Here is a 57,671-nt window from a genome sequence, read left to right on the forward strand (position 1 = left end):
TCATCAAAAGGCTTTTCATAATATCCTCTTGTATCCTTGAATGACTCAGTGTAAGCGTCAAAAAGTCCATGTGCATCTCGTTCCATGTCGCATGGTAATAGAGTAACTTCGTTTGAAGTAGGAATGATTTCAGGTACACTATTCACTTCAATCACCATGCGGCTATAGGTTCGGACATATGAATATCCTTTACTCTCAAATAAAGCAATTGCCTTTTCATTTCTTGCAGGAATAACATGATTTAATTCGTATTTTATTCCATGATTTTCGTAATCTTCAATATAGGTTGCAGCACATTGTTCCATCTGTTCAAGAAGTAACGTTCTAGCTCCTTTTCCATACCAGTCTGGATGAACAAAGCCATAACAGTCGAGTCGTCCTTTGCTCATTTCTTCTACATATCCATATGCTACAAATGCATCTTCACTTTGGATAATCCAAGTGTTGGATTCAATCGGAACCTCTTCCCAAATTCCGATCACATCCTCAATCATGCAATCAGGGACACCATATTCGGCAATGTCTGACGCAATGATTAAGTCTGTAACTTTTTGTGCATCCTCTATTCTAGCGGGTCTAATGGTAAATAAAGATTGTTGTTCAATCATATTTGATTCCTCCTGGATTAGTATATATTGATCATAAATGGTGCTGGCTTCGATTTGACCAACCATTATTAAAAAGATAGACCATCCATTTATAGAGAATCTGGGTTATAATAGATTTTTCGACAAAATGTGGGAAGTGACTGTCACCATGATAGTGGAGAGGGGGAGTTGGGATGATGGAGTTGTTACCTAAGCCAACGTCTTATTTATACACATATGCAAGTCGGGAGGAGGAAGCTTCTCTTTGCCAGTTAGAATTGAGGTCTCTATTCAATCAGAGTCCTGGCAGAAGCTACTTTATTAGTGATCTAAAAATGGCTCCTAGTCGCAGTCCGTTCATTCGAGAACGAATTGATATTCTGTTTGAGGGGACTACCCTTGAAGATATTATTGGTCAAATCAATGGTTTACCTAAAATAGAGTCTAGCTACAGAGTGGTGTATGTGAAAAATGATGAGCTTAGTGATCCACCTGGACTTCAAGCAAGACGGGCAATTGAACGAGAAGTTGGAGTTCAAATCAAAGGAGAGCCTGACTTACATAATCCAAAGTTACTATTTGGTATTATGAATATCCATAATGGATTCGTATTTGGATTTTATGTGAAAAGTGAAGCCGTGTGGCTACAGCATCAACAAAAACCTTATATGTATTCAACTGCCCTGAGTACTAGGGTAGCAAGGGCAGTCGCTAATATTGCCGTTCCGATCCCAGAGGGAACAAAGGCCATTGATCCCTGTTGTGGGATTGGAACGGTCTTAATAGAGGCTCTTTCTATGGGGATTGATATTATCGGTGGAGATAAAAATCCATTGGTTACTTCAAAGGCAAGAGTAAACATCGCGCATTTTGGACTAGAGGGAAAAGTCCTCCTGCAAGATATTCGTAATGTTATGGGTCATTATGATGTGGCTATCATTGACTTACCTTATAATCTTTGTTCGGTTATTACGCCAAAAGAGCAACTCGAAATGTTTCAAAGTGCACGTAAGTTTGCTCAAAAACTTGTCGTTGTCACCATTGAACCAGTAGATTCAATTATTCTAGAGGCTGGTTTTACCATTACTGATCGATGCGAGGTAAGTAAAGGTAGTTTTAAGCGTGAGGTTATTGTATGTAAGTAAAGGTTTCCTCATTATGCTTGTGCAGGATTCATTGGTTAAATTTCAACTGCTGGTAGTATTCCTTTTTTCATAGTCTGCATTTTTATGGAAATCTATCTACTCCTAGACTATGATTAGAGTAATATAATCAGTTCAAATAGGTGGGGGTTATTTGATTCTTGTAGATTATCTGTTGAATCTATCAATATTTTCATTAATGGTAAGTACTCCATTGGTGATTCAATCGTTTTTTTACCGATGGCCATTAAAGTTTTATCGACTATGGGTTAGTCTATATGCGGGGATTGTCTCCGTTATTCTAATTACGTTTACGATCCAGCATGATGGCTACTCTTATGATATACGGTTTGCGCCTGTTATTTTAGTATTTTCCTATCTTGGACCCATTCCAGGACTCATTACGGGTGGATTTGCCATTATAGCAAGACTGTTCTCAAGCGGGAATTGGATGCCTGCCATTGTTGGTTGGGTAACACTTATGATTTCCTTCTCACTGATGAGTCACTACTTAAAGAGATATACTCCTCTAAAGAAGAGTATTATTCTATTAGTTTCGTATATCTTCATCTACGTTATTACAGTACCGATGATCTTTAATATATTGAGAGATAATTTCATGTTCCACTTCCAATATTTACTCTTCCTGTCACTTGGGGTAATGGTCGGCGGATTATTGATAGAGTCTTATCTGAAATTATATAGAATTATTAAAAAGAATAAGCTGATGGAACAGGCGATAGCCTCCAGTGAATCAAAGTATCAGCTGATTGCTGAGAATACGTCAGATCTTATTGTTGTCATGGACCCATCCCACTCCATTAGTTATTACTCTCCATCACATGAGCAAGTATTAGGGTATGATGATTCTGAATTAGAAAAGATCAAGCTCTGTTCAATGATTCATAAGGATGATCTTGAGCTATTTAAAGGAAGTATAGAAAGAATGTTTGTTAATAAAGAATTAGGCTCTATGGAGTATCGCCTTAAGCATAAAGAAGGCCATTATTTAGAAGTCGAATCTAGATGTATGCCTGTAAGAGGAAAAGAACAGGAAATAGAGCATATCGTAATCATCAGTCGTGATATTTCAGAACGGAAAAGGGCAGATGAAATTCTCTTGCAATCTGAAAAACTTTCAATAGTTGGAGAATTAGCAGCAGGAGTGGCACATGAAATTAGGAATCCGCTGACAACCATTAAGGGATTTATCCAGCTTTATAAGTTGGAGAATAGTTCGATTCCATACAATGATTTATTATTAAGTGAGCTTGATCGGATTGAATCTATAACAAGTGAGCTGTTATCACTAGGAAAACCGCAAGCGATGCAGCTTAACGAGGTAAACCTGGTGCATTTAATAGAAAATACGCTTGAGCTATTATCACCTCAAGCACACTTAAACAACATTCAATTCGATTTCCAATATCCCTCTAAAGTTTATTGTATGACCGGAGAAAAAAACCAACTAAAACAGGTATTCCTTAATATTCTTAAAAATGCGATTGAGGCAATGCCTACTGGTGGCAGGATTCAAATCCTTTTACGTAAAGATGGTAAAAACCAAGGAATCATATCCTTTCAAGACGAAGGAACAGGTATTCCAGAAGAGATTCTCCCAAAGTTAGGGGAACCTTTTTATAGTTTGAAAGAAAAGGGAACGGGGCTTGGTCTCATGATTTGCCACAAGCTTATAAAGCAGCATGGTGGTCACATCATCTTTTACAGCAAATTAGGAAAAGGGACAAAAGTGGAAATTACCGTTCCATTGACCTCATAAACAAGATACAAAAAGGATACCGAGCCTATATCGGTATCCATTTTTAATGAATAAGTTTTTGATTGTATCTTATTACGATGTGCTTAGTAATCCGGCTCCAGCGCCAAGGTAAGATGAAATGGCGACGATTTTTGCCATTTCATCCTAGTCGAGGTCAGATATGTTATTTAATCATTCAGTAGCTTACGCTTTTTCTTCAAATGATTTGATAATCTCAATCATAACGTTTGTTGCTTTTTCCATGTTATCTACTGAAATGTATTCGAATTTCCCGTGATAATTTTCACCACCAGTAAAGATATTCGGTGTTGGCAATCCCATGAAGGAAAGCTGTGACCCATCCGTTCCGCCGCGAATCGGTTTAACGATGGGTTCAATGTTTAATTTCTTCATGGCATCATAGGCAATATCAACAATTTCCTTTACAGGTTCAATTTTCTCCCTCATGTTGAAATATTGGTCCTTTATCTCAAGAAGAATATTCTCTTGACCGTACTTTTCTCTTAGTTCTATTACAATGTTTTCAAGTAACGTCTTTCTGGCTATGAATTTATCACGATCGTGGTCTCTAATAATATAGCTAAGTTTAGTTTCTTCTACAGTACCGGTAAGGGTAGTTAAGTGGAAGAACCCCTCATAGCCTTCTGTATATTCAGGTGCCTCACTAGCGGGTAGCTTATTATGTAATTCCATGGCTATTTTGGTAGAGTGAATCATTTTCCCTTTTGCTGTTCCTGGATGGACATTGTTCCCCTTAATGGTAATTTTGGCAGCAGCAGCATTAAAGCTTTCATACTCTAGCTCGCCTAGAGGACCACCATCCATTGTGTATGCATATTTTGCATTAAATGCTGTGACATCAAATTTGTGAGGACCTCTACCAATCTCTTCATCTGGGGTAAAAGCAACTCGAACCTTTCCATGCTTTATTTCAGGATGATTGATAAGATAGTTCATAGCTGTCATGATTTCAGCAATTCCCGCCTTGTTATCAGCGCCTAATAATGTCGTTCCATCGGTCGTAATAAGGGTATGACCTTTATAACTTGGCAGCTCTGGAAATTCTCTTCCAGAAAGGACAACATGTAAATCTTTATTTAATATGATATCTTGTCCGTCATAGTTTTTAACAATTTGCGGATTAACATTTTCACCCGTAAAATCAGTTGCAGTATCTACATGGGCTAAAAAACCAATTGTAGGAACGCTCTTCTTTGTATTTGATGGTAGAGTAGCCATCACATATCCATTTGCATCAATCGTGACTTCTTGCATACCAATTTCTTTGAGCTCTTCGACTAACATGTTCGCTAGTGTAAGTTGGCCAGGAGTTGAAGGACATGTTTCACTATTGTCATCTGACTGTGTGTTAACTTTTACATAGGTAATTAAACGTTTTATTAATTCTTCCTGCATATGTACAGCCCCTTTTTATAAATTTTCTGTCTTTATTTTACATGAATATCCATTAAATATATAGATGATTTACTTATGACGGAGATCACAGTAGAAAGTTTTAATAAAAGGATTGTTTTAGACTGAGAAAAAATGTAAAGTGAGTGAAGGAAAACTCAAAAATGTAGTGTGTTAATTTTTACTGAAAAACCAAAGGAGACGTTATATGATTAAGCGCTTTTTTTCATATTACATGCCACATAAAAAGCTATTTATCTTAGATTTTAGTAGTGCAGTTATTGTTGCTGTGTTAGAGTTAGCCTTTCCACTAGCCGTACAGTGGTTTATAGATTCCTTACTACCTACAAATGACTGGCCGACCATCGTTTGGGTCAGCATTGGGCTTTTATCCATTTACATCTTGAGTACATTCCTTCAGTTTATTGTAAACTACTGGGGGCATATGCTCGGCATTAACATTGAAACAGACATGAGACAACAGCTGTTTCAGCATGTTCAGAAGCAATCGTTTCGCTTTTTTGATAATACAAAAACCGGTCATATTATGAGCCGGATTACAAACGACTTATTTGATCTTGGGGAACTGGCCCATCATGGACCAGAGGATGTGTTTATTGCCGTCATGACCTTTCTTGGTGCATTTTGGATTATGCTCACGATTAATGTAAAACTTGCATTAGTATCCATAATAGTTGTACCGTTATTAATTTTATTAATTGTTTATTGTAATCTCAAAATGAATAAAGCTTGGAGACAAATGTATAGTGAAATAGCGGATGTGAATGCTAGGGTTGAGGATAGTGTATCAGGGGTGCGCGTTGTCCAATCGTTTACAAATGAAGACCATGAAATTGCTAGATTTACTACAAATAATCGAAAATTCCGTCTTGCAAAGTTAGGTGCTTATAAAATCATGTCCTATAGCTCCTCAGGTATTTATATGATGACACGAATGATAATTCTAGTTGTGTTAGTATACGGTGCATGGTTGAGCTTTACAGGTCAAATGTCCTACGGTGAGCTCGTTGGGTTTATCTTATATGTGAATGTTCTCTTTAAACCGATTGATAAAATTAGTGCCATTATGGAGCTGTATCCAAAAGGAATGGCTGGATTTAGGCGTTTTATCGAATTAATTGATACAGAACCTGAGGTAGAAGACCGACAAGATGCAATAGAAGTGAGGGCATTAAAAGGGGATATTACGTTTGATGATGTCAGTTTTAGCTATGATGAACATAAACAAGTGCTAGAGGAGATTCAGCTTCAAATAAGAGCAGGGGAAACAGTGGCATTCGTTGGACCGTCAGGGGCTGGAAAAACGACAATCTGTTCATTGATTCCTCGCTTTTATGATGTAAATAGTGGATCCATTAAAATAGATGGCATGGATATTCGTGACATAACGATGAAATCCCTTAGATCTCAAATCGGTATTGTACAGCAAGATGTGTTTTTATTTACTGGAACAATCCGTGAAAATATAGCGTACGGGATGCTTGGAGCAACAGATGAGCAGATTGCTGACGCCGCAAAAAAAGCCCATTTAGTAGACTTTATTGAGTCTCTCCCATTTGGCTATGAAACACAGATTGGTGAACGTGGATTAAAACTGTCTGGAGGTCAAAAGCAACGATTAGCCATTGCTCGTATGTTCCTAAAAAATCCGCCAATTCTCATACTAGATGAAGCGACCTCTGCATTAGACACAGAAACGGAATTAATCATTCAAACGGCTTTAAATGAATTGGCAAAAAACCGAACAACTCTCATTATTGCACATCGGTTAGCAACGATTCGTAATGCTGATCGAATTGTAGTGGTGACAGAAGAAGGGATTGCTGAACAAGGAAGTCACGATGAACTAATTGAACAAGGTGGGGTATTTGCGAATCTTCATCGGGTCCAATATCAAAGCTAATAAGAAAATCCAAGTCTTGAAAGACTTGGTCAGGCTGTCGAGAAAGTCTCGACAGCCATTTTTACTTTCTGAAAGATTATACAGTGGTTGTATAGTGATGATAAATGATACATCATATATTCTAGAAAATAGGGGGAACATCCGACATCATTTCCGTGAGCAGGTTGATAATGGCATTTTGATGCAGTTTGACGTTTGAAATGTTAAAAGTGGGTTTCTATTGGGTATTTTTATGAGGGTTGTACGAACATATGGGTGTTTCTTGATTCATTCAAGATAGTAGACTACATCCGTTAATGTAGTAAATAGAACATCAAGCAGAGTGATGACACAACACGACAAGTTGAATACTATTTCGATTATAAAAGAAAGTGGTGTTAAAAAATGAAACTACATTCGGCCATACCTTACATAAAAAAGTTACCAGATAAGGAGAGGTTTGAAAAATCAGACTTATTAATTCCCCCCTTTTTACTTGATAAGCACGGACCAATCGAGGTGTATTATGCAGCACATAATGAATATATCAATCAAAAAGCAATCGTCCTCATCGTAGGAATAACTCCAGGCTGGGTTCAAATGGAAAAATCCATATGGCTAGCTAAAAGATATTTATATGAAAATCGTAGTTACGAGGAAATCATAAAGCTGGTTAAGAGCGAGTGTAGATTTGCAGGAAGTATGAGGAAGAATCTGATTACAATGCTAGACGACTTAGAGCTTCAAAAAGCACTCTCGGTTGATTCTTGCAACGATTTGTTTCATATAAACGAAGGTTTACTTCATAGCGTTTCTTTAATTAAATTCCCAGTTTTTATCGAAGGAGAGAATTATAATGGACATACTCCACCAATAGCAGGAAGTGATTTCTTACGCCGGTTTTTGGAAGATACAATTAAGACGGATCTACTCTCATTAGAGAATACTCCGTTCGTCATTCCTTTAGGAAAAGCAGTTGAGACAATCTTACACCAGCTTATTGATAAAGGAATACTCAACCCATCACAGTGTCTATTTGGGTTTCCACATCCCTCAGGAGCAAACGGACATCGCCATAAACAATTTCGTCAACAAAGAGAGGTGCTAGCCAAAAAAATTAAAAAGTTCTTTTAAAACGATTTTTCGTTTAAATCTACTAAACATATATGTTTTAATGAAAATAGTGACTTAAAAAGGGGGGAGAATGTTGGAACAACAAGATGATCAATTATACAAAGTGATTGAAGTATGTTTATTAGCTGGAAAATTGATGCTTCAAAATGGGGGTGAAACGTATCGTGTAGAAGATACAATGACTCGAATTGCAGCATCTAACGGTATAAAAGATTCTCATAGCTTTGTAACCCCAACGGGAATTATATTTTCAATGGATGGGCGAGATCCGACAAAATTTATTCGGATAGTAGATCGATCAACAGATTTACAAAAAATTGCCATTGTAAACAATATTTCTAGGAAAATAAGTGATGGCAAGATTTCAATTGATGAAGCGTACGAAGAGCTTAAGGAAGTTGAACATGCAAATTTAATGTACCCAGCATGGGTGCAAATTCTGTCGGCAGCTTTTGTTAGTGGTTGCTTTCTCATAATGTTTCAAGGGAAGTGGTTTGACTTCTTTGCTGCATTTTTTGCAGGTGCTGGTGGTTATGCAGGATTACTATATTTTAATAAGGTCGTTCAGATAAAATTTTTCTCAGAGTTTACAGCTTCATTAATTATAGGTTTTTTATCATTATTTTTTATTACAATTGGCTTTGGTCATGATTTAGATAAGATTATTATTGGGTCTGTCATGCCATTAGTTCCCGGCGTGCTTATTACAAATGCTGTTAGAGATTTAATGGCAGGACACCTTGTTTCGGGTCTATCTAAAGGTGCAGAAGCGTTTTTAACAGCCTTTGCAATCGGTGCAGGGGTAGCAGTCGTGATTTCTTTATTATAGAGAGGGGGATTAAAGTGTTAGAACAGTTCATAACTAGTTTTATTGCATCTGCTGGATTTGCCATTTTATTTAATGCCCCAAGGAAAGCTCTAGTTAGATGTGGAATGGTAGGGATGTTAGGTTGGATCCTTTACTTTCTATTAGTCGAACTGGAATTCGACGCGGTCCTTGCTACTCTTTCTGGTGCCTTTGTAGTAGCCATAGTTAGCCAGTTTTTTGCGAGGTATTATAAGACACCTATCATTGTGTTTAGCGTAGCAGGCATTATCCCACTAGTACCAGGCGGCTTAGCTTATGATGCAATGAAAAATATTGTGATAAATGATTACAACACAGCCATTCAATTGGCGGCAAAAGCATTTATGATATCTGGTGCAATTGCAATGGGACTTGTATTTTCGGAAGTTATTAATCAAATTATTAGAAGGCGTACAAAATTATAGAGTTGGAGCATTCCTATGAAAAAACATACATTAACTTTGAATAATAAGCATTTACATGCCTCTTTTAGTAAGGAGTACCTCCCCATATTAAAAGTAGACTCAGGTGACAGTGTGGAAGTACTAACCCCCGATATAGGATGGGGATACATAGCTAAAAAAGGTCAAGATCGTGTAACGTTTCAGTCCAGAGAATTAGAGCAATCTTGGGGACATCCAATGATAGGACCTATATACTTGAACGGTGCTAAGCCAGGAATGACAATAGAAATTAGAATGAATGAGATTAAGCCGGGATGGTATGGATGGAATTGTGCGGGAGGAAAAAAGAATTGGCAAAATGATAAGGTAGGGATAGCGGAGGCTCCGGAAACAACTCTGCAATGGGAGCTCAATGACGAGATAATGATAGGAAAATGCCAACTTAAAGATCGCGTTTTTTCTGTCCCTCTACAGCCATTTATGGGTATACTTGGACTTGCACCAAGTGAACCAGGTATTCATTCAACTATTCCACCTAGAAGAGTGGGAGGAAATATTGATTGTAAAGAGTTAGTAAAAGGAAGTAGCCTTTTTTTACCTGTTGAGGTAGAGGGTGGACTTTTCTCTATAGGAGATGGCCATGCTGCACAGGGTGATGGAGAGGTTTCAGGTCAAGCCATTGAATGCCCGATGGAAGTAGCTGACTTTACCATGATTTTGAGAGAAAATATGGAGATTGCATTACCAAGAGCAAAGACACCTTCAGCATGGATAACCTTTGGCTTTCATGAGGATTTAAATGAAGCTACCGCATTGGCACTCTATGAAATGGTCCTGTTAATACAGTCAATTTATAAAGTGAGTAAGACAGAGGCGACCGCTCTGGCAAGTGTAGCTGTTGATTTGAGAATTACACAGGTGGTAAATGGAGTGAAGGGAGTCCATGCCGTTCTTCCTCATGGTACGATCCGATAGAGCAGTAGTATACTTTCGTATAACTACTGTTTTTTTAGTACTTATGAACCAATTTCCAGATAATGGATTAGGTTTGCTTGGGATGAGGGATAATAGAACCAAAAAGGGGTTCGGTTACATGCTTATTATCTTTTTTTCAATAGTATGGATCATTGTCGCTTACAGATTTGGTGATCGAAATTGGCGAAAATATTATCCAACTATGCTTTTTGCAGCCCTCGGAAATGCATTATATGAAGTAATATGCTATAATTATTCACTTTGGCAATTGGAGCCGAACGGACTTCCAGGTGCAATGATACCGAATCTGTTACTTATTTTAATATGGATGCCCTTATCGACATGGGTATTTCTTTCACATTTTCCAACTAAACAAAGCCTTTTTAAGAAGGGACTATACATACTATTATTTTCTGCAATATTTATGATCTTGGAGTTCACCTTATTACAAGGTGGGGCAATTACATATCATCATGGTTGGAGCTTTATATGGTCTTTATTATTTGTTATTCTAATGTTTATTGTCTTACATATTCATTTCAAAAACCCTATAATTGCCTTGATTTTATCGGTATTAATTGCATTTTCACTTTGCCAAATTTTTAACGTTTCTCTAAATAAAATGAAATAGGCTTAAGTGAGAATGAAGAATAAGGAATTTTTCCCTTGTAAAAACTAATAATGTTAGTTATATTAAAACTAACATTATTAGTTTTAAGGAGTGGGATAGTTGAAATTGATAAAAGAATTGAGCATTTATCAGTTAGCTTTTATGCCAAGCTTATTTCCAGTTAATTGTTATCTTGTAGAGGAAGATGAAGGATTAACCCTAGTTGATGCAGGTCTTCCATTTTGTTTCAAGGCCATTTTACAAACAGCTATACAAATTGGAAGACCAATTACAAGAATTGTCCTAACACATGCTCATGAGGACCATGTTGGAGCTGTGGATAAATTAAAAGAGCTAATGCCAGATGTGCCAGTTTATTTATCCAAAAGAGATGCTCGTTTATTAGAAGGAGATTTATCATTAGACCCTAGTGAACCTCAAACAAAGATTAAAGGGGGCATAGCTTCCAAACTGAAAACCCGACCAGATTTTTTGATACAAGAGGGAGACGAGATTGGGAGTTTAATTGCTGTTTCAACACCAGGTCATACACCAGGTTCGATGTCATTTTTTGATAAACGTAATCATGTATTCCTTGTGGGAGATGCGTTCCAAACAAAAGGGGGACTCGCAGTAGCGGGTAAGATGCAGCCATTTTTCCCCTTTCCAGCATGGGCAACGTGGAATAAAGAGGAGGCACTTAGAAGTGCTATAAAGATACAAAGTTATAAACCCTCCTTACTTGCTGTGGGTCATGGAAGCATGATCCTAAACCCTGAGCAAGCAATTAATGTAGCGATACTCCAAGCTAAAATAAACATTCAAGAAGCAATTTAATAAAACATTTATGAAAAAGGAGATTTTCAAATGTCACCGAGAATTGGACTTGATCAAACTACTATATTACAGACAGCGGCAGAAATTGCCAATACGGAAGGCTTGGCAGCAGTTACCTTAGCATCATTGGCAAAAAAACTAAATATACGACCACCATCACTATATAATCATGTTGATGGATTAGAAGGTCTAAGGAAAAAGCTAGCAATATATGCCTTAGAGAAGCTATACAACAGCTTAACACCAGTGGTTATTGGTAGGTCAGGTGATGAGGCAGTTTTCCATTTGGCACAAGCTTATGTAAGGTTTGCTCGAGATTCCCCAGGGCTTTATGAAGCGACGTTACAAGCTCCAAATACTCATGATACAGAGGTTCAATTAATAGGGAAAAGAATCGTTGAGTTAACCATTCATGTATTACGCGCATATGAATTAGAGGATGAGGCGGCTATTCATGCGGTTCGGGGTCTGCGAAGCATATTACACGGTTTTGCATCCCTCGAACAAAAAGGTGGATTTGGATTACCATTGGATTTAGATAAGAGTTTTACATTACTGATTAAGGCTTATTTATCCGGAATTCATGAAATGAAGAATTAAAGAAATTTGGTGAAATACAAAGGAGATTTTGAAAGTGGCTAACCTAGGCCTAAGGTTTGTATTGGAAATTTGTTCGTTAATTTTTGATGGATGCTGGGTTTTTTATACAACTTTGGAATTAATGATAAAATCTATCTTGAGTTAGGATAGATTTTTTCTTTTTTCCAAGTAAAAATACTTGAGTTTCTGAATAAAAAGCTTGATAATCATTGGTATTCCAGAGTGAAAAGGGGTAGATAAATGAAAATTCGAGTTTCTGCTGTACAGTACCACTTGCATACAATTCAATCCTTTGAAGAATTCGCTTCACAATGCGAACATTATATAAAAACGGCTGAGGAATATGGAGCGGAATTTGTATTATTTCCAGAATTCTTTACTACTCAACTATTATCTATCGGAAGTAACCAAGGTACTAGTTTGACAATTAATGAACTACCTGGTTTTACTGAACAATATTTAACTTTATTTAAACGTTTAGCTATCCTCCACAAGATGCACATTATTGGTGGGACGCATGTCATTAAAAGAGATGAGAACCTTTATAATGTAGCACATCTTTTTTATCCAGATGGAAGAGTGGAGGAGCAATCCAAGCTTCATATCACACCAACAGAAGTTACTGGATGGAATATGGCAGCTGGGAATGACTTTAACGTTTTTGATACAGAAAAAGGACGTATTGCGATTTTGACTTGCTATGATATTGAGTTCCCAGAAATTGTTCGCATTGCAAAAGCGAAAGGCGCAGACATTATATTCTGTCCATCTTGTACAGATGATCGTCACGGCTTCCATCGTGTTCGCTATACAAGTCATGCTCGTGCAATCGAAAACCAGGTGTATGTTGTATTAACTGGAACAGTCGGTTCCTTACCTACTGTTGATTTTATGAGAGCTAACTTTGGGCAGGCAGCGGTTATTACGCCAAACGATATTCCATTCCCTCCAAAGGGACTTCTAGTGGAAGGGGAGTTAAATAACGACATGATTGTAACAGCTGACATAGATCTAAGCCTTTTATACGATGTAAGGGAAAAAGGATCTGTTACGACGTGGCGTGACCGCCGTACAGACTTATATACTGATTGGGACGATATTAAACTAAAGGGGTAACGCGTAATGGAATATATTCGTGTACAAAGTATAGAGGATCCATTATTTAAGCAGCTTCATGATCTAATGAAAGAAGTGTTCCCACCAGAAGAGGTACTTGAGTTTTCTTTATGGAAGGAACCTTTAGAAGACCCAGGTATTTATGTTTATGTTGCCGTGCATGAAGAAAAGGTGGTAGGTATAACAGAGTATCGGTATTATTATCAGTGGAACATTGCCATGACAGACTTCACCATCGTTAGCAGACCGGGCCTAGGATTAGGTAGATTCTTAGCTTCAAATCGTTTAAAACATTTAAACGAACTAGCAAAGGCGAATGGAAAAGAGCTTTTTGGAATGTTTGCTGAAATTTATGATCCATACCAAAAGGAGAACTTTGACTTTGGTGGCGTTGTGACGATGAATCCGTTTGTTCGTCGTGAAGTTCTATCACATATGGGGTATAAACGACTTAATTTCCCTTATGTCCACCCTTCATGGGAAAATGATGGGGCTTGTGTTTCTGGCTTAGATTTATGCTTTTTGCCAGTAGAAGAAAGCCTTAATGAGATAGATGCACAGCTCGTCGTAGACTTCTTAACAACCTACTATTCAGCACTGTCAAATAAGCCGGTAGAATGGGTGGAAATGGTTAACAGCTTAAAAGAAAAAAAGACTATTCCATTACTAGAATTATAATACTTAAGCGATTCACCTTGGTGGATCGCTTTTTATGTTCGTTCAAGTAAATAAAAGGATACAATGTTCACCATTGTATCCTGGAGTTTAAAATTAAAGGATGTTTTGTAGTTTCGTGTTGGTATCTGAGACGATACGACCAACTCGTTGATTATCTGTTGTTAATGAATCAATCGTTGCACTCACTTCTTCAAGGCTTGCGCTAGCTTCTTCGATAATCGCTGCTAATTCATTCGTTGAAAATTCCACTGTTTCAGACTTTTGTTTCACTTCATTAGAAACATTTAAGACCATAGAGACACTTTGTTGTAATCGGTTTGTGAGAGCTGCAAACTGGTTAAAGGATTCTGTAAGTGTTCCTGTTGACTCTAAGTTCTTTGATACTTGTTCATTGGTTTCCTTAATTTTTGTTAAAGAGTCCTTATTGCTGCTGTTTAATTCTAGCAAGGAAGATGAAATTTTGTCGCTTGATACCTTTGTCAGCTCAGCGAGCTTACGAATTTCTTCTGCGACAACCGAGAATCCCTTTCCTGCTTCACCTGCTCTTGCCGCCTCAATCGAAGCATTTAAAGCAAGTAAATTTGTTTGGTCAGATACATCGTTAATCGTAGATGTCAGAGTAACCATTTCATTAATTTTACTTGTTAGTATTTTAAATTGATCATTAAATTGTTTAAGGATTGATGATAACAACTCCATACCATCTTTTAAGGATACCATTTCACCTGTTCCTGTTTTTACGATGGCTGAAGCTTGTTCAGTGTCTTTTGATAAGTTTTCTGCTAATGAGAATAGATTCATCATTTGCTCTTTAGTATCAAAAGCATTTAATGAAATGGAACTGATTTGTTCAGACTGTGTTTGACTTCCTGAGGCCATTTCCGTGATAGCAAATCGGATCTGTTCTTGGGATTCCAGATTCACTTGAATTTGTTGATTTACACCTTCGAAAGCTTCTGCAATATCCTTCACCTTCAACTCTATTTGCTGTCTTAGCTCAGCTTGTTCTTGAGCTTGAATTTCTGCTTGAGACATAATCTGCTGTAATTGAATAAACTGTTTCTCATTTAATCGAATTAATATGAAGATAACCATTCCAATTAAGAAATAAACTAGAAACACAACTGAAATCAAATTTTGATAGACTTCATCATTACCAGATGGACGAATGGTATAAATAAGTAAATCAATAATGCCCAATGTGAACCCCGTTAAGAAAATGCCGTTCTTAAGGTGAACAGAAGAAATAATTAATAAAAAGAAAATAATAAAAATCATACTAAGATTATTTGTGGAAAAGAGTAAATCATATGTAGCAAAACCAAACATATATAGCACAGTTAAGTAGGCTAACCATTTTGGTTTTTTAATAACTCTACTAAAAATAAAAAATATTAAGATAAATACTAATAATTCAAACCCATAAAACATGGACTTTTCTGTTGCCCCTGTTAGTAATGTCTGTAAAAAAGCAGCAATAAGGGAGATTGAATATGCAACTAGCATTACTCTATTTTTGCGTTGGAAATCTATTCTTTCATGTTCTGTCATTAGAGGTCCTCCTAACTATTATATCCATAATATCGACATGGGTGACTGAGAATTCAATATGTTTTTAACTAGGTTGGAAAATTTTAATCATATAGTGAACAACTGTTGCAAATAATAGACAAAAAGACCAAATCATCTTCTTGATATGGTCTTTCTATTTATTTACAAGATATCGGTATTTTAAGAGATTTACTCAACCGTAACAGAAAGCTCTTGTACTAATAACGAAGGTGACCCTACAAATCCGTTCGTTGCCCATGGAGTAAAATCTAAATCACTGCCTATTTCTGTTATGGAGTTCAATAGTTCATAGAAATTCCCTGCAATCGTCATTTGATTAACAGCTGTTACTATCTTTCCTCCCTTAACATAATACCCATTTGCTGCTAGTGAAAAGTCACCAGAGATTTGATTTGCACCAGAATGAAGCCCTGATAGGTCAGTAATGATGATTCCTTCATCGATAGTGGTAACTAGTTCATTATATGATTTTGAAGTTGGTTCAATATACAAATTGGAAGGTGATACGGTTATTGAGCTTTTATAAGAGCTTTTATGGGCATGGCCTGTTGACTCTACTCCGTCTTTAGCTGCTGTTTTTCGATTGTGAAGAAAAGTCGTTAAGACACCATTTGACACTAATTGAAGTGTTTTTGTCGCTACCCCTTCACCGTCAAAATTCCTACTTAATAATCCGTTAGGTAGGAATGGGTCATCCACAATGTTTAAAGAGGAAACTCCAATGGTTTCTCCAACCTTCCCCTTTAATCTTGATTGTCCTTTTTGTGTGTTTTCAGCTGAGAAGACGGGAATAAATGTCTGGATTAGACTCGCTGCTGCATCATGGCGAAGAAGAACGGGATACTTTTTACTCGCTATTGATTGAGCATTTAGCTGAGACAATGCTTCCTCAACCGCCTGCTTTGCCACTTGTTTTGGATCAATCGAAGAAAAATCCTTTGTCACTTTCACATAACTACCTGTTTTGATCTCTTCTCCTTGTTTCACAACAACTGATACATAAAACCCTAAGGAATTTGTCTTATCCTGTAAGAATAAACCTTTGTTATTACTAATAGCTTTTTCTGCTTCTGAGCTACTCAATATAAAATAATCAGTTGCTTTCACACGCTCATCATATGCATAAATTTCTTTTTCAATTTCAAGCATTACGTTAATTTTATCTTCTGGTGTTACTCTGCTTAGATTATCAGAATAGAAATTCTCCTCCCGATATTCCTTACTACCTGCAAAGATCTCCTCTTTGTCTTCATCCTCAATGATAAGCGAATTCTCTTTTGCATGTTCTAGTAAATAATGAACGGACTCATCATCAAGTTTTTCGGTAAAGGCATATCCCATCTTTCCGTTATAAATTCCTCGGAACGATATTCCTGCTATTTCAGAGGACTCATATTTATCAATCTCTCCTTTGAATACACCGCAACTGAACTTTTCTTCTCGTTCATAATATAATTCCATATCAGTAAAGCCAAGGTCATGTCCTTTTGTAAACAGTCTTTCCTGAAATTGTTGTACGTTCATATTATTCATCCTCCTTGCTTCCACCAACGGTCATTTCACTCACACGTAGAATTGGTTGACCAACATTAACAGGAATACTACCACTTACAGAACCACACATTCCTGCACCATGTGCTAAATTATTCCCAACCATATCAACGAGCTGAAGAGTTTTTGGACCGTTTCCAATTAATGTGGCACCTTTTAGAGGTTTACCTAGCTTACCATTTTTCACTTCGTACGCTTCCATAACAGCAAAGTTATAGTCACCAGTAGTAGGATTTACTTGTCCCCCACCCATATAACGCGTATATATTCCACTTTCAGTATTGCTAATGATTTCTTCTTTCGTTGACGATCCTGATGCAATATATGTATTTGTCATTCGAGAAGTTGGAGCAAATCGGTAGGATTGTCTTCTTCCAGATCCAGTCGATTCTGTACCCATTCGTCTTCCGTTCAATTTATCAATTAAATAACCTGTCAAAATTCCATTTTCAATGAGTACATTTTTTCTCACCTTTTCACCTTCATCATCAATATTGACAGAGCCCCATTCATTTGGAATGGTTCCATCATCAATATAAGTGACAAGATCGGAGGCAACTTTCTCTCCAATTCGATTTGCAAACACAGAATTATCTTTTGCAACAGCAGTTGCTTCTAATCCGTGTCCACAAGCTTCATGGAAGATAACCCCACCGAACTCATTGTCAATAATAACTGGGAACTTTCCGCTTGGTGCAGGAGCGGCGTCAAGCATTGTAACTGCAATACGAGCAGCTTCTCCAGCATAGTGCTCCAGCTCCAAATTCTCTAAAAACTCGAAGCCTTTATGGGCACCAGGTCCATAGAAACCGTTCTGCATGTCATTGCCTCTACCCGCAATAGCTTGAATAGCTAGTCTGCTTCGAACACGTTGATCTTCAATAAATTTCCCCTCTGAATTTGCAATTAGGACATTTTGTTCTTCATCAAAGTATCGAACCATGACTTGTTGAATGGAAGCATGATAGTCTTTAGCTATTTCAGCAGCTTTTTTCATAAACTCAACTTTACGTCGTTTATCTACTTCTCGTGGATTAATCGGAATTTGATGTATATTCTGAAAGGATTCCTTAACTAAAGGCTGAGGAGTAATATAGGTTTCCCCTTTGACAGCTTGTGCAATGTTTCTAGCAGCCTTTAGTAGGCCCTCCTTTGAACCATCAGTTGTGTACGCATATACACTGTTAAACCCCTTAAAAACTCGAATTCCTATACCAAAATCACGACCAGACAGGCTCGAATCTACTTTCCCAGCCTGTAAAAGAATATTATTTGTAAAACGGTCTTCTACAAACACTTCTGAGAAATCTCCCCCAGTAGACAATGCTACGGCTAAGACCTCCTCAATAACAGCTTTTGAAAGCATAGTATTTCCCCCTATAGGATGCATATTATTCAGAATATTCTAATGATAACATAGAATACTAGATTATATGTTAAATTGTGAGAATTTACTACAAATTATAGGGAAAATATATCCATCTTTAACGGATGTGGGTTAAACTATAGATAGTTACTAGTATTTTACTGTGAGGAAACTAAAATGAAATATAGATATTTAGGGGATTCTGGTTTAATGGTTAGTGAATTAAGCCTTGGAAGTTACTTAACCTTTGGTGATCGGTTAAATGAACGGGAGTCCACGAATCTAGTTCATACAGCATTTGATCATGGGATAAATTTTTTTGATACAGCAAACGTCTACCAAGATGGTATAGCAGAAATATTCCTAGGAAAAGCTTGTAAGAATCTAGATCGAACAGAACTGGTTATCGGAACCCATTAAGCAGAGCTAAAAATAAGAATACAAATAAATTCTTCCATAAACTTTATACAGAGGCTAATATAAAGATCGTGAAGGAATATGAGAAAATAGCAAACAAATGGGGGTTTTCTTTACCTGAGTTAGCGTTAGCATGGGTATTAGAGAAACCTGGTATTTCAAGTGTCCTAGTTGGGGCTACTTCTATAGAACAACTATTACAAAACATAGCTGCCACAGAAAAAAACTTACTACTAGAAATGAAAGAAGAAATGGAGCAGATTTTAGGCAATAGATTTTGTGAACAAGATTAGTAAGATTCTACAAGGAGGTACGATGAAATGTCATCAAAGGAAAAGGATTATGGGTTACATTCAAATTTTGAAAAAGATATGAGCTATGGGGATTACTTGCAGCTTGATAAAATACTTTCAAGTCAGTCCAGGCTATCTAATCATCATGATGAAATGATGTTTATTATCATTCATCAAGCAAGTGAACTTTGGATGAAGCTTATTCTTCATGAAATGACTGCAGCAAAGGAATACATTGAAAATAACGACTTGGAACCCGCGTTCAAAATGTTATCTAGGGTTTCAAAAATACAGCAGCAGCTCATTCAATCATGGGATATCCTGTCAACACTGACACCTGCCGAATATATGGAGTTTAGAGATCAGCTTGGAAAATCATCAGGATTTCAATCTTACCAAAACAGGCTAATTGAATTCCTATTAGGTCATAAAAGAAAAGAAGCATTAAAAGTTTACGAACATAATAAGGAATTACATGAAATTCTCATAAACGCCTTACATAATAAAAGTATTTATGATGCAGCAATTGGAGCATTGTCGATGAGAGGGTTACCGATAGATAAGGAGTGTCTAGATCGAGATTGGTCTCTTGAATACGTTCCTAACCAAAGTGTAGAGGAGGCTTGGTTAGAAGTATACCGAGATGTTACAAAATATTGGGATTTATATGAACTAGCGGAAAAGCTAGTAGATATAGAGACTAGGCAGCAACAATGGCGATATAATCATATGATGACCGTCGAAAGAATCATAGGGCATAAGCCCGGAACGGGTGGATCTCAAGGTGTGGAATATTTAAAAAGAGTTATTAACCATCGGTTCTTCCCAGAATTATGGAGCATTCGGACAAAATTATAATCATAAGGCACCTTCCATAGCTGGAAGGTGCCTTATTGGTTATATAAGTTCTTCTTTATCAGCCTTCAGCGCAGCTTGAAGGCGATCCTTAACATCTAATTTATGATAAATACTAGAGATATAATTTTTAACAGTTCCCTCTGATAAGAAAAGTCGTTCAGCAATGAGTTTATTGCTAAGACCATGTGATATACATTCTAGGATTTGAACTTCCCTTTCTGTAAGTCCGTATTTTGTTGCAGGATCTATTGGAATTTGAGTTGATTCAATAGGTTGGTTTATTTGCTTCATGAGTAGCTTCGCAAGATCATTAGGTAGAAGTGTTCCCCCGCGGAATACGAGTTTAATTCCTGCGATAAGGTCCTTAGGATGTATTGCCTTTAATAAGTATCCCTCTGCCCCAATTGAAAGGGCGTCCACTACATGATTTACTTCTTGAAATGTTGTTAAAATTAAAATCTTAATTTCAGGAAACTTTCTTTTAATTTGCTTTGTTGCATCAATTCCATTCATAACAGGCATATTTATGTCCATAAGTATGATGTCGGGGCGATTAGTTTCACAAAATGAAATAGCTTCAACCCCGTTTTGTGAAAGGCCAACGATATTGATCTCGGGGTCCATTCCTAATACAATGGCTAGGCTTTCCCGAATAAGCTCTTGGTCATCTACTAGTAACAGATTGATAGTCAAGCATATTCTCCTTTCCGATAACCGGTATTGAGCAAGTCAGGGTAACCCCTTGCTCAGCATGGTTAATTATGGCCAAATTCCCTTGTAGTTCTTCAAGTCGGTCCCTCATGGACTTTAAACCGAAGCCCATCGAAACATGTTCAATTTTTTCCCCATTGTTTGAAATATTCATGATAAGCTGATCTTCTGTAAAGGTAACAGTAATTTCAAACAAAGTCGCATTACCATGCCGTTTGCCGTTTGTTAAAGACTCCTGCAGACATCGTAACATGGTGATCTTTATGTTAGGAGGTAAGTCAATTTCAACCCCTTTGATATGAAAGTTAACAGTCGTTCCGGTGTAAGTTTCAAAGCTAGTAGCAATTTGTTTTAATTGCTCAGTCAAAGATTTTGGATTTTCTGGCGGTGCTATCTGATGGATGCTTTTTCTAATCTCATCTAATCCATTTCTGGAAACAGTTGCAAGCAGTTCAACTTTTTTCTTAGCCAATTCTGGATTGGTATCAATTAACATCAAGGCAGCATCAAGCCCTACCGTAACAGAGGTAAAATGATGACCAATCGTATCGTGTAGATCACGTGCTAAGCGGTTTCTTTCTTCATACAATGTGAGCTTTTCAATTTGACTACTATATTGCTCTAAAACTTCATTTTGCTTCTGGATCATTTCAAATTGTTTTACATTCTTTTCTAGTAGCTGCTTGGATCTCAGCTGTGATTGAAGGATAACATTTAGACTCACACCAAAACCAAAAAACATAAAGATATCAATATAGGATAAAAGGAAAAGAACGGGATCATTTAAAGCCGAATAACGTAAGGTAGGCAACAGAACTAAAAAAACTGGAAACGTCCAAATGGCTGTTTTCTTAGTAGATAAGTAAGCTATCATTAGCGCTGGTAGCAAAAGTAAGTTACTTCCAAGATCCACCCCCTTCATAATATAAAGGTAATAACTGATAGAACCTGTAACGATGCATTCAACAATTGGGTAGAGAGTCGGATTGTAATAACCAGGGTTCCACATTAATTGTGGTAGAAAGTATGCCAATGAAAGAAGAATAAGGAAATGTCCGTAGGTGAAGCCAGATAAATTATCAGGGTATACGTAAAAATAAAGAAGCCCGGTTGCAAACCAACAAAATCGAATGAAAAAAATAAACCAATCTGTCCAAACCCATTCTCGGCTTTGTTTCATACCTCACTCTCCTTCTCCAAGTGAAATTAACTATATCAATATTACTAAAAAACAAGCAGAAAGGTGTAAAAAAAATAATATTTAGGAAAAAATATCTAAAGTCATTTACAGTATAACAATGTTATGTTACATTATAAAAACAATGTAACAATGTTTTGTTTTGAACTGGAGGTGTGTAAATGGATGATCATTTAATTTCTAAAAAAGAATTACTAGAACAAACAGGGATTTCTTATGGGCAATTATATAGATGGAAAAGGATGGAGATTATTCCCGAAAGCTGGTTTATAAAAAAATCAAGCTTTACAGGGCAAGAGACATTTTTCCCTAGAGAAAAAATAGTAGAGAGAGTTAGTAAAATTCTTCAATTAAAGGATGACTATTCACTGGAGGATTTAGCAAAGTTCTTTTCTCCAAATCCATCAGAAGTAGAGTTAACTATTGATGAAATGCTCGATTATAAAATTGTTGATGAGAGAACCGTAGATTATTTCAAATCAATGGGGATAGAACATAGAAAAATCCCATTTAAACAAATGTTATATATGAGCATATGTGAACTTTCAACAAAGAAGTCACTACTTCCCCTTGAAGAAGTAGTAGAGAAGCTCGAGTTTGTAAGAGATTATTATGATAGTACAGGGAATTTGGCATCTGAATTAATCGGTATCACTATTAATGGTGAAATTGTATGGATGCTATTACCTCTTCAGACACCTGTTGTTGTTGAAACAAATGCCAACGTGACGGTTCATTTGAATTTACTGGATCACATAAATAATTTGAAGATATTGCTTTCTAATATACATTAAATGGGAGATGATGATATGAAACATGAGACAGTAGCTAACCAGAACCTGAAAATTAATGGCTCGGGAAGTGCAGGCGGCGGTAAATATGAGGATGTCAAAATAAATGGGAATGGAAAGGTATTTGGTGATATTGAATGTAAATTACTTAAAATTGACGGCTCCGGAAAAATAGAAGGCAGTGTAAATTCGGAAGTAATCAAAATTAATGGCTCTTGCAGTATAGATGGAAATACTATTGCGAGAGAAATGAAAGTCAATGGAAGCTCAACATTAGATGGTAAGGCGATTGTGGATGATTTGACCGTAAATGGTTCTGCAAAATTTTTGAAGGATGTCCAGATAGAAGAATTCTATGTGAATGGAACAAGTAAAGTTCATGGAAAAGTAACAGGTGGAAATGTACGAGTAAATGGAAGATTAAAGGTATCAGAAAGCTGTGAGGTTGAGAAATTCCGCTCAGATGGCTCGATTGAAATCAATGGATTATTGAGCGGTGATCATATTGAGCTAAATGTTGGTTTTCACTCGTCTGCACGTGAAATTGGCGGGGAAGTTATTACTGTCAAACAACAGCATACAAATGGATTAATTAAGCAAATCATTAATTTCTTTATGCAAAAAAGTGATCTTTTAGAAGCCGATGTAATCGAGGGGGATGAAGTTCGCCTAGAAGTGACGAAGGCAAAGCTCGTTCGAGGAAAGCACATTGTGATCGGAGATAAATGTGAGATAGATAGAGTAGAATATACAGAAAGTCTTGAAGTTTCTAAGGGAGCAAAGGTGAAGGAAGAAGTGAAGATTTAGAAGGAAAATTGCGTCACATTAAGCCTTGCAAAGCAATGTATCTGAAAGGGTATACGGTGTTTTTTCTGTTAAGTCGAGTTAGCATGAAAATGGTTGAATTTCTGGCCCTTATCTTGGCTGGCTGGACGCAGATAACCAATAATAATTAATAATCGTCTAAATTATAGTAATTGAATCGACAAGTGTAGACACTTGTCGATTTAATTTTGATCCTCTAGTTCCATTTGTATATACTTTCTCGTGTTTGGTCCATAAACTCCATCTGTTTTTAAGGCAGAATACATAGATTGGAAGCGTCTAACAGCATCTTCTGTTCGTGGACCATATATGCCATCAATTGTACCAGGATTAAAATTGATTTGTTGTAAGGCACGTTGAAGTTGTCTCACCTCTGTACCCTCGTCCCCGCGAGAAAGAACTCCACTAGGTAAAGGAAAAAGATTCTTAGACGGAATATTACGCATCACTTCATTTAATTTACGTAATGTGTTTTGCCCTACAAGGCCATCCACTTGAAGGCCGTATCTTCTTTGAAATCTCATTACCGCCATCTCTGTCTCTTCACCAAATACACCATCTGCTCCATATTGAGGAAGCGGGAAGCCTGCTTGTATTAACTCTTCTTGTATTTCTCTTACAAATTCACCTTCGTCTCCATTACGTAACGGGAGATCAACAGATACCCCTTTAACTTCGGGTGGTGTAGATTCTTCATCACCTCTTCCGTCTCCATTTGAGACAAAGTGTTCGTTATACGTTTCTTTTACGTCTTGAATAAATTGGCTCCATGATATTCCATGTGGTTGCAGGGCGTTTTGAGGATCACGTCTTCTTGTTGGATCTAATGTACTATGTGCAACAATATCTTCTTCAGCATTTAAGTTAAATCTATCTAGCAAATAGGCATGATACCAAACGTAACGCTTATAGGCTTCATTAAAGTTAATCGTACCCCCGTGGCATAATTCAACGCCAATGGCGGCATCATTTGCATCTACCCCATATAATCGATCATCGGCTGTAACATTATTCCGAACATGGTAGGCCTTCTCATCAAGAGGGATAATTTCTAATATATATTTATCATCTATAAAAGTGTGTGCAGAAGCAGAAGGCTGTACACGATCAAAATAATTGCGATTTGCGTAAGCACTTGAACCAGGATTTCCTGTATCATGACTAACAATAAATTGGACATCTTCCAATCGGGTTCCAGGACGTGAGTTTCCAACATCAATATAATCTCTAGTAATGTTGTATTTCATATAATCCTCCTTACTATTTAGTCATGGTCATTATATGTTTCCTTTTCCAAAAGGTTTTTGTCTAGAGGATAAATAGACTTTAGCTATACTAAAATGAGAAAAATGGCATATTAGAACAAAAGGATCAGGGCACACCGGGTAGCCTCAGGCAGAGAAAATGTGCCTAACAAGAGAAAAAGGACAATCTTTCCCTTTTACTCATTTAGGGTTATCCCACTCCGACTGGCGGTAAAAAACAAAACCGCCAATTGGAGTCCGATTGGTTCAACTAACCATCAAAAAAACCACTGATGGAAGTTCCACTGTATCTGACCTCGAGTAGGATGAAATGGCAAAGAACGTCGCCATTTCATATTGGCTGGGTGCTGAAGCCGGATTACTAATAATAAGATACAATCAAAGCTATTATATACTTTATTACGTAAAAAGGACTGGAGGGAGGTCTCCAGTCCTTTTAGGATCTATTCAAATTGAACAGGTGTGAGAGGTTTTTTCGCAGGTCCTTCGAGTACCTTACCTTCGTAAGAGAAGCGGGAGCCATGACAAGGGCAATCCCATGACCTCTCGGCGTCATTCCATTCTACCTCGCACCCCATGTGCGTACAGGTCGTATCAACGAGATGTACCATACCATTTGCATCCTTGTAACACCCAGTCCTTTTACCATTTACTTTAACCACAGCACCTTCTTCATTCTGAAGGTCCTCTATGCTCTTCTCAGCCAACCCTACCTTCCCTGCAATGTAATGGCCAGCTACATCTATATTTTGCTTCACAAAGTTTTTAACAGAAGGGTCTGCATAAAATCTTGTTGGGGAAAAGAGTTCTTTATATGGACTGTCCTGCTTAACAATCAAATCCTTAAGCAGTAAACCAGCAGCTGTTCCATTCGTCATTCCCCACTTTCGATAACCGGTTGCTACTAAAATGTTAGGTGTGTTTTCAGTAATAGCACCGACATACGGTAGCTTATCTAATGTAGTTAAATCCTGAGCAGACCAGCGGTTTACAACTTTTTCTATACCGAATAATTGGTTCCCAAAGGAAGCTAAGTGTTCATAATGCTTCATAATGTTGGTTCCATGCCCCGTTTTATGTTTCTCTCCAGCAACAATAACAAGCTTCTCTCCATTTAGAGTTGTATAGCGAAGCGAGCGTTTAGGTGTTTCAGCACTTAGATACATTCCTCCTGGATAAGTATTTTTCGTTTTTATCGCTAATAAATAGGAGCGTTCAGCATACATCCTTGTAAAATAAAACCCCTTTCCATCATAAAAAGGAAAGTGCGAACAAATAACTACATTTTGGCAGGATACATGATGCCCACCTCTTGTTATAATGACAGGGTTTGTTCCTTGCTCAATATCAACTGCCGTCGTATTTTCAAAAATAAGCCCACCTGAATCGGTAATCGATTGCACTAGCGTTTGTAAAAACTTGAGCGGATGATATTGCCCTTGGCTCTTCATGACAATCGCTTTTTTCATTTCAATGTCTAAAGGCATAGAAGATACAAGACCACCAGGAATGCCAAGTTTATCATAGGCTCTGGCTTCTTTTTCAATCGCGTTTATTTTCTCATCTGAATTCGTATAGACATATGCATCATCTTCTATAAAATCACAATCAATCTTCAGTTCATTAGAAGTTTTCTTAATAAATTGAAGTGCGTCGTTGTTCGCCTCATAGTAGAGCTTCGCCTTTTCTTCACCAAAGTGATGGATAAACTCGTCATAAATTAAGTCATGTTGAGCTGTAATTTTAGCGGTTGTATGACCAGTTGTACCATTCAGAAGATTTCCTGCTTCAATAATGGCAACCTTTAGTCCCTCTTTTGATAGTAAATAGGCTGTTGTAATACCGGAGATTCCCCCGCCAACAATCGCAACATCGACGATTATATCCTCTCGTAACTTTGGAAAGATTGGCAGTCTTGTCGTGTCTCGCCAAAAGGGTTCTGGAAATTGAGGTAATTCATTATGATAGTTCAAGTAACTTTCCTCCTAAAAATTAATTTAATGTAGTTAATTTTTCCATTGAGGCTTTTATTATTCTTTTGATAAAGACAAAGAAAAAGAGAACTAACAAAAATTAGTTCTCTTAAACGGGTTGTTATATACTTTTGGCTGTGCTTTGATCTTCTTTTGAACCAATCGTTAAAAACTCATAAACAATAATCCCTGATTCTGTTATTTTCCTACTGGCAACCCCTCTTTTGGCAAAATCCTCAAGTGCTTTTTCTGCATTTGATAAGGTAAGTGTAGATGATGCTGCTAATTTGGCAACAGTAATAACACCATTTTCTTTTAAGACTATTGTTAATAGTTCATTTTCTAGCTGTTCTTTTGAATTTATTTTTAAGCGTTTATAGTGGTAGTAGATGTTTAGTACCCCGCTCACAATCAATGGCAATATGATAAAAAGCCAGATTGGAGAATCTTCTTTCAAGGTGCTTTCCCCATCTATAATACTAAGTAACATACCACTTGTTAGAAATAAACCAATTCCAATAAATATATAGCCGATTATTAATTTCATGTTTCCCCACCTTCTCTCCATTACATCATAATAGATAGGTTGCTGTTATAGAAATAAAAAAAGTCTGCTTTACTAAAAAAGCAGACTTCCATAATAGTTTATGATGATTGCACACTCACATTTGCCCATTCTTCAACATTCCATACTTTTGTAATCCAGTCTTCATAAAAATCCGGTTCATGACAAACGAGAACAATGGTGCCTTTATATGCTTTAAGCGCACGCTTTAATTCTTCCTTCGCTACCACATCTAAGTGGTTAGTTGGCTCGTCAAATAGTAGCCAATTGCTTTCTTCCATTAGAAGCTTACATAGGCGTACCTTAGCCTGTTCTCCCCCGCTTAACTGACTTAATGGACGTGATATATGTTCGTTTTTTAATCCACAGCGAGCAAGGGCAGCTCTTACCTGATGTTGATCCATACTTGGATATGAATTCCATACATCTTCGATTGGCGTGATGTTTCCGGCTTTTACTTCCTGTTCGAAATAGCAAGGATATAAGAAGTCGCCTTGAATTGCACTACCACCTAAAGGCTTAATTTTGCCTAGGATTGTTTTTAGCAAGGTCGATTTTCCAACCCCGTTACAACCGACAATGGCAATTTTCTCCCCGCGTTCAATGGTCATGGATAGCTTAGGTAAGAGAGGGGCTGTATAACCTATTTCTAGATCTTTTCCTTCGAATACATATCTACTACTTCCCCGTGACTCTTTAAATTCAAAGGTTGGTTTGAGTGCTGTTTCAGGTCGATCAATTCTTTCCATACGATCTAATTGCTTTTGGCGACTCTTAGCTCGTCCAGTAGTAGAGTATCTAGCTTTGTTTTTAGCGATAAATTCCTCTTGTTTTTTGATAAATTCTTTCTGCTTTTCATAGGCATTGATGTGCTGATTTTTATTAATTTCCGCTAGTTCCAAAAACTTTTCATACGTAGCTGTATAACGAGTTAGCTTAGAGAATTCCAAGTGGAATATAACCCCTGATACTTGATTCATAAATTCTGTATCATGGGAGATTAATAAAAATGCGTTAGGGTATTCCTTCAAATACCCTACTAGCCATCGAATATGCTCTACGTCTAAATAGTTAGTAGGCTCATCTAGTAGGAGAACTTCTGGCTGCTCTAATAAGAGTTTGGCTAAAAGGACTTTCGTACGCTGTCCCCCACTTAATGCTGAAACATCACGATCTAACCCAATCGCATCTAAACCTAATCCCCTAGCTGTTTCTTCGATTTTAATATCAAGCATATAGAAGCCGCCTGCTTCTAATCGATCTTGAATTTCAGCCATTTGTTCTAGTAGTTCTTCCAGCTCTTCTGGAGTAGCGGTTCCCATTTTTTCCGTAACGTCATTTAATTCCTTTTCTTTTTCATAAAGAGGTAAAAACGCATCGCTTAGAATATCTCGGATGGTTTTACCGGGTGTTAATACGGTATGCTGATCGAGATAGCCGTAATGCACGGAGGGTGTCCACTCTACCCTTCCTGTATCATAAATCAACTGACCCGTAATTATATTCATTAATGTAGATTTTCCAACCCCATTAGCACCTACTAATCCAACATGTTCCCCTGCTAATAAACGGAAGGATACATCCTTAAATAATGTGCGATCCCCAAAGCTATGACTTAGTCCATCGACAGTTAATAAGCTCATATTAAATTACAAGCCTCCATTTCCCATGAAAGTATCTATTTAAAAATTTGATTTAATTCTTTAAATATACAAGCAACATCATACTATTTTCTCATAGGAAACGCTATTATTCATCCTGTAAAAAATAGAAAAAATTTTTATAGATTATGAAGGCGTCCTTCGGAGAATCCGTACACCAAGTAGCAAAGCCCATATTTTTTGGTCCTTATAATAAAAAGTTAAAGGCATTTCTTCTTTTTCCGTTACAAGTGTATTTAGTGAGGACAATCTTAATGGAATTGTTTGTTCCCCAGCCTTAAGTAGTAGTTTTTCTTCCAGCACAATTTCTACTTCATTTTCATTACCTTTGTAATGACCAACAAATGCTGATAGCTCCTCTTTTGTAGCATTGTAGATTGGATATTCTATTTTTTTCGTATGAAGCGGAAGCTTTAGAAGTGTATTGATTGCGGCAAGCCAAACTTTATTCACCGGAACACCGGATACATTTATTAGTACAGAAACAACATAACCAAGCTTGGGCACAAATCCAAAAATAGAAGAAACTCCAGGCTGATCTCCTCCATGCTCTACTAATGTATAGCCATGATAAGTAGGGGTAACCTTTAATCCGTATCCATAATACTCATTTTGTCGTATGGTCATGTGTGGTTGATACATGGCTGAAAGCTGATTATCATTGAAAAGAGGCTGTCCGTTACGAATAAAACATTCACCATAGCGAATTAAATCTGCGACACAAGATCGAACCCCTCCTCCCACTTCATAATTTCCTAATGGAGGAAAGTAGGATACTTCATGTGATTTATTAGACCCTTTCACATATGGGGTTGTAACATCCGTGTACTTATCTAGCTCTTCAATGGAATAGGTAGAACGATATAACCCAAGTGGGTTCAAGACCTCCTCTGTCATAAAACGTCTGTATAGCTTTCCGGTGACTCTTTCAATAATTGCCCCAAGCAGTAGGAAGGTGTCATTATTATAGCTAAAATACTCTCCTGGTTTTCCGAAAGGCTCATGTTCGAAAGAATTGAAGTAATCAACATGATCAGAGAACCGGTTTAACTGTTCTTGTCGAAAAAGGGAAGGGAGCCCTGTAGAATGGGTTAATAAATGATGTATTTTCATGTTCTCGACGTTTGGAATAAATAATTCGGGAATATACTTACTGATTGGGTCATGAATGGAAAGCTTCCCTTGTTTTTCAAGAAGCGTTATACCCAAAGAAGTAAAAGACTTTGATATAGAGGCAATGCCAAAAATGGTGTTTGGAGTAACCGGCTCTTGTTTAGATAGATTCTGAAATCCATAGCCCTTCTCCAATAGAAGGTTACCGTTCTTTGAAATGGCAATGGCTAGTCCAGGAACATCGTATTCGGTCATAAACTGAGTGATATAATCATTTAATTGCTCGAAGCTTTCATTCATCTAAAAAGTCCCCTTTCATTTCGATCATCTTACTATTTTTATTCGGTAAAAGAATGCTAAATCCCTACCTATAGGGGGAATTGAAAAGGAGTTATTCGTAAGTAAGACGTAAATCCTTGCTATTAAAAACTGCGATAAAAATCAAAGATAAATACGCCAATAAAGTGAACAAAAGGAAACCACCTCTTTTATAACGAAGTGGTTTCCTTTTATTGAATAAAATGGTAAATCGAGATTATTTTAGTTGAAATCAACATCAAAATGGTTGAAATCGAATTTGTTTTAGTTGAAATCCCTAACAATTTGATCGAAATCATGGGTTGAATCTTAATACAGGTAAGGTCTCACTGAGGTATTACTTCCCTATTGTGATTTATCACTTTCCATGACCAATTCCTCTAATTTTTTGATACGACGTTTTTCTTTTCTTCGTTGCTCACGAACCTCTTGATTCAAGGACTTACTTAAAGCAAACACCATTAAAACCATAATGACAGAGAACGGAAGAGCCGCAACAATCGATGCCGTTTGTAATCCTCCTAATCCACCACTCAGAAGAAGAACTGCTGCAATGGATGATTGTAGTACCCCCCAAATAATCTTTGTCGATGTAGCTGGATTTAAGACACCCTTTGATGTAAGCATTCCAAGAACAAAGGTTGCGGAATCAGCAGAAGTAACAAAGAAAGTGATAATAAGAAGTGTAGCTAGCCCTGCAAGTAGCATTCCTAAAGGGAATTGCTCGAGTGTGATAAAGAGCGCTGTAGTCACATCATTACTTACAGCTTCAGAGATTCTACCTTGCTCAAATAAATCGAAAAATATGGCTGACCCTCCAAAAGCTGAAAACCAAATTGCACCGAGAATGGTAGGAACAAGTAGAACGCCTAAGACAAACTCTTTAATGGTACGACCTCTCGATACACGTGCAATAAAAGTACCTACAAATGGTGCCCAAGCAATCCACCAAGCCCAGTAGAATAGGGTCCAAGCTCCGACCCATGTACCTTGAGTAAAGGGTGTCATTCGAAAGCTCATTGGAATAATATTTCCTAAATAATCTCCAATTGTGGTGGTAAACACATCTACAATAAAAGTGGTAGGACCTGCAAATAAAACAAATAGTAATAACCCACCTGCTAATCCTAGATTCAAGTTACTTAAATAACGAATCCCTTTATTTAATCCTGTTGTTGCTGAAAGCATATATAAGATAGTCACAGCTAAAATAATCATAAGCTGTGTGAATATCGTATTAGGCATCCCAAACACATGTGATAATCCACCGTTAATTTGAAGTGTACCTAGACCTAAAGATGTTGCAACCCCAAATGCTGTCGCAATAGCAGCAAGTGTATCAATTCCTTTACCAATGGGGCCTTCCACACGATTTCCAAGAAGCGGTCTAAATGTTGAACTGATTAAGCCAGACTCTCCTTTTCTAAACTGAGAGTATGCTAGCGCTAGGGCAATAATCGTATAGATTGCCCAAGGATGAAGGCCCCAGTGAAAAAAAGAATATCTAAGTGCTAGCCTAGCAGCAGTGGTTGATCCTCCTTCGACTGTATCAAGTGGAGGGGTAATAAAATGATAAATAGGCTCTGCAACGCCCCAGAATACTAAGCCAATACCCATACCAGCAGAGAATAACATCGCAAACCAAGTGTAATAGGAGTATTCAGGCTCTTCGTCATCCTCTCCTAGTTTAATTTTTCCGTATGGACCGAATGCTAAGTAAAAAGCGAAGGCTAAGAAAATAAAGGTAGCAAATAGATAAAACCAGCCAAAGTTTGCTGTAGTAAATGCAAGTGCATTGGATGAGGTTTCATCGAGGTGGTCAGGTGCAATGAAGCCCCATAAGACAAATAGAGCAGTAATAATTACGGAAATAAAAAATACAGGTCCTAAGTTCTTATCTTTCATGTAAATCCCCTTTCAACGTATGACTAATATGAAAATATAAATTTACCCATTCATAGTGTACTCAAAACATTTTGGTCCATTCGGTCTTATATAACTCGTATTCTTTACAGTAGCAAAGGGTAATTTAAGGATACACGAAAAAAACTGTTGTAATATGTCCATGAGTAGTAAACATTTTTCAAATAGTATGATAATCTATATTTATTAACTAGTATAAATCCTATATTTCTATGTCCTTTTCACAAGGACGATTGTTTATGCAAACAATACATAAAACGCTTACAAATATTGGAGGGAATGAGATGTCAAGTAAAGCATTAGACCAATTTTTGAATGAGAATCTAGAAGATTTAAAATCAAAAGGACTTTACAATGTCATTGATCCATTAGAAAGCCCTAATGGTCCAATGATCAAAATTGAAGGGAAAGAATTAATCAATTTATCTTCAAATAACTACTTAGGACTCGCTACAGATGCAAGACTGAAGGAAGCAGCTGAAAAGGCACTTGAAAGATATGGGGTTGGGGCAGGAGCCGTTCGTACCATTAACGGAACATTAAAGGTTCATGTCGAGCTAGAAGAAAAGATTGCGGAATTTAAGCAGACTGAAGCAGCTATTGCGTACCAATCAGGTTTTATGTGTAATATGGCGGCCATTTCAGCCGTTATGGATAAAGAGGATGCCATTCTTTCTGATGAATTAAATCATGCTTCTATTATTGATGGTTGCCGTCTATCACGTGCAAAAATTATTCGTTTTAATCATTCAGATATGAATGACTTACGAACGAAAGCAAAGGAAGCAAAAGAATCTGGTCAATATAAGAAACTCATGATCATTACAGATGGTGTATTCTCCATGGATGGAGATGTGGCGAATTTACCTGAAATTGTAAAAATCGCTGAGGAATTTGATATTATGACTTATGTTGATGATGCGCACGGTTCAGGAGTGCTTGGTAAGGGTGCAGGAACTGTTAAGCATTTTGGATTACAAGAAAAAGTAGATTTTCAAATTGGTACACTTTCGAAAGCGATTGGGGTAGTAGGTGGATATGTAGCCGGTAAGCAAAATCTGATTGATTGGCTAAAGGTTCGTAGCCGACCATTTTTATTCTCAACCTCACTTACTCCAGCAGATGTAGCAGCTAGTAAAAGAGCGATTGAAATTTTACAAGAGAGTACAGAACTACATGATAAGCTTTGGGAGAATGGAAACTATCTAAAGAAGGGTCTAAAAGAACTAGGATTTGTTATTGGTGAAAGTGAAACACCAATCACACCATGTATTATCGGAGATGAGTCGAAAACTCAACAATTCAGTAAACGTTTAAATGATGAAGGCGTTTATGCTAAATCAATCGTATTCCCAACAGTTCCAAAGGGAACGGGTCGCGTAAGAAATATGCCAACAGCAGCACACACAAAAGAAATGCTGGACCGTGCAATTGCGATTTATGAAAAAGTGGGGAAAGAAATGGGAATTATTTAGCCTTTAAGAAATTTAAGAAGCTTTGGGGGAAATGGAATGAAAAAAATATTACTTACCGGTGCGTTAGGCCAAATTGGCTCAGAACTAACCGGAAAAATGAGAGAAATATATGGCACGGATAATGTGATTGCAACAGATATTAGACAGACAGATAGTGAAGTTGTGACAGCGGGGCCATTTGAAATTCTAGATGTCATGGATATCGAAGCAATGGGGAACATAGCCAAAAAGTATAATGTTGACACGATTATTCATCTGGCTGCATTATTATCAGCAACAGCTGAAGCAAAGCCCTTGCTTGCATGGAATTTAAATATGGGTGGTTTAGTGAATGCTCTTGAAGTCAGCAGAGAGCTTCAATGCCAATTCTTTACCCCAAGTTCGATTGGAGCTTTTGGACCAACAACACCAAAGGACTGTACACCACAAGATACGATCCAACGTCCAACAACTATGTATGGGGTAAACAAAGTAGCTGGTGAGTTATTATGTGACTACTACTATCAAAAGTTTGGTGTAGATACTCGTGGTCTACGTTTCCCTGGTTTAATCTCCTATGTTGCACCACCAGGCGGAGGGACCACGGATTATGCCGTTGAAATTTACTATGAAGCGATTAAAAATGAACGTTATACTTCTTATATTGATAGAGGAACATATATGGATATGATGTATATGCCTGATGCACTAAATGCTATCATTGATTTAATGGAGGCCAATCCGTCAAACCTAAAACATCGAAACTCATTTAACGTTACGGCAATGAGCTTTGAGCCTGAGCAAATCGCGGCCGAAATACGTAAACATATTCCTGCCTTTGAAATGGAGTATCAGGTTGATCCCGTGAGGCAAACCATTGCGAACAGCTGGCCAAATTCAATCGATCCTACAGCTGCAAGTGAAGAGTGGGGCTTTAAGGCAGACTATGATTTAGCGAAGATGACAACGGATATGCTGGAGAAGCTAAAAATGAAATTAGGATAAACAATAAGGGCTGATTCCAAAAGGAATCAGCCCTTATTAGTTAGAACTTTTAGTTCTTCTTTTTCCCCTCATTATGACTGTAATAGAACGTAGCTGTAATTGATCCATCTTCATTCTCAATGATATCTGTGACATGAATTCCTGAATCTGCTGGTGTCGCGCTATTTCCTTTCCAGAAGTAATAAGAGCCTGTATGAACATTTCCAGAGTTTGGCGTGATCTTGTCACCAGTAGTGAAGAAGTCGCCCGCATCACCACGGTTTACATTTTTCTCCATGTCATACAATCCATCAGCTTGTAGTACAGATAGTCCGTAGTGAGTAACAACTGTACCGTTACTTGCTGTTTGTGACTGGTTATACTGGAAGCGCTTGTTCATCCAGTTTTCAACGTTATTTGGACGGAATCCAGCAGTTTGGTATAGGTTAATTACGTTTTCATCAACATGCCATGCTACTAATCCGTGAGAATCTGCACCTTGGCGGACTAGACCTTTATTAAATCCATCTTGCTGAATGTTTTCAAATAAGAAGTATTCTGTACCATTAGATCCAGGTACTTCCATTTTTACGATACCATTATCCGCAGTTGCCTTGTTAATTGCTGGTAACGTAATCGTTTGGACTCCGCTTTCTGGAGTTACTTCAATCGGGTTCACCCAACCTAGGAAGATCTTTGAGAATGGATCAAAGTGAGTTGGTGAGTTACCAGAGTAGGCCGGATTATTTGGATATCTCATCCAAGAACCACCAGCCATCATTGAGTAGTTTCCTACCCCTTCAGACGTATACACTGTGTCATAGAAGTCCGGTAAGCCTAAAGCGTGACCAAATTCATGCGCATATACCCCTGTCTGAGCTGGGAATGGACCTTGTTTTAATTCATCTTTATATGTGTCAGTAGCTGCATCATAACCTGCTACGTTTCCACCAATACCTGGTTGGATGTTGTAGTTGTTTACAATGACACCATCATATGTCATATCTTCCGCAACTGTTTTGTTAATCCATGCACTTTGACTCATACCTGCATGAACATCAGCTGGTTTACCTGTTTCATAGTACTTACCATAATAAAGAGCACTTAATACATTCCACTTGTGAGACCACCATTGTGCAGGATCTCTACTGAATTCAGCACCCGTTCCTTCATGAACAACGAATACGTTTGGTACTTCACCATTAACAGCATATTTAGAGAAATCAATTTGATCGTCAGCTGCTTTTAATAAGTCACGTACGAATTCACCCGTATGAGCATCTCCATTTACATTTCCAAGTACATACGTACCATTTTCAGCAAATGTTCCTTCTTGGTCTAGATAGTAGGATGCACCTTTCGGTAACTCTACCCAAACAAATTCAGTGTTTTCTTTTCTTACCAGGTTAACTTTTCCATAACTTGATTCTTTATAAGCATTCTGCATTGTTCTGTCTTTTGGAACATCTGGCCCGTCATATTGCTTGAACTGTTCAAGTTCATATGGGTTGTACTCAGTACCGAAAATTAAATCTTCATAGTACTTTGCAGGGACTTGACCAAGCATATCACCTACAGGCTCATCTCCATCAGGATATTTTGCTAGAATTACTAGAACAGGAATATCTCCAGTGGCTTCCCGATAGGCAACGTGATTATCCCCAGCTTGTTGGAATTTAGCTCCGTGTCCTGCAATTTTCTCTGCAGGATCTACCTTTGATAAATCAATACCTAATTCTTTTGCTCTCTCAGCTAATTCCGGGACGACTCCCACGTGGTGAGCTAGATCAATTCCGAATGAATGCCCTTTTTGATGTTCAGCTTGTTCTGGCGCAATTCCGCTAGCTAGTACACCTCCAGCAAGAGCAAGAGTTAAAGCAGATTTTGATAATACCTTAAGCATTTTATCACCTCTAGTAGTTTAATTAGGATTACAGACTCTAATATATCAGAATATTCTATAATGTAGAATAATTCTAAATACTCACGAAATAGAAAAGGTAGAATTTAACATCTGTGAATCATACATAATAAGACCCAAATTGATGTGAAATATAGTCAAGTTTTGATGGATTTCGACTCGGTCCGATTGATATAAATTCCAATTTGTGGTTAAAAAGAACTAAATTAAAATAGTTCCAAGGTCATGAGTCTAGTGGGTAGGATTTATAGAGAAAATAAATGTAAGGCTATGAAAAGTATTGTAAAATGAATAGACATTAAATAGGTAATGCATAACAACTAGCAAACGAATTGTTTATTTTAACAAGATATACGGAGGAAAGTATGAATATAGAAAAAGTAGAAACAAGCCTAATCCAGTTTGTGAGTGCGCTAGAATCACTTCATGTCCCATATCAGTTCATTGATGAAAGTGCTCTAATCTTCCAGGGGGTTCAATTAAGTCAACTTAACGAAGTCCGAGTAAGCGTTCAATGGGACCTAATGGAGACGTTATATGAGAATGTAAAAGATTATGATTCTACACCATTGCGTAAAGCAAAAATGAAAGCTTCATTTTCATTAACTTATGATGGCATTCCTATTCACATTGAATGTCACTATAACACTACTGTTAGAACAGATCCTTATCGAATAGCTATACATAAAGCTGAAAAAGAGATTTGGGTCCAATCTATTTATGCCTATCTTTACAAAGGGAGGTATATTGATGAAATCACCTACTATTTGGGCCAACTGCAACAGGCGCTGACGTCTAGAAATAAAGAGGCTTGGAATCAAGATCAATATGAAGCTTTAGTAGAGAGATATGGTAGGCAACGTGAAATGGCTGCCAAAATAAAAGAGAACCCGGCATGGAGGTTACACCCGTTCTACTCACATTTAGGTGACGTGAATGGAAAAAGAATAGTTCATTTATTAGGCTCAAACGGAATAAAGGGAGTTGCCTTAGCAGTATTGGGAGCGGATGTAAAAATAGTTGATTTCTCTAAAGAGAATGCTGAGTATGCAAGAGTCTTAGCGAAAGAAGCAGAGGTGACACTAGAGTATATTGAATCTGATGTATTTTCGCTCCCACCTGATAGAATGGAAAGCGAGAGCACAGACATTGTATTAATGGAGCTCGGAGTACTTCATTACTTTGTTAGTCTCCATCCATTAGCAAGAGTGATCAAAAACCTGCTTAAAATAGGTGGGAAATTTGTGTTGCATGAGTTTCATCCCATTTCTACAAAGCTTATCACTTCAACGGGTAAAAAACATAAAGTGACTGGAAACTACTTCAATCCGGAAATTGAAGAACATCAAGTTGCCTTTTCAAAGCATTTGAAAGAAAACGATCAGGGTAATCTTACAACCGTCTTACAGCGAAAGTGGACAATAGGTGAAGTAATAACGGCTTTTGCTCAAGAAGGCCTTGTGATAAAAAGTCTGGAAGAAGAACCAAATCACAAAATTCATGACATGGGTCTTCCTAAAACCTTTACTCTAATAACAGAAAAGATTTGAGTGGAGATCATACATTCTAATGAATACATAATGATTCCCTAAAAAACGAAAAGCTAAGGGGCATCCCTTAGCTTGACATTGTTTTTTTATTCGGAAGAAACTTGGATTCTAAAAAGATAAACCATTTTGTTTTTGATAATGTGTAGACAGTTAGAGCAGTCCATATACAGATAAACGATAATAGATGTACCTCTGTAAATGGTTCTTTATATAGAAAAACGCCGAGTAGTAGCATAATGGTAGGCGCGAGATATTGTAAAAATCCGATCATTGATAGCGGGATTCTAGATGCACCGTTAGCAAATAATAAAAGTGGAATAGCAGTTACAACTCCAGCTCCTAAAAGGATGAGGGTAGTGCTCCATCCAGTCCCAAAAGCCCCGCCTTCATTAATATGAACATAGCTTAAAAATAGAAGAGCTATAGGGGTGATGAACAAAGTTTCAATGGCTAAACCAATTAATGGACCGATTTTAACAAGCTTCTTTAACAATCCGTAAAAACCAAAACTAATAGCTAGAGAAAGGGCTACCCAAGGAAAAGAACCAAAATGGATAGTTAAATTTAGTACACCCAAAACGGCAAGTATAAAGGATACTGTTTGCCAAAATGATAATTTTTCCTTCAGAACAATGATTCCAAGAATAATGCTAACGAGCGGGTTAATATAATATCCTAGACTTGCTTCAACAACATGATTGGTGTTAACAGCCCAAATGTAAATTACCCAGTTTGCACTAATAACTAAAGAGGCTACGCTTATCCCAAGAAGACGTTTCCGATTCGATAAAAGGTCGTTTAGTTCGGATAAGAACGGTTTCACTCTTCCTAGAAAAAACAAAATACCTAAAACAAATACAAAGGACCAGACAATGCGATGAGCTAGAATTTCTCCAGGAGATACAAACTGAAGCATCTTCCAATATAAAGGGAGAAATCCCCAGATCATATAGGCACCAGTTGTCGCAACGATTCCAACAAGTTGTTCATTGTTTGATGTAGGATTCATAATTAAACCTTCTTTTTATAGAATTTTATTTTTACAGTTTAGAAGGATTTAATCAAAATAGCAATGGAAAAGTTTCGGATTTCGAGATAAAGTGCAATTTCAATCGGTGGGGGGCCTCATCCTTCACTGAATTATTAGTTGAAGCAATCGGGTTCTTACTGGCGTTTACCCCCCACTTAAACTTCTTCGAATCTGCTTAAGTTTAGAAGTGGTAAATTTAGCGCCAGTTGGAAAGGGATTAATTTCTCTAAAAAGATAAGAAGAGCTTATACGAAAAAAAGCCTAACCTTTAAAGGTTAGGCTTCATTTTCTTCTTCTTCTCCTTAATTTCCTTTTGGAAATCTTTTACTAATGAAAAACACATCATAAATAAAACAAGAGTTAATGGGAAGGCACTTACAATGATGGCTGTTTGCATAGCACTAAGACCACCAGAGGCCATTAATACAACAGCAGAAAGCGCAAGTATGATACCCCAAGTCGTCTTTACAAATGTATTAGGGTTTAGACTGCCGTAGGTTGTTTTCATTCCTAAAACAAATGTTGCAGAATCTGCGGATGTAATGAAAAAAGTTGAGATTAATATCAGTGTAACTATCACTAGGACGTTTGTTAAAGGAAGTTGTTCGTACATATAAAATAAGGCGGTTTCAAGGGTTTGACCCGCGATATTTGTTCCTTCATTGTAATCAAAATGGATCGCGGTTCCGCCAAATACTGCAAACCAAACAGCACATACAACAGCTGGTATGATGAGGACTGCTAATACAAATTCTCGAACAGTTCTTCCTTTTGAAACTCGAGCGATAAACGTTCCGACAAAAGGCGCCCATGCTATCCACCATGCCCAGTAAAATATCGTCCATCCTTGAACCCAAACTAGTCGTTCGGGATAAAGAGGTGCTATTCTAAGCCCCATACTCGGTAAGTTTTGGATGTATTCTCCGAAGGTATGAGTAAACAAATTTAGCACAAATACAGTCGGTCCTAAAAATAGAACGAGGAAAAAAATAATAATAGCTAGTGTCATATTAGCATTGCTTAAATATTTTATCCCTTTTTGGATTCCTGTACTGGCAGAGAGAATGAAAAGAATGGTTACAATTCCAATAATGATAAGTTGAGTGGTAAATGTGTTTGGTATTCCAAACACATAATTTAATCCACCATTAATTTGTTGGGCTCCTAATCCTAATGATGCGGCTACGCCAAAAATCGTTGCGAAAACAGCTACAACATCAATAGTAATTCCGATTGGACCCTTTACACGTTCTTTAAAAATAGGATACAGGGTTGCACTCATAAGTCCTGGCAAATCCTTACGGAACTTATAGTAGGCAAGAGCCAATGCAATTACGGCATAAATCGCCCATGCATGAAACCCCCAGTGGAGATACGTATACCGAAGAGCCAGACGAGCTGCTTCAGGAGTTCCGCCCTCTCCAATTGGTGGACTTACAAAGTGGGAGATTGGCTCCGAAACACCAAAGAAGAGAAGTCCGATCCCCATGCCAGCACTAAATAACATGGCAAACCATGTAGGGCGACTAAATTCCGGAACATCGTCATCTTTACCAAGCTTTATCTTCCCGTATCGACTAAAGATTAAAAAAATTGCAAATACAAAAAAGAAGGTGGCTGAGAGCTGATAAAACCATCCAAATTTAGTTAAAAAGAAACTTTTGGTTACATCCATTACACTTCCTAGATGTTCCGGAGAAATGACTCCCCATGCAACAAAAACGATGGCGATAACGATTGAAATCCAAAATACTTTTGAAACATCCTTCAATGGAAAAAACCTCCTTCTTTGCTAGTATTTACGAAGATGTTGAAATAATACTAAAAAAACTTGTATCTTTTCAATCATCCGAACAAATGCAACGAGGAATAGCAAATAAGAAATCTGCTATTCCTCTTCCTGCTCCTACTCTGGGCTTTGTTATTCCTTAATTGCTTTTTCTAACTCAAAGATTAATAAATGTGCTTCATATTTATTTAATGACTGCGTACCTCTTTTGCCAAGCTTACTCGATAGCTCACAGATTGTTTCTATTTGACGTTTAGTAGGTGGCTGGTCGTTCATTAACTTCTGGAAGTTTTGAAAGGCTACTTTGCAGGCAGTTTCTGGGCTTAACTCCTCAAGAAGGACATAAAAGGCTTCTGCTGCTTGGTTATAGCCAACCCCATAACCTCTGTCTGTTCCTAGAAGAAACTTGTCTGGATGCTTTTCAATGATTGGGACATATTCAAGTAGGCTTTCTTTCGACTGTTCATATCCAGCGAACAAGTCAATATACAAATTGTCGTGCTCTAACTAAAAGTTCGACCTTAGTAGCAAAATTCTCTACATTTGCATGTGCAAAAATAAAAGTAGTATCACGATATATAATCAATGCTCTTTCTAATTGTGCAATAGGATGACCACTTGCAGGATCGATATGTAATAATAAGGGAGTCTTGTATTGAGCCGCCATTTCATAGATTAGCGGTAAATTCCCGTCCATCGGGTGCTCTGCTTTCCATTTAAGTTTGGATACAATGGGTGAGTATGTGGACGCAGCTGCCACTTCACCAATCCCCATAAATCCTTTTTCCAGATTTTCTTTAACAATCTTCAGCCCTTCCTCTTCATATCTCGGATTTAAATAGTCGGTAAAAAAACATCCATCGTAACCAATGATTGAAATGTTCTGTAAAATATAGTCAATCATTATTGGGAACGTTTCCGACATATTCGAAGAGCACTATGGGGAAATTTTATGAAAATCAGAAAAATAAAATGGATTAATTTACCTTACCGTTCTATAATATCCTTATCATATTGGAGCGGATCAAGATGGTCCTTATCCAGAAGGGGGAGATGGATATGGGAGAAATCATACATGTAATGAATCGGTCAATCGAAAAAAGGAAAAAGGTTATGGGGAGGAAAATAGTTGAACGAAATACTATTGAAGACAAACAAAGTATCAAAAGAACAGTTAGAAGAGATTAAGGGTTTAATGATAGTATGTGAAACATTTGATGGACTAAATGTAGAAATTAGTTTAAATCCAGTTGTGGTTGAAAGTAGAAGTGGACAGTATTGCTTTGATTACCTTTTCTACGTAGAAAACAAGCTTGTTGGTTATCTAGGAGCATTTGATATTTTAGATCCATTTCATTTAGAAATCACTGGTGTAGTTCACCCAAGTTTTCGACGTAAAGGTATTTTTACTAGATTATTAAACGCTGCGAAAGAAGAATTTAATCATCAAAAAGTAAAGGAAGTTTTACTGGTCGTTGATAACAACTCTATTGAAGGAAAAGGCTTTGTACAGTCTATCAATACAAGATTAAGTCACTCGGAATATAGCCTAAAGCATTACGGTAATGTTAATAAGGAAGATTTTGTGGTAACCATTGAAACTCCGATCGAATCAGATTATAGTGACATGGTCCATATACATGCAGAGGCATTCAGGGACAATTTAGAAGAAGCTAGTCAAGTAATTACCAACAACCTTCAATCTGACTTGTACGATGTTTTAGTGGCAAAGGTTCGTGGAACGATTATTGGTTCCCTATCCATTTTCAAGAATGAGGGGAATAGGTATCTTTCTGCTTTTTCTGTTGCCCCAAAGTATCAAGGAAAAGGATATGGTAGACAAATTTTAAAGCAAGTCGTTCAGTTATTGAAAGACGAAGGAGTAGATTCTATTATGCTGGAAGTAGAGATTCAAAATGCAAATGCCCTTCATCTTTACCAAGCCTGTGGATTTGAAGTGGTAGCTGGTTTTGATTACTATTTATTAGGGGATAGTTAAATCAAAACTGCATTTTGAAAGGAGTTTTTATGAATCCAATTATTGAAACCATTCTAAATCACCGTTCGATTCGGAAATTTGAAGACCAGCCATTAACGAAAGAACAAATTCATACCATTGTTGCATGTGCAAGCTCAGCTTCAACCTCGAGTAATATACAAGCATATTCCATCATTGGAGTGACGGACAACGAAAAGAAGAGGCAATTAGCAGAGCTAGCAGGTAATCAGTCTTATGTAGAAGATAATGGACACTTTTTGGTTTTTTGTGCTGACTTACACAGACATGAAATATCATTAGAAATGGAAAGTGCTGAGGGAGTAGAATCTTTAGAAAGCACCGAGAAATTTATGGTTGCTCTCATTGATGCAGCACTTGCTTCACAAAATGCAGCTATTGCTGCCGAATCAATGGGCCTTGGAATCTGTTATATTGGTGGTATTCGAAATCATTTAGATAAAGTCTCAGAAATCCTAAAAGTACCCAAAAGAGTGATTCCTCTTTTTGGCATGGCCATTGGGTATCCTAGCTCAAATTCATATAAAAAACCGAGACTTCCACTTGCACATATTTATCATGAAGAGGAATATGAGCAAGACGTGGAAAAGTTTAAGAGTGAGTTACAAGCATATAATAAAGAGCTATCCCAATATTACCTGGAGCGGACGAACGGTAAAAGGCAGGATACATGGACAGATCAAATGGCAAGGATGTTAGAATCACCAAAAAGAATGTATATGAAAGAATTTATTCAGAAAAAAGGCTACGACATCAGATAAAGATAATAGGGTACTTCCTCTATAATAGGAACGTACCCTATTTTTTATTTTCGGGAACCTTCTTCATCCAATGCACATCTAAAGGATAAAGATGATAACGGAAGGTCTCCTTTTGGATAGTAAACTTTTGAAAAAAGCTCACCGAGGAGATAAATCGGCTTTTATCACCTTAATAAATGAGCATGAAAAAATGTTATACCGTGTTGCATTCTCAATTCTACGAGCGGATACAGATGTGCCGATGTTGTTAATTTTACAATAAAACTACATAGAGCAATTAGAAGTGATGGAAGAACAATTAAATGAAAAAGTAAGGGGGAATCCTCCTTACTGTTTTGACCATTTATCAACAAACTCAGCTTCGTGCCGTTCCATTTCATCCAAAAGTGCTTTAGGATGATCCTCGACGATCAAGCTATTCACATATTCACCATTTAAGAAACCTTCATCAACCATATGCTGAAGGAGGCTAACAAAGCTATCATAGTACTGGTTAATATTAAATAACGCAATCGGTTTATTATGATAACCGATCTGATACCACGTCATCACTTCAGCTAGCTCTTCTAACGTACCAATTCCGCCTGGAAGAGCAATGAACCCATCAGCCAATTCATACATTTTTGATTTTCGCTCATGCATATCTTCGACCACAAAAAGCTCGGTTAATTCCACGTGTTCAACACGCTCAAAGATTTTCTTAGGAATGACACCAATTGAATGACCGCCATTTTCTAGAACGGCACGGGATACTTCCCCCATAATTCCGATATTACCGCCACCGTATATTAATTCGATACCACGTTTTGCTAGGAACTCTCCTAGTTGCTTGGCTTGGTTTATATACTCAGGATGCTTTCCAGTGCTAGAGCCACAAAAGACACATAGTCGTTTTAGTTTCATGATTATCCTCCAATTTTGCATTAATCATGTTCATTTTTACATAGAATAGGGAAAAAAATCCACCTTTTATCATGAGAATAAAAAGATAATTTTTAGTTGTTAACTTGGAGCATGATTTTTACGAAATAATTTTGATATAATGGTCAGTAGAACTTTTCATAAGGGATGAAAGTGCGGGTATCCGTTTAGAATGAAAAGGAAGGCTTTTTACTGATTGCAGAAATAAGGGGTGAAGGCATTGAATAAGAAATGGTGGAAAGAAGCTGTTGCATACCAAATTTATCCCCGTAGTTTTATGGATTCAGATGGGGATGGGATTGGTGACCTAAGAGGAGTTATTTCCAAGCTTGATTATTTGAAGAATCTAGGCGTAGATGTGATTTGGATCTGTCCTATTTTCAAATCACCAAATGCCGATAATGGATACGATATCAGTGACTATCAAGATATCATGGAAGATTTCGGTACGATGGAAGATTTCGATGAACTATTGGAAGAAGTACATAACCGTGATATGAGGCTCATATTAGATTTAGTTGTAAACCACACAAGTGATGAACATCCATGGTTTATTGAATCTCGTTCATCAAAAGAAAACCCAAAACGTGATTGGTATATTTGGCGAGATAGAAAAGAGGGCAAGGAGCCAAACAACTGGGAGAGTATTTTCAGTGGCTCAGCATGGGAGTATGATGAAAAAACTGGCCAATATTACATGCACGTTTTTGCGACGAAGCAACCCGATTTAAACTGGGAAAAAGCTGAGGTTCGTGATGCAGTATATGAAATGATTCGTTGGTGGCTTGACAAAGGAATTGACGGATTTAGAGTAGATGCCATATCACATATTAAGAAGAAGGACGGCTTACCTGATATGCCAAACCCAGAAGGATTAGACTATGTTTCCTCATTTGAGGGACATATGAACCAGGAGGGTATTCAGGAGTACTTGCAAGAACTCAAAGAGCAAACGTTTGCACGTTACGACATTATGACAGTAGGGGAAGCGAACGGAGTGAAGATTGAGCAAGCAGATGAATGGGTTGGAGAAATAAACGGTAAGTTTAATATGATCTTCCAATTCGAGCATCTAGGTTTATGGGAAAAGGGGAATAATGGTTCTGTTGATTTAGTTCAATTAAAGAAAACATTAACTAAATGGCAAAAAGGTCTAGAGAATAAAGGATGGAACGCGCTATTCCTTGAAAACCATGATCAAGCCCGATCCGTATCAACGTGGGGTAACGATGAAGAATACTTAAGTGAGAGTGCAAAGGCACTTGGTACGATGTACTTTTTAATGCAAGGAACACCATTTATTTATCAAGGACAAGAAATAGGAATGACGAATGTTCGATTTGACTCCATTGATGACTATGACGATGTAGCCATGAAAAATTATTATGAAATTGAGACGAAAAAAGGTCGCCCTCACGAAGAAATCATGGAAATTATCTGGACAAAAGGTCGTGATAATTCTCGTACCCCGATGCAATGGGACAATTCTGACAATGGTGGCTTTACTATAGGGACTCCGTGGATGGGTGTGAACGATAATTACACCTTTATAAATGTGGAAGAACAAGAAAAGGATTCATCTTCGATCCTAAGCTTCTATAAAGAAATGATTAAGCTTCGAAAAACAGAGGATGTTTTCATCTATGGAAACTATGACTTAATCCTTGATTCTCATGAACAAATTTACGCTTATACAAGAACGTTAGGTGACCAAAAAGCACTGGTTATCAGTAACATTAGCAGTGAGCCGGCTCAATATAATAATGCTGACCTAGCGTTATCAACGGAGAATCTGGTCCTTCAAAACTACCAAGTAGAAGAACATCAAAATACAACAAGCTTTGAACTACAGCCTTGGGAAACTAGAGTCTATGTACTTTAAGCAAAAAGAGCCTATGCGGCTCTATTTTTAATAAGTCAAGGAAAGTTTATGGTGTTTAGTTTATACAATTCTACTGCTAAATCCAGCTCCAGCGCCCAGCCAAGATGAAATGGCGACGATCTTTGCCATTTCATCCTACTCGAGGGAAAAAGAAAAATCACTTTTTCCTTGGTTAAATAACCTGTCATGAATAAAAGGGAAAACCACCCTTTTTCATGACAGAACATTTTCTCTGCCTTAAGTTAAACGGGGCGCCCTTGTAGCTTATTCTAAAAATGTCATCAAAAAATCCCACACAAATAATTGTGCGGGATTTTTATCTTATCTATTCTCAAGCTTTGCAAGCTCAGAAAGGATTTCTTCATTTTCAGGTAGTTCACTGATTGGGTGCACATCGATAAATCGAATAATACCTTCTTTATCAATGATAAATAGAGCACGTTCTGACATACCTTTTTCATGGCGAACGCCATAAGCATCTGTTACTGCACCTTGTGGGTGGAAGTCAGATAATAGTGGATATGTAATACCACCAATAGATTTTTGCCATGCTTCGTGGCTTGGTATACTATCTACGCTGATACCCAAAACTTGGGTATTTAAGCCTTCAAAATCTTCGAGGGCATCCTCGTAAGAAGGCATTTGCGCGCCTCAGACAGGGGTCCAATCTAAAGGATAGAATGCGATAAATACATTCTTTTTGCCAAGGTAGTCAGAAAGACTAACTTCGCGGTCGCCATGAGCTTTAAGTGTAAAGTTAGGTGCTTTATCACCGATTTTGAGCGTTTTAGTTTCAGTTGCTCCTTTTGGCATCGTACTTCCTCCTTTTATGAAAAATAAAATTATATAATAATCCAAAGAGAGCAAAGACTCCCGTTAGAATATTAACTATATTGTGGCTTCATTTGCTTGCGCTTGTTTACATGCTGGTCAGCACCAAGTGCAGCAATACAACCGTCAGCTGCTGAAATAACAGCTTGTTTAATTGGAGTTCTTCTAGCATCTCCGCCAGCAAATACTCCATCAACACTAGTACGTAATGTATCATCTACCTTTACGTAGCCTTCTTCATCACGCTCAACAGCACCTTTTAAGAAATCAGTACCAGGTTTTAGGCCAGCAAGGTATAAGAATACACCATCTACTTCCCAGGTTACTTCGTTTTTATCAGCATCACGAACTAATAGGCCGTCAACCTTCTTATCACCTTTAATTTCTTTTAAACGATGATTCCAGAAAATCGATACATTGTCTTTAGTCTTTAGTTCATCAACTGAAGCGTCGCCCTTCATTTTGTTTGTCGGCACTAGTAATAATACCTCTTTTGCAAACTTAGAAAGAGCAAGAGTCTCGTGTACTGCTTCATCTGTATCTCCGACAACGGCAACAATACGATCTTTAAAGAAAGCAGCGTCACAAGTAGAACAATAGCTTACACCGCGACCTGTGAATTCTTCTTCACCCTTAATTTTACTACCAGGTGCTTTAGCGCCAACAGCAATAAACACACTCTTAGCTTTAATGATTCCTTCAGGAAGCTCAAGCTTTTTAATGTCATCATCTGAAAAATCAACACTTAACACATTCGAGCGAATCATGGTTGTCCCAAAATCACGAGCCTGAACATGCATTTTTTCTAGAAGCTCTTGACCTGTAACCTCGCCTGGAACACCAGGATAATTCGCAATTTTATGCGTGATCGCTAAAGTCCCTGAACTTGGTGCCTTATCAATAATTAATGTTTTCAATCGGGCACGGGAAGCATAAACTGCAGCTGAAGCTCCAGCAGGTCCCCCTCCAATTGTAACAAAATCATAGATTTCGTCAAAAATTTCATTTGTTGGTTCTTTGAAAAATTCTTCTTCGGTTGTTTCTTCCTGCTTTCTCGGCTGATCACCTGTTACTCCAAGAGCTTTTTTCATTTTGTTTGGTCTATATCCAATAAATGCTTCTCCATCAATAAAAACAACTGGGGTGGAGAACATTCCTTGTTCATGTAGGTCATCAAAATATTGAGGATTGTCAGTTACATTACGCTCTTCGTAAGTAAATCCCCATTCTTTAAATTCATTTTTCATTTTTTCACAGTATGGACAGCCAGTACTACTATATAGAACAATATTTGGCATTTTTGTACCCCCTTAACGAGTATAACAGTTATTACTTTATAATAATTATAATTAAGTGTCAAGCAATGTAACTTCTTTAGGAAGTATGCCCTAAAAACGAGAAAAAAACCATCCTGTAAGTGATTACTCACTTTACAAACGAATTGGTAATGAGATAGAATAAATGAGTAAGTACTCACTATAATTGGTGGTAGGGGGGCATGATTTTGGCTAACAATAAAAAAATTATAGTATCAAACGTTCATAAAAGCTTTGGGAAAAAAGACGTATTAACTAGTGTGTCCATGGATGTTGAAGAACGTGAAATATTCGGATTATTAGGGCCTTCAGGCGCTGGGAAAACAACTTTAGTAAAAATGATTGCTGGAATTGATGAAGCCACAAGGGGAACCATTAAAGTACTAGATGTTGAAATGCCAAAATTACATGTTCTTCATAAAATTGGATTTATGGCACAGTCCGATGCATTATATGGGGAATTAAGTGCAGTTGAAAACTTGGAATTTTTTGCAACGATATATGGACTAAAGGAGCCAGTAAGAAAAGAAAGAATAGAGAAGGCTTTAACTCTCGTGAATTTAACCGATGAACGAAAAAAACAAGTCAACCAATTCTCCGGTGGAATGAAAAGAAGGCTATCATTAGCAGCAGCTTTGCTTCATGAGCCGGAAATTTTGATTCTCGATGAACCAACAGTAGGAATTGATCCCGTGCTGCGTCAATCAATATGGAATGAATTTATCGAATTAACGAGGCAAGGAACAACTATTATTGTTACTACTCATGTAATGGATGAAGCGGAAAAGTGTAATCGCTTAGGAATGATTCGTGATGGAAGCCTTATAGCAGTTGGCACACCAGAGGAGTTAAAGAAAAACACCGATTCTACTACGATCGAGGAAGCCTTTTTATATTTCGGAGGTGTGCACAAATGAGAATTCAGGCTATGGTTGTCAGAATCATTCGGCAATTTATAAGGGATAAACGCACATTAGGAATGCTTGTTGCAGCTCCGATTTTAATATTAACACTTATGTCAGTTGTATTTTCTAGTGATGCCCTAGATCCTAAAATTGGGATAGTTACGGAACATGACGCTTTATTAGAGGCTTTTAATAACAAAGAAATAGAAGTTTATGAGTTTAGTAGTGTAGAGGATGCGTTACAGGCGACAGAGGATAAGGAGGTGCATGGATTTATTGAAGTAGAAGGACAAAGCATTCGGATGACTATTGAGGGAAGTGACCCGAATGTTAATAAATCGGTTATCATGACAGTTCAAGAGGTATTGTCACAACTTCAATCACCTAATGTATCAAATAAACCAGAAATTATTTATATTCATGGGTCTGAAGAGATGGACACGTTCGATAACGTTGGTCCTTTTCTCATTGGATTTTTTGTTTTCTTCTTTATCTTTTTAATTGCAGGTGTATCCTTTTTAAGGGAAAGGACGACTGGAACATTGGAAAGATTACTTTCTACACCGCTTAGAAGATGGGAAATCGTGATAGGTTATGTAATTGGGTTTGGAATTTTTACGACAATTCAGGCAGGTATTATTGTCTGGTTCTCAATTGAAATATTAGACATCATGATGTTTGGATCCATTTTTTTCGTAATGCTTGTTGCGTTTATGCTCGCAATTACGGCTTTAACGTTAGGAACATTACTATCCGCCTATGCTCGTAATGAATTACAGATGATTCAATTTATTCCACTTGTAGTGGTTCCGCAAGTGTTTTTCTCAGGGCTTTTTAATATTGATACAATGAATCCATGGTTACAATCCATTAGTGTCATCATGCCATTAACTTATGGCGGAGAAGCAATGCGAGATATTATGATTAGAGGCGGAGGGTGGTCTTCGATTTGGAGCGAAGTTGTAGTACTCCTTGGTTTTGCCCTTCTATTTATGGTATTAAACACACTTGCCCTAAAAAAACACCGTAAACTTTAGAAATCATCGATTGTTTGTATGTCCCCTTTAGTAGAATTATAATGAATAGAAAGAAGGGATAAGGGAGATGCAAAATGTCTGAGCAAGAATGGATCCAGGATTTATTACATGCAAGTGGAGAAGACGAAATAAAGTTTAGCGAAAAGCAGCTTAAGATAATTGAAGCAGCTGCTGTAACATTTGCAGAGAAAGGATTTGCTGCTACATCTACAAGTGAAATTGCCAAAAAGGCTGGTGTTGCAGAGGGTACAATCTTTCGTCACTATAAAACGAAAAAGGACCTACTTTTCTCAATCGTTCGTCCAACAATTGAACGACTTTTAGCCCCTCATCTTGCTAAAAGCTTTGCCAAAGATGTATTTACCGTGCAATATGAGAGCTATGAAGATTTTCTTCGAAAGCTTGCTAAAAACCGTTATGAATTTCTGAATAAGCACTTTCCAATTCTGAAAATATTTTTACAAGAAATAGCTTTTCATGAAGAGCTAAGAGAGCCCTATATGCGGCTATTTCAACAACATATATATCCAAACTTTGAGAAAACAATTATCCACTTTCAACAGAAAAAAGAAATCATTGATTGGCCACCTAAAGATGTAATGAGGCTCACAATAACCTCGTTATTAGGCACCTTACTCGCCATGAAGCTAAATATTGCGAAAGATAGCTATGAAGCTGAAATCGATAAGGCCGTTACTTTTATTATGAAGGGTTTATCTCGATAAAGAACTAGGCTTTCTAATTATGAGAACTTTGGAGAAATCCAAGGTTTTTTTTTTATAAGTTAGGAAAGTATAAGTTTCTGGTGTTTAGTTTATACAATGTTACGGCTACATCCAGCTCCAGCGTCCAGCCAAGATGAAATGGCGACGATCTTTGCCATTTCATCCTACTCGAGGGAAAAAGAAAAATCACTTTTTCCTTGGTCAAATGTTCCTAAATGAGAAAAAAGGGAAAAGCACCCTTTTTTCTCATTTAGGAACATTTGCTATGCCTGAGGCTCAACGGTGCGCTTGCCCCATTTGTTCGTAAAAATGATCTAGGGGTTAGACAAAGAGGATAGAATTATAGTAATATATAAATATTGTAAAATAGTTATTTAATACGAAATTGAACTTATTAAGAGGTTTGACTACTTGCCATAAAAGAAAAAAGCTACAAAGTGCCGATTAATGGGTTTTGTTAAGTGGGACAAATAACTATATCTTCTAACTTTACATAATTGTCCGAACAAATTTTATATTCTGAATATTATACCAAAATAACATCAGAGGTGGGATTACAGGATGAGAATCAACTTGAAGAAGGTAGAACATCAAATGAGATTTACTCTGAGGAAGAAGTTAATTGCAGGATTTGCTGTGTTGTTATTTCTTATGTGCGTTGTAGGTGGGATAGGTATTTATAGCCTTGAATCAACAAATAGCTCCTATAGAGAATTAATGGATGATAGCGTTCCTAAACTAGTTATTGTTAAAGACTTAAAACAAGAATATTCAAATCAAACATTAGCTGTTCGTGCTTATGTAATTTCTAATGATCGTAGCAACATTGATGCATATGAGGAGTCAGTTAACCGATTTAATGAATTGGTAAAGGATCTAAAAAGCCGCACAAAAGATCAAAAGGCATTAGCCTCGATTGAATCGCTTGAGCATACTTATTTAGAATATTTAGACGTAATTAAACAAGCTCTACAATATAAGATGCTTGGTGATGATAAAGGATATATTCAAATTATGAATACCTCCTCAAAGGAAGTTGGCGCAAAGTTTAATCAAGCAATTGAAGAAATAATTGCCTTTCAAGCGCAAGATTTAGAATCCCAAAGTGAAGAAGCAACTGAAAGTGTTGATGCGGTTTCATTTTTACTTATTACGATATTAATTATTGCATTGTTAGTAGGAATTAGTATCGCTGTAGTACTTGGAATCAAAATTTCTAGTCCAATTCTTCAAATTACAAGCTCGATGAAACAAGTCGCTAGCGGTGATTTATCGATTGAAGACGTTAAGGTAAAAACAAAGGACGAAGTTCAGGAACTTGGGGAATCATTTAATCAAATGGTTGGGAACCTGCGATCAGTCATAACTCAAGTAATTGATTCATCTAGTCAAGTTGCTGCTTCTAGTGAACAATTAAATGCAAGTGCGCAGGAAAGCAACTCTGCAACAGAGCAAATCTCCTATTTGATTCAAGAAAACGCAGAAGGTATTGAAACACAATTAGCCCAATTTAATGGTGTTCAGTCTTCTATAAATGAAATGTCTCAAGGAATAGAACAAATCACCATGAATAGTGAGAGTATGTTAGATACAACAGAGCACTCTAACCAACTTACTACATCAGGTGCACAATCGATTCAAAAAGTAGTAGGGCAGATGACAAAAATAAGTCAATCTGTAAAAGAAACAACAGATGTGATTGTTACTTTAGGAGAACGTTCCAAAGAAATATCTGATATTGTTAATCTAATCACGAATATTTCAGAGCAGACAAATTTACTTGCTTTAAATGCGGCTATTGAAGCAGCAAGAGCTGGGGAGCATGGAAAAGGGTTTGCAGTAGTAGCAGATGAGGTCAGAAAATTAGCAGAAGAATCGAAGCGTTCCGCAGCTCAAATTACAGCTATGATTTCAATCATTCAACAAGATACGAATACGGCTGTTCTATCCATGGAGAACGGCAAATTGGAAGTTGAAACAGGCTTATCGTACACGGAAGAAGCAAGTAGTGCCTTTGTTCAAATTGAAGAATCTATTCAAGATGTAACAAGTAAGGTTGAAGAAGTTTCATCTTCAATTCAGCAATTAAATGCATTAAGTACTGAAATTGTTAAAATAGTGGATGAGGTTAAGGGAATTTCAGAAAAGAGTGTAGCTGCAACTCAAGAAGTGAGTGCAGGAACAGAAGAGAATTTAGCAACAATTGAAGAGGTCTCAAATTCTGCCCAAAGCTTATCGCAGCTTGCAGATGAACTTCAACAGGTTGTAGCTAAATTTAAACTTTAGACACTCTAAAAATGTAAACAAGGTGAATGAATTCATGTTTACAAAAAGTCAATATTGACTATATTTACTTTATAATTAAATGAATCTATATGTCTACACATTATAAAAAAGGATAGATAAGTCAGAAAAATACTGCTTATTCTATCCTTTTTATTATACAGATGTTTTCATTTATAAAGAAAACATTCTACTGTTATTGAAACTATCGCTACCGTACCCCTAGTTGTCGCATAGCTAAGACTTAAGAACTAGTCTGGACCATGAAGTTTCGAATTAGAGTAGCAAACGCTTCGGGGGCTTCTAAAGGTAGGTGGTGATAGACCCCTTCCATTTCGTGAAGTGGTCCTTCGGTGATTCGAGCGAGATTTTGGGCGCCTTCTACTGGCATTACAACGCTTTCTTTCGCTCGAACAAACCAGGTGGGGCAGTTAACCTGCCTAGCTAGTGCCACTGCTTCAACCTTTTCAATTGCCAATGCTCGTCGATCAAATCGCTCTCCCCAGCACCCTTTCTCTTGTTCATGAAAGCACTCCTTGGCAATCTGTTCCACTCTTTCTGTAGGGGCAGCGTGCTGAGGCGGGAGTAACCGATAATTTGCCACAGCATCTTGAAGAGTGTCGTAAATACGTCCACTCTTTTGAGCAGCTTTGTGTAATCCAGCTAACTCCTCTTCAGGGGAGTCAATTTTCATATCACCTACTAGTAAAGCGGAAGGAGGACGAACACCGCGACTAGCCACTTTAAGCCCTACGTAGCCACCCATCGAATGTCCCACGATGGCATAAGGACGGTCGAGCTTTCTGGCAAGTTCCTCTATGTCTTCTGCGTAATCGTTGAAACGATAGCTATTAGCCCAGCAGCTCTGACCGTGTCCTCTGAAATCAGGGGCTACCAAATAGTACTCCTTTTTCAGATGTGGTGCTACCCACTTCCACCAGCCGCTATGACAAGCAAGGGCGTGCAGGAGTATTATGGTTGGCTTTTGTGGATCTCCCCACGTTTGATAGTGCATCTCCATCTATTGACCTCCATTCGCTGCAAACGCCTACTCTTCCAAATAGTTTTAAAGTGTATAAAGGCGCGCACAATTCTTCTTATTCCATCATACACCATTATATGTATCTTATAGTTAATAATAATAACGTCATCGAGAGTTATTTGTTCATATCATTTTGATAACTAATAGTCCATTAATACTAACACCCCTACCTTTCATGTTTCTCTTTGCCTTGAGTAGCATAGATTGGTGCCAGGCGTCTTTTGTTTGTTTATAAAATGGGTTTAAAATAACGGTTTTCTAACATAAGTGTACAATCCTTCCCGGTATCATAGGAAAGGTTTCCGAGTTTCTCTGAAATGGTTTTAAGGCACTCTGGTTCCCCGGTATGCCAATAATTCCAAATAAGAGTAAGAATATCGACGCCTTCCTTTTCTGCATTTTGAAATAAGGTTAGAAAGCAATCGACAGATGCTTCATCTTCATTTGTTGGATGGAGCCACTCTGTTTTTTGTTCATTTAAGTAATCCTTATCTTCTACATTCTTTTGGTAGGAAAAGGGGGATATTCTCTTCTTCAAAATACGATTTTTCCAGCCTAATGGATCATGCAATACTTTTAAGGCATGAATCATATATTGATAGGACTTATTCACATAATCAGCGGGCATTGTGTCAGCTTCTTTTGGAAATGTATCTTGAATAAGCTTTGAAAGCATAGAGCGAATGGGATTGTATAATGTTGGACCAATGTATATTTCTTTATAGACTGGAACCTTGTATGTATCAATATTCTTCCACCGTTTCATCAGTATAGTGTCAATAATGATTTCTAATTTTTGGTGACGATTTTCTTCATTACCGGAGCGATAAATGATATAAGGATGTGTGTTACGATCAAGTAAATGGTGAGTAACAAAGCCTAATATATAGGCAAGAAGTTTTGAATCGCTCTTATTCTCGTACCCATGCTGGATCATTTTCATTAAAAAGGGCCCACATTGTTCATAATGGATTCTTTCTCCAATTAATGTAACAGGCTTTGATTTCCAAGGCCAGTAATTGTGGTAAAAGAACGGGTCTGGACCTTGAGTTCCGAGTTGGAAATAAGTTCTAACATCCTCTACCATGTTGTGTAATTCTGCACGCTCTATTACTTTGTTACCAAATAATATATGTGTCCAAACGTTTGGCAAAATAGTCACCATCCTTCATTACGGTCTATCACCTTTATTATACTGAACCTCCTACCACTTATGGAATAATTTACAAAAAATAAAACAAAAATCACTAGAGGGCTTGTTAACCGTCTAGTGAGTTTGTTTATATAACATATGGACCTACTAGTAAAATCGTTAAAAACATATGAAGTCCAATTTTATAAGAAACTTCATTTTCCTCTGACCAGTCAGGATTATTCACTTTGTACGTTATAAGCAACGTAATAATAGTGATGATGATTGGTAGGATATATTGACTAAATGTGAAATTAATAAAGAACGGTCCAGTTTGAATAGAAGGTGAATCGAAAAATTGCTGTATAAAGATGAATTGTGTAATTAAGTAAGACACCACTGCAATTCGTTTCACAAGCAATTTATTATAAATCTGAAAAATATTCATTGAAAATAATACGATAGCTGGTGGGATTACCACTAATAGTGACACTAATAGAAAGATAAACGCTCCTGATAATGACAAAAGTGTTCGTGATAATGCTATAGAATAGTCTTTTTTTGTTAACTGTAAACTAGTTTCTAGAGCTTGAGGACTTGTGCTTGCCCCCATAACCTTATAGTTATTCCCCTCGTAATCAATCCAGGTGATAACATCCTTTGATACCCAAAGTGGTTTTGAGGAAGGTAAATAGGTTGTCCCTATACGATGAGCTTCCCATATTTCTCCCTGTTTTGATCCAATAAATACATTGGTAGCAACTTCCCCATTAAGGGAACTATTAGATGAAAATAAAAGCTTTACGTTTTGATCATCATCAATCATTAAGCTGAAGTCCTTAATTCGATCCAATCTTGCCTTCGTATCAGCATTTCTAATTTCTAAATGTCTCGAAAAAGCAACCTCTTTTGGCAGCTCTGATAAGGTAATATCGGCATAATAATTTCGTATGACGATGTTTCCTCCCCCTTTACGGCTAGAGGTGTTATAAATTAGATGAACCTTCCCTTGTTGTTCCACGTAGTCAACGCTACTATATGTTTCATAGTATGAATCCTTTTGAAATAAAGGATAGGAGATAAATTCACCATTTGTCAATTTATAAAAAGTAAATTGTAATAAACCTTGTTCTAGTTCAGTCGCTGTAATGAGTGAATCCCCTTGCTGTGATAAAGAAACATCCACAGCAGTATGGTTACTAATTGTGATAGGTTCAAAGGTTGTTAGATTGATAACAGAGACACCCTTATCATGACTGACAATGGCGAGGTCCTCATTAGCCTCTAAGGATTGTGCTGACTCCAAAATGGTGTTACGTTCACCGAGAGCGTTCTGGTGGTACAGTGTATTGTTTTTGATAAACAGAGTATCTTCACCGTTTGTCCAATATGGGTCAAGTCCACTAATTGGAACATCTATACTCTTCTTTTGTTCGACCGATAAATCGATATGTACAAGAGAATGGTTAATTTGTTGTTCTCCTACTGTATAAAAGTGAAAACCATCATCTTTTCGTTGAATAAGTGGCTCTGTGTTCCCAGACATTAATTCAAGAGAAAGGGAACGACTCCAAGGCTCATGGTAAGAGTTTTTCTCTTGATTGAGTGCATGCCAATATTGAACACCAATAATAATGAATGCTGAGATGATAAAAGGTAGAATCC

The 57,671-nt window shown here is 37.3% G+C and carries 50 protein-coding genes and 3 pseudogenes (2 of these 53 cut by a window edge); 28 read left to right on the forward strand and 25 right to left on the reverse strand.

Annotation, left to right across the window (positions count from 1 at the left end):
- Nucleotides 1–608 carry the 5' portion of a GNAT family N-acetyltransferase gene (locus ACFSCX_RS00545; RefSeq protein ID WP_377926126.1) on the reverse strand. It extends 325 nt beyond the left edge of the window, so only the first 608 of its 933 coding nucleotides appear in the window; its start codon is at nt 606–608; its stop codon lies beyond the left edge, outside the window.
- Between the two features lie 173 nt (nt 609–781).
- On the opposite strand from ACFSCX_RS00545, the gene ACFSCX_RS00550 reads away from it, so the two are divergent.
- Together ACFSCX_RS00550 and ACFSCX_RS00555 are read left to right on the forward strand one after the other, a co-directional pair.
- Entirely contained in the window at nt 782–1,732 is a 951-nt protein-coding gene (locus tag ACFSCX_RS00550) for a TRM11 family SAM-dependent methyltransferase (RefSeq protein ID WP_377926127.1), read from the forward strand.
- A gap of 151 nt (nt 1,733–1,883) precedes the next feature.
- Complete coding sequence (locus ACFSCX_RS00555) at nt 1,884–3,509, forward strand: ATP-binding protein (RefSeq protein ID WP_377926128.1); 1,626 nt, start codon at nt 1,884–1,886, stop codon at nt 3,507–3,509.
- 183 nt (nt 3,510–3,692) lie between these two features.
- Here the strand turns inward: ACFSCX_RS00555 and pepT are convergent, their stop codons facing one another.
- Nucleotides 3,693–4,925, reverse strand: coding sequence for a peptidase T (gene pepT, locus ACFSCX_RS00560; protein WP_377926129.1), 1,233 nt, complete (start codon nt 4,923–4,925; stop codon nt 3,693–3,695).
- Nucleotides 4,926–5,130: 205 nt separating this feature from the next.
- Here pepT and ACFSCX_RS00565 point away from each other — a divergent pair, with 205 nt between their 5' ends.
- From ACFSCX_RS00565 to ACFSCX_RS00610, 10 genes are all read left to right on the forward strand, one after another.
- A complete protein-coding gene (locus tag ACFSCX_RS00565; protein WP_377926130.1) occupies nt 5,131–6,846 on the forward strand; it encodes an ABC transporter ATP-binding protein in 1,716 nt (571 codons plus the stop codon).
- 384 nt (nt 6,847–7,230) lie between these two features.
- A complete protein-coding gene (locus tag ACFSCX_RS00570; protein ID WP_377926131.1) occupies nt 7,231–7,959 on the forward strand; it encodes a hypothetical protein in 729 nt (242 codons plus the stop codon).
- A gap of 73 nt (nt 7,960–8,032) precedes the next feature.
- On the forward strand, nt 8,033–8,788 hold the full coding sequence (locus ACFSCX_RS00575) for a threonine/serine exporter family protein (protein WP_377926132.1): 756 nt from the start codon (nt 8,033–8,035) through the stop codon (nt 8,786–8,788).
- Between the two features lie 14 nt (nt 8,789–8,802).
- Nucleotides 8,803–9,231, forward strand: a complete 429-nt coding sequence (locus ACFSCX_RS00580) for a threonine/serine exporter family protein (protein ID WP_377926133.1) — start codon at nt 8,803–8,805, stop codon at nt 9,229–9,231.
- Nucleotides 9,232–9,246: 15 nt separating this feature from the next.
- Nucleotides 9,247–10,185 carry an acetamidase/formamidase family protein gene (locus tag ACFSCX_RS00585; RefSeq protein WP_377926134.1) on the forward strand — a complete coding sequence of 313 codons (939 nt, stop codon included), beginning with the start codon at nt 9,247–9,249 and terminating at the stop codon, nt 10,183–10,185.
- 118 nt (nt 10,186–10,303) lie between these two features.
- On the forward strand, nt 10,304–10,816 hold the full coding sequence (locus tag ACFSCX_RS00590) for a CBO0543 family protein (RefSeq protein ID WP_377926135.1): 513 nt from the start codon (nt 10,304–10,306) through the stop codon (nt 10,814–10,816).
- 99 nt (nt 10,817–10,915) lie between these two features.
- On the forward strand, nt 10,916–11,632 hold the full coding sequence (locus ACFSCX_RS00595) for an MBL fold metallo-hydrolase (protein WP_377926136.1): 717 nt from the start codon (nt 10,916–10,918) through the stop codon (nt 11,630–11,632).
- Between the two features lie 30 nt (nt 11,633–11,662).
- Entirely contained in the window at nt 11,663–12,232 is a 570-nt protein-coding gene (locus ACFSCX_RS00600; protein ID WP_377926137.1) for a TetR/AcrR family transcriptional regulator, read from the forward strand.
- Nucleotides 12,233–12,472: 240 nt separating this feature from the next.
- Nucleotides 12,473–13,348: a carbon-nitrogen hydrolase family protein gene (locus ACFSCX_RS00605; RefSeq protein WP_377926138.1), complete on the forward strand. Its 876-nt coding sequence runs from the start codon at nt 12,473–12,475 to the stop codon at nt 13,346–13,348.
- Between the two features lie 6 nt (nt 13,349–13,354).
- A complete protein-coding gene (locus ACFSCX_RS00610) occupies nt 13,355–14,026 on the forward strand; it encodes a GNAT family N-acetyltransferase (RefSeq protein ID WP_377926139.1) in 672 nt (223 codons plus the stop codon).
- A gap of 93 nt (nt 14,027–14,119) precedes the next feature.
- Here ACFSCX_RS00610 and ACFSCX_RS00615 read toward each other — a convergent pair.
- The 3 genes and pseudogenes from ACFSCX_RS00615 to ACFSCX_RS00625 all read right to left on the reverse strand — a co-directional run.
- A pseudogene (locus ACFSCX_RS00615) lies at nt 14,120–14,632 on the reverse strand (methyl-accepting chemotaxis protein); the annotation flags it as partial.
- Between the two features lie 1,134 nt (nt 14,633–15,766).
- Nucleotides 15,767–17,122, reverse strand: coding sequence for a TldD/PmbA family protein (locus ACFSCX_RS00620; RefSeq protein ID WP_377926140.1), 1,356 nt, complete (start codon nt 17,120–17,122; stop codon nt 15,767–15,769).
- 1 nt (nt 17,123) lies between these two features.
- The gene (locus tag ACFSCX_RS00625; RefSeq protein ID WP_377926141.1) at nt 17,124–18,515 is read right to left on the reverse strand and encodes a TldD/PmbA family protein; all 1,392 of its coding nucleotides are present in this window, start codon (nt 18,513–18,515) and stop codon (nt 17,124–17,126) included.
- Nucleotides 18,516–18,692: 177 nt separating this feature from the next.
- Here ACFSCX_RS00625 and ACFSCX_RS00630 point away from each other — a divergent pair, with 177 nt between their 5' ends.
- The 3 genes and pseudogenes from ACFSCX_RS00630 to kynA all read left to right on the forward strand — a co-directional run bounded on the left by ACFSCX_RS00630 (nt 18,693) and on the right by kynA (nt 20,083).
- Nucleotides 18,693–18,935 (forward strand): aldo/keto reductase, encoded by a 243-nt coding sequence (locus tag ACFSCX_RS00630; RefSeq protein WP_377926142.1) that lies wholly within the window; start codon nt 18,693–18,695, stop codon nt 18,933–18,935.
- Nucleotides 18,936–18,949: 14 nt separating this feature from the next.
- A pseudogene (locus ACFSCX_RS00635) lies at nt 18,950–19,225 on the forward strand (aldo/keto reductase); the annotation flags it as partial.
- Nucleotides 19,226–19,252: 27 nt separating this feature from the next.
- Nucleotides 19,253–20,083 carry a tryptophan 2,3-dioxygenase gene (kynA, locus tag ACFSCX_RS00640; protein WP_377926143.1) on the forward strand — a complete coding sequence of 277 codons (831 nt, stop codon included), beginning with the start codon at nt 19,253–19,255 and terminating at the stop codon, nt 20,081–20,083.
- Between the two features lie 39 nt (nt 20,084–20,122).
- Here kynA and ACFSCX_RS00645 read toward each other — a convergent pair whose 3' ends face one another.
- Entirely contained in the window at nt 20,123–20,776 is a 654-nt protein-coding gene (locus ACFSCX_RS00645) for a response regulator (protein ID WP_377926145.1), read from the reverse strand.
- Nucleotides 20,748–21,974, reverse strand: coding sequence for a sensor histidine kinase (locus ACFSCX_RS00650; RefSeq protein ID WP_377926146.1), 1,227 nt, complete (start codon nt 21,972–21,974; stop codon nt 20,748–20,750). Before ACFSCX_RS00650 ends, ACFSCX_RS00645 begins: the two co-directional genes overlap by 29 nt.
- A 179-nt stretch (nt 21,975–22,153) precedes the next feature.
- Here ACFSCX_RS00650 and ACFSCX_RS00655 point away from each other — a divergent pair, with 179 nt between their 5' ends.
- Together ACFSCX_RS00655 and ACFSCX_RS00660 are read left to right on the forward strand one after the other, a co-directional pair.
- On the forward strand, nt 22,154–22,786 hold the full coding sequence (locus ACFSCX_RS00655; RefSeq protein WP_377926147.1) for a DUF4004 family protein: 633 nt from the start codon (nt 22,154–22,156) through the stop codon (nt 22,784–22,786).
- 15 nt (nt 22,787–22,801) lie between these two features.
- Nucleotides 22,802–23,590: a polymer-forming cytoskeletal protein gene (locus ACFSCX_RS00660; protein ID WP_377926148.1), complete on the forward strand. Its 789-nt coding sequence runs from the start codon at nt 22,802–22,804 to the stop codon at nt 23,588–23,590.
- Nucleotides 23,591–23,790: 200 nt separating this feature from the next.
- Here the strand turns inward: ACFSCX_RS00660 and ACFSCX_RS00665 are convergent, their stop codons facing one another.
- From ACFSCX_RS00665 to ACFSCX_RS00695, 7 genes and pseudogenes are all read right to left on the reverse strand, one after another.
- Nucleotides 23,791–24,366 (reverse strand): peptidoglycan-binding domain-containing protein, encoded by a 576-nt coding sequence (locus tag ACFSCX_RS00665; RefSeq protein WP_377926317.1) that lies wholly within the window; start codon nt 24,364–24,366, stop codon nt 23,791–23,793.
- Nucleotides 24,343–24,855 (reverse strand): annotated as a pseudogene (locus ACFSCX_RS00670) (peptidoglycan recognition protein family protein); the annotation flags it as partial. The gene ACFSCX_RS00665 and the pseudogene ACFSCX_RS00670, both read right to left, overlap by 24 nt.
- Before the next feature lie 461 nt (nt 24,856–25,316).
- Nucleotides 25,317–26,846: an FAD-dependent oxidoreductase gene (locus ACFSCX_RS00675; RefSeq protein ID WP_377926149.1), complete on the reverse strand. Its 1,530-nt coding sequence runs from the start codon at nt 26,844–26,846 to the stop codon at nt 25,317–25,319.
- A gap of 121 nt (nt 26,847–26,967) precedes the next feature.
- Nucleotides 26,968–27,393, reverse strand: a complete 426-nt coding sequence (locus ACFSCX_RS00680) for a hypothetical protein (protein WP_377926150.1) — start codon at nt 27,391–27,393, stop codon at nt 26,968–26,970.
- A 98-nt stretch (nt 27,394–27,491) separates the two neighbouring features.
- Nucleotides 27,492–29,054: an ABC-F family ATP-binding cassette domain-containing protein gene (locus ACFSCX_RS00685; protein WP_377926151.1), complete on the reverse strand. Its 1,563-nt coding sequence runs from the start codon at nt 29,052–29,054 to the stop codon at nt 27,492–27,494.
- 144 nt (nt 29,055–29,198) lie between these two features.
- Nucleotides 29,199–30,485 carry a serine hydrolase domain-containing protein gene (locus tag ACFSCX_RS00690; RefSeq protein WP_377926153.1) on the reverse strand — a complete coding sequence of 429 codons (1,287 nt, stop codon included), beginning with the start codon at nt 30,483–30,485 and terminating at the stop codon, nt 29,199–29,201.
- A gap of 363 nt (nt 30,486–30,848) precedes the next feature.
- On the reverse strand, nt 30,849–32,408 hold the full coding sequence (locus tag ACFSCX_RS00695) for a glycine betaine uptake BCCT transporter (RefSeq protein WP_377926154.1): 1,560 nt from the start codon (nt 32,406–32,408) through the stop codon (nt 30,849–30,851).
- A gap of 302 nt (nt 32,409–32,710) precedes the next feature.
- Between ACFSCX_RS00695 and ACFSCX_RS00700 the strand changes: the two genes are divergently transcribed.
- Both ACFSCX_RS00700 and ACFSCX_RS00705 read left to right on the forward strand, forming a co-directional pair.
- On the forward strand, nt 32,711–33,901 hold the full coding sequence (locus tag ACFSCX_RS00700; RefSeq protein WP_377926155.1) for a glycine C-acetyltransferase: 1,191 nt from the start codon (nt 32,711–32,713) through the stop codon (nt 33,899–33,901).
- 36 nt (nt 33,902–33,937) lie between these two features.
- The gene (locus ACFSCX_RS00705) at nt 33,938–34,885 is read left to right on the forward strand and encodes an L-threonine 3-dehydrogenase (protein ID WP_377926156.1); all 948 of its coding nucleotides are present in this window, start codon (nt 33,938–33,940) and stop codon (nt 34,883–34,885) included.
- Nucleotides 34,886–34,934: 49 nt separating this feature from the next.
- Here ACFSCX_RS00705 and ACFSCX_RS00710 read toward each other — a convergent pair whose 3' ends face one another.
- Entirely contained in the window at nt 34,935–36,767 is a 1,833-nt protein-coding gene (locus tag ACFSCX_RS00710; RefSeq protein WP_377926157.1) for a M6 family metalloprotease domain-containing protein, read from the reverse strand.
- A 383-nt stretch (nt 36,768–37,150) separates the two neighbouring features.
- Here ACFSCX_RS00710 and ACFSCX_RS00715 point away from each other — a divergent pair, with 383 nt between their 5' ends.
- The gene (locus ACFSCX_RS00715; protein WP_377926158.1) at nt 37,151–38,335 is read left to right on the forward strand and encodes a class I SAM-dependent methyltransferase; all 1,185 of its coding nucleotides are present in this window, start codon (nt 37,151–37,153) and stop codon (nt 38,333–38,335) included.
- Nucleotides 38,336–38,402: 67 nt separating this feature from the next.
- On the opposite strand, the gene rarD is transcribed toward ACFSCX_RS00715, so the two are convergent.
- From rarD to ACFSCX_RS00735, 4 genes are all read right to left on the reverse strand, one after another.
- A complete protein-coding gene (rarD, locus tag ACFSCX_RS00720; RefSeq protein WP_377926159.1) occupies nt 38,403–39,344 on the reverse strand; it encodes an EamA family transporter RarD in 942 nt (313 codons plus the stop codon).
- Nucleotides 39,345–39,633: 289 nt separating this feature from the next.
- The gene (locus tag ACFSCX_RS00725) at nt 39,634–41,136 is read right to left on the reverse strand and encodes a glycine betaine uptake BCCT transporter (RefSeq protein ID WP_377926160.1); all 1,503 of its coding nucleotides are present in this window, start codon (nt 41,134–41,136) and stop codon (nt 39,634–39,636) included.
- A gap of 150 nt (nt 41,137–41,286) precedes the next feature.
- Nucleotides 41,287–41,646 carry a hypothetical protein gene (locus ACFSCX_RS00730; protein ID WP_377926161.1) on the reverse strand — a complete coding sequence of 120 codons (360 nt, stop codon included), beginning with the start codon at nt 41,644–41,646 and terminating at the stop codon, nt 41,287–41,289.
- On the reverse strand, nt 41,636–42,079 hold the full coding sequence (locus ACFSCX_RS00735; protein WP_377926162.1) for an amidohydrolase family protein: 444 nt from the start codon (nt 42,077–42,079) through the stop codon (nt 41,636–41,638). Before ACFSCX_RS00735 ends, ACFSCX_RS00730 begins: the two co-directional genes overlap by 11 nt.
- Before the next feature lie 204 nt (nt 42,080–42,283).
- Here ACFSCX_RS00735 and ACFSCX_RS00740 point away from each other — a divergent pair, with 204 nt between their 5' ends.
- The 3 genes from ACFSCX_RS00740 (at nt 42,284) to ACFSCX_RS00750 (ending at nt 44,194) form a co-directional block, all read left to right on the forward strand.
- Nucleotides 42,284–43,153 carry a GNAT family N-acetyltransferase gene (locus tag ACFSCX_RS00740; RefSeq protein ID WP_377926163.1) on the forward strand — a complete coding sequence of 290 codons (870 nt, stop codon included), beginning with the start codon at nt 42,284–42,286 and terminating at the stop codon, nt 43,151–43,153.
- 29 nt (nt 43,154–43,182) lie between these two features.
- The gene (gene nfsA / locus ACFSCX_RS00745) at nt 43,183–43,932 is read left to right on the forward strand and encodes an oxygen-insensitive NADPH nitroreductase (protein WP_377926164.1); all 750 of its coding nucleotides are present in this window, start codon (nt 43,183–43,185) and stop codon (nt 43,930–43,932) included.
- 112 nt (nt 43,933–44,044) lie between these two features.
- Nucleotides 44,045–44,194, forward strand: coding sequence for an RNA polymerase sigma factor (locus ACFSCX_RS00750; protein ID WP_377926165.1), 150 nt, complete (start codon nt 44,045–44,047; stop codon nt 44,192–44,194).
- Nucleotides 44,195–44,259: 65 nt separating this feature from the next.
- Here ACFSCX_RS00750 and ACFSCX_RS00755 read toward each other — a convergent pair whose 3' ends face one another.
- Nucleotides 44,260–44,835 carry an LOG family protein gene (locus ACFSCX_RS00755; RefSeq protein WP_377926166.1) on the reverse strand — a complete coding sequence of 192 codons (576 nt, stop codon included), beginning with the start codon at nt 44,833–44,835 and terminating at the stop codon, nt 44,260–44,262.
- Nucleotides 44,836–45,073: 238 nt separating this feature from the next.
- Here ACFSCX_RS00755 and ACFSCX_RS00760 point away from each other — a divergent pair, with 238 nt between their 5' ends.
- Nucleotides 45,074–46,735 (forward strand): glycoside hydrolase family 13 protein, encoded by a 1,662-nt coding sequence (locus ACFSCX_RS00760; RefSeq protein WP_377926167.1) that lies wholly within the window; start codon nt 45,074–45,076, stop codon nt 46,733–46,735.
- Between the two features lie 321 nt (nt 46,736–47,056).
- Here ACFSCX_RS00760 and ACFSCX_RS00765 read toward each other — a convergent pair whose 3' ends face one another.
- Nucleotides 47,057–47,548 carry a peroxiredoxin gene (locus ACFSCX_RS00765; protein WP_377926169.1) on the reverse strand — a complete coding sequence of 164 codons (492 nt, stop codon included), beginning with the start codon at nt 47,546–47,548 and terminating at the stop codon, nt 47,057–47,059.
- A 71-nt stretch (nt 47,549–47,619) separates the two neighbouring features.
- Nucleotides 47,620–48,864: an FAD-dependent oxidoreductase gene (locus tag ACFSCX_RS00770; protein ID WP_377926170.1), complete on the reverse strand. Its 1,245-nt coding sequence runs from the start codon at nt 48,862–48,864 to the stop codon at nt 47,620–47,622.
- Between the two features lie 200 nt (nt 48,865–49,064).
- On the opposite strand from ACFSCX_RS00770, the gene ACFSCX_RS00775 reads away from it, so the two are divergent.
- From ACFSCX_RS00775 to ACFSCX_RS00790, 4 genes are all read left to right on the forward strand, one after another.
- Entirely contained in the window at nt 49,065–49,799 is a 735-nt protein-coding gene (locus tag ACFSCX_RS00775; protein ID WP_377926171.1) for an ABC transporter ATP-binding protein, read from the forward strand.
- Nucleotides 49,796–50,824 carry an ABC transporter permease gene (locus ACFSCX_RS00780; protein WP_377926172.1) on the forward strand — a complete coding sequence of 343 codons (1,029 nt, stop codon included), beginning with the start codon at nt 49,796–49,798 and terminating at the stop codon, nt 50,822–50,824. The genes ACFSCX_RS00775 and ACFSCX_RS00780 overlap by 4 nt, the downstream gene beginning before the upstream one ends.
- A 74-nt stretch (nt 50,825–50,898) precedes the next feature.
- Nucleotides 50,899–51,549, forward strand: coding sequence for a TetR/AcrR family transcriptional regulator (locus ACFSCX_RS00785; protein WP_377926173.1), 651 nt, complete (start codon nt 50,899–50,901; stop codon nt 51,547–51,549).
- 594 nt (nt 51,550–52,143) lie between these two features.
- Nucleotides 52,144–53,835: a methyl-accepting chemotaxis protein gene (locus ACFSCX_RS00790; protein ID WP_465252667.1), complete on the forward strand. Its 1,692-nt coding sequence runs from the start codon at nt 52,144–52,146 to the stop codon at nt 53,833–53,835.
- Nucleotides 53,836–54,076: 241 nt separating this feature from the next.
- Here ACFSCX_RS00790 and ACFSCX_RS00795 read toward each other — a convergent pair whose 3' ends face one another.
- The 3 genes from ACFSCX_RS00795 to ACFSCX_RS00805 all read right to left on the reverse strand — a co-directional run.
- Nucleotides 54,077–54,853, reverse strand: coding sequence for an alpha/beta fold hydrolase (locus ACFSCX_RS00795; RefSeq protein ID WP_377926175.1), 777 nt, complete (start codon nt 54,851–54,853; stop codon nt 54,077–54,079).
- A gap of 250 nt (nt 54,854–55,103) precedes the next feature.
- Nucleotides 55,104–56,027, reverse strand: coding sequence for a zinc dependent phospholipase C family protein (locus ACFSCX_RS00800; protein ID WP_377926176.1), 924 nt, complete (start codon nt 56,025–56,027; stop codon nt 55,104–55,106).
- A gap of 127 nt (nt 56,028–56,154) precedes the next feature.
- Nucleotides 56,155–57,671 carry the 3' portion of a hypothetical protein gene (locus tag ACFSCX_RS00805; RefSeq protein WP_377926177.1) on the reverse strand. Its footprint extends 28 nt past the window's final position, so the window shows 1,517 of its 1,545 coding nt (coding positions 29–1,545); its start codon lies beyond the right edge, outside the window — the gene reads right to left on this strand; it ends in the stop codon at nt 56,155–56,157.

Origin of the sequence: Bacillus salitolerans, assembly GCF_042680805.1 — a bacterium.
Taxonomy (GTDB): domain Bacteria; phylum Bacillota; class Bacilli; order Bacillales; family SA4; genus Bacillus_CJ; species Bacillus_CJ salitolerans.

Excerpts from the sequence above, each read along its gene's own strand:
- ACFSCX_RS00715 (WP_377926158.1), top strand. The coding sequence starts at position 37,151 with ATGAATATAGAAAAAGTAGAAACAAGCCTAATCCAGTTTGTGAGTGCG.
- ACFSCX_RS00710 (WP_377926157.1), bottom strand. The coding sequence starts at position 36,767 with ATGCTTAAGGTATTATCAAAATCTGCTTTAACTCTTGCTCTTGCTGGA.
- ACFSCX_RS00705 (WP_377926156.1), top strand. The coding sequence starts at position 33,938 with ATGAAAAAAATATTACTTACCGGTGCGTTAGGCCAAATTGGCTCAGAA.
- ACFSCX_RS00785 (WP_377926173.1), top strand. The coding sequence starts at position 50,899 with ATGTCTGAGCAAGAATGGATCCAGGATTTATTACATGCAAGTGGAGAA.
- ACFSCX_RS00735 (WP_377926162.1), bottom strand. The coding sequence starts at position 42,079 with ATGTCGGAAACGTTCCCAATAATGATTGACTATATTTTACAGAACATT.
- ACFSCX_RS00650 (WP_377926146.1), bottom strand. The coding sequence starts at position 21,974 with ATGAAACAAAGCCGAGAATGGGTTTGGACAGATTGGTTTATTTTTTTC.
- ACFSCX_RS00620 (WP_377926140.1), bottom strand. The coding sequence starts at position 17,122 with ATGAACGTACAACAATTTCAGGAAAGACTGTTTACAAAAGGACATGAC.
- ACFSCX_RS00590 (WP_377926135.1), top strand. The coding sequence starts at position 10,304 with ATGCTTATTATCTTTTTTTCAATAGTATGGATCATTGTCGCTTACAGA.
- ACFSCX_RS00755 (WP_377926166.1), bottom strand. The coding sequence starts at position 44,835 with ATGAAACTAAAACGACTATGTGTCTTTTGTGGCTCTAGCACTGGAAAG.
- ACFSCX_RS00695 (WP_377926154.1), bottom strand. The coding sequence starts at position 32,408 with ATGAAAGATAAGAACTTAGGACCTGTATTTTTTATTTCCGTAATTATT.
- ACFSCX_RS00610 (WP_377926139.1), top strand. The coding sequence starts at position 13,355 with ATGGAATATATTCGTGTACAAAGTATAGAGGATCCATTATTTAAGCAG.
- ACFSCX_RS00770 (WP_377926170.1), bottom strand. The coding sequence starts at position 48,864 with ATGCCAAATATTGTTCTATATAGTAGTACTGGCTGTCCATACTGTGAA.
- pepT (WP_377926129.1), bottom strand. The coding sequence starts at position 4,925 with ATGCAGGAAGAATTAATAAAACGTTTAATTACCTATGTAAAAGTTAAC.
- ACFSCX_RS00685 (WP_377926151.1), bottom strand. The coding sequence starts at position 29,054 with ATGAGCTTATTAACTGTCGATGGACTAAGTCATAGCTTTGGGGATCGC.
- ACFSCX_RS00690 (WP_377926153.1), bottom strand. The coding sequence starts at position 30,485 with ATGAATGAAAGCTTCGAGCAATTAAATGATTATATCACTCAGTTTATG.
- ACFSCX_RS00700 (WP_377926155.1), top strand. The coding sequence starts at position 32,711 with ATGTCAAGTAAAGCATTAGACCAATTTTTGAATGAGAATCTAGAAGAT.
- ACFSCX_RS00630 (WP_377926142.1), top strand. The coding sequence starts at position 18,693 with ATGAAATATAGATATTTAGGGGATTCTGGTTTAATGGTTAGTGAATTA.
- nfsA (WP_377926164.1), top strand. The coding sequence starts at position 43,183 with ATGAATCCAATTATTGAAACCATTCTAAATCACCGTTCGATTCGGAAA.
- rarD (WP_377926159.1), bottom strand. The coding sequence starts at position 39,344 with ATGAATCCTACATCAAACAATGAACAACTTGTTGGAATCGTTGCGACA.
- ACFSCX_RS00775 (WP_377926171.1), top strand. The coding sequence starts at position 49,065 with ATGATTTTGGCTAACAATAAAAAAATTATAGTATCAAACGTTCATAAA.
- ACFSCX_RS00565 (WP_377926130.1), top strand. The coding sequence starts at position 5,131 with ATGATTAAGCGCTTTTTTTCATATTACATGCCACATAAAAAGCTATTT.
- ACFSCX_RS00680 (WP_377926150.1), bottom strand. The coding sequence starts at position 27,393 with ATGAAATTAATAATCGGCTATATATTTATTGGAATTGGTTTATTTCTA.
- ACFSCX_RS00780 (WP_377926172.1), top strand. The coding sequence starts at position 49,796 with ATGAGAATTCAGGCTATGGTTGTCAGAATCATTCGGCAATTTATAAGG.
- ACFSCX_RS00550 (WP_377926127.1), top strand. The coding sequence starts at position 782 with ATGATGGAGTTGTTACCTAAGCCAACGTCTTATTTATACACATATGCA.
- ACFSCX_RS00655 (WP_377926147.1), top strand. The coding sequence starts at position 22,154 with ATGGATGATCATTTAATTTCTAAAAAAGAATTACTAGAACAAACAGGG.
- ACFSCX_RS00600 (WP_377926137.1), top strand. The coding sequence starts at position 11,663 with ATGTCACCGAGAATTGGACTTGATCAAACTACTATATTACAGACAGCG.
- ACFSCX_RS00605 (WP_377926138.1), top strand. The coding sequence starts at position 12,473 with ATGAAAATTCGAGTTTCTGCTGTACAGTACCACTTGCATACAATTCAA.
- ACFSCX_RS00795 (WP_377926175.1), bottom strand. The coding sequence starts at position 54,853 with ATGGAGATGCACTATCAAACGTGGGGAGATCCACAAAAGCCAACCATA.
- ACFSCX_RS00585 (WP_377926134.1), top strand. The coding sequence starts at position 9,247 with ATGAAAAAACATACATTAACTTTGAATAATAAGCATTTACATGCCTCT.
- ACFSCX_RS00660 (WP_377926148.1), top strand. The coding sequence starts at position 22,802 with ATGAAACATGAGACAGTAGCTAACCAGAACCTGAAAATTAATGGCTCG.
- ACFSCX_RS00790 (WP_465252667.1), top strand. The coding sequence starts at position 52,144 with ATGAGATTTACTCTGAGGAAGAAGTTAATTGCAGGATTTGCTGTGTTG.
- ACFSCX_RS00570 (WP_377926131.1), top strand. The coding sequence starts at position 7,231 with ATGAAACTACATTCGGCCATACCTTACATAAAAAAGTTACCAGATAAG.
- ACFSCX_RS00625 (WP_377926141.1), bottom strand. The coding sequence starts at position 18,515 with ATGCTTTCAAAAGCTGTTATTGAGGAGGTCTTAGCCGTAGCATTGTCT.
- kynA (WP_377926143.1), top strand. The coding sequence starts at position 19,253 with ATGTCATCAAAGGAAAAGGATTATGGGTTACATTCAAATTTTGAAAAA.